The sequence below is a fragment of the Nonomuraea sp. NPDC048826 genome (genome assembly GCF_043198225.1).
Lineage (GTDB): Bacteria > Actinomycetota > Actinomycetes > Streptosporangiales > Streptosporangiaceae > Nonomuraea.
The window spans coordinates 1-40,832 of the sequence record NZ_JBICUQ010000001.1; the positions used below are offsets into that span (position 1 = coordinate 1).

A 40,832-nucleotide genomic window follows, 5' to 3' on the forward strand; every position below is an offset into this window, starting at 1 on the left:
CGAACTCGGCGGTGCCGGCGGTGAATCGGTCACCGGTGAGTTGCATGCCGTCGCCGGAGTCTCCGGCGAACCGGATGATCACCCGATCGAGTTGCTGCACCTGCTTGGTCACAGCTCAGTCCTCCTCGACGCGCCTGCGCGCATCGCTTCTGGCGCGTTCTCTTTTTTCATGCTAGATCCTCGGGAGGTCGCGCGTTTGCACACCGCCCAAAGCGGGTAAACGCGGTGAGTTCAGGATGCGGCGGCGACAGAGGGGCGACACAGCCCTGCCGCCAGCCTGCAGAGGTCTACATGCAGGCGAGCGAAGAGGACAGTTCGGGTCACGAGCGCCAACTATACGTCCCCCTGCCACGTCGGCTACCTCAGGGGCTCCTTGTGCACGGGCGCGATCCCTGAGGTGTAGAGCTGCCCGGCCTGCATCCCGGCCGTCCCGTACAACTCAGGAACGGTGACGAAGGTGTAACCCTTCCCGGTGAGTCGTTCAAGGATGTCCGGAACCGCGGCAACAGTCGTCCGCTGGGTGTCGTGCAGGCGCACGATCGCGCCCGGGTGCGCCCGGGCCACCACCCGGTCGGCGATCTCCTCCGAGTCTCTGTCTCGCCAGTCGGCGGTGTCGACGCCCGCGTCCACCACGGCCAGCCCCTGTTCGCGGGCGACGTTCCGCAGCTCGGTGCTGACCGATCCGTACGGCGCGCTGACGAGCGTCGGGCGCCGGCCGATCGCCGCGGTCACCACGGCCTCGGTGCGGGCCAGCGAGTCCGCGATCCCGCTGGTGGACAGCCGGGCCAGGTCGCGGTGCTTGTACGAGTGGTTGCCGACGAGGTGGCCCTCGGCGCTCATCCGGCGCAGCAGCTCGGGTTCACCGGCCGCGTTGCAGCCCACGGTGAAGAACGTGGCGCGGGCGCCCGCCGCCCGCAGCGTGTCGAGCACCCTGCCCGTCTCCGGTCCGGGGCCGCTCTCGAACGTGAGCGCGACGCACTTGGTCTTCGTGCAGTCGACGGTGCCCGCGCGGCTGCTGACGGCGGCGGGGGCGGGGGAGGACGGCGCCTTCGGCCGCTTGACCGCCACCTGCTGTCCGGCCAGCCGGGCGGCCTGCTGGGCCCGCCGACCGGTGTCCGACAGCAGCGGCCGGACCCGGCCGGCGGGCACGGCCACGGCCAGCCTGCCGAGCGAGCACGGCCCGAGTTCGCAGTCGTCGAACTCCACCACCAGGTCGCCGTCGGCGTTGAAGGCCATCGAGTCGAACCGGTCGCGGCGGGGGACGGCCTGCTCGCGGTCCACCTCGGCCCCGCGGTCCCGGAGCCCGGCCTTGACCAGACCGGCCACCTCGCGCAGCGCGGGGTCGCCGGTCAGCAGGCCGGTCGAGTCCATGGCCCGGCGGGTACCGGGGTCGTACCAGAGCGTCGTGGTCGCGTGCTGCCAGCCCGTGCCGTGGGAGCGACCGGCGCGCAACCGCACCCCGATCGCGTCGCCCGCGGCGACGAAGTGCCAGTCGACGTTCAGCTCCGGGAAGGACGTGCCGCGGGCGCTCCTGCGGAACTCCTCCAGCCGCCCCCGGGCGTCCTCGCGCAGCTTCTCGTTGAGCGGGGCCGCGTCGCTCAGCTCCGGATAGCTGATGTGCACGCGGCGGGTCGCGGCGTCGTCGCCCAGCAGCGTCCGGGGTTCGAGTCCGGACACGCTCGCGGGGTCGACGAAGACGATCCTCGTGGGGTCGGCGGGGAGCCGGACGTCCCGCGGGGGAGTGGCCGAGGCGAGCCCGCAACCGGAGGCGGTGAGGGCCGCCAGGAAGATTCCTCCCATAGATCGCGCTTTCGACATGAAGATGAGCATATGTCGTAAAAGCTATGATTTGCCGGGTTTTGGGGGTATGGGGCGTTAGCTTTGACTGGGTTACCATCGCGTTCATGGACGGCTACTACGGGTCCTACCTGCTGGTCGCGGCCCTGCTCGCGATCGGCGTCGCGATCGTGGCCGGGGCTCTGCTGATCAACCGGCTGCTGCGCCCGACCCGGCCCACACCCGACAAGCTGACCAGCTACGAATGCGGCGTCGACCCCGTCGGCGACGGCTGGGCCCAGTCCCAGATCCGCTACTACGTCTTCACCTACCTCTACGTGGTGTTCGCCGTGGACGCGGTCTTCCTCTTCCCCTGGGCGACCGTCTTCGACGCGCCCGGCTACGGGGTCACGACACTGGTCGAGATGTTCGTCTTCCTGGGCTTCATCGCCCTGGGCATCCTTTACGCCTGGCGCAAGCGCGTCCTGACCTGGACGTAGCCCTCCTGACTGATCCGCGCAACAATGGGCCACATGGCAGCGACGGATCTCCCGATGCCCACCGTGGGGCCGATCTCCCGGCTCGCGCCCAAGCCCATGCGGTTCGTGCTCAACTGGGGGCGCCGCTACTCGCTGTGGGTGTTCAACTTCGGGCTGGCCTGCTGCGCGATCGAGTTCATCGCCACCTCGATGAGCCGCCACGACTTCATCCGGTTCGGCGTCATCCCGTTCGCCAACGGGCCGCGCCAGGCCGACCTGATGATCGTCTCCGGTACGGTCACCGACAAGATGGCACCGGCCGTGAAGCGCCTCTACGAGCAGATGCCCGACCCGAAGTACGTCATCTCGTTCGGCGCCTGCTCCAACACCGGCGGCCCCTACTGGGACTCCTACTGCGTCACCAACGGCGTCGACCAGATCGTCCCCGTCGACGTCTACGTGCCCGGCTGCCCGCCCCGCCCGGAGGCGCTGCTGCACGGCATCATGAAGCTGCAGGAGAAGATCGCGGAAGAGAAGCTCGGCGACCGCTACCTCTGGTCGCGTTCCCACGGGGAGGACGCGTGACCGGATTCGACGCCGGGCCGCTCGACGGCCGCGCCGACGTCACCGACTCCTTCGGCGACACCGTCGTCGACGTCGCCCCCGAAGACTGGATCGAGCTGCTCACCCACGTCCGCGACGCGCTGGGCTACGCGTTCTTCGACTGGCTCACCGGGGTCGACGAGCCGCCCGACACCTTCCAGGTGGTCGCGCACGTCTACAACCCCGACACCCACCGGCGCCTGCTGCTCCGCACCGGCGTGCCGCGCGACGACCCGCGCCTGCCCACCGCCGTCGGCGTCTACCGGGGCGCCAACTGGCACGAGCGCGAGACGTACGAGATGTTCGGAGTGATCTTCGAGGGTCATCCGCATCTGGTGCCGCTGCTGCTGCCCGACGGGTTCGAGGGTCACCCGCTGCGCAAGGACTTCGTCCTGGCCGCCCGCGTCGCCAAGCAGTGGCCCGGGGCCAAGGAACCCGGCGAGTCCGGCCACGGCGCGCCGAGCCGCCGCAAGACGCTGCCGCCGGGCGTGCCGGCCGACTGGGGGTCACCCGATGCTTGACGTGGTGCTGCACTTCGCCGTGATCCTGGTCATCTTCCTCGCCCTGCCGCTGATCGTGGGGCAGACCGAGCACAAGGTCATGGCCCACATGCAGTCCCGCCTCGGGCCCATGTACGCCGGCGGCTTCCACGGGTGGGCGCAGCTCATCGCCGACGGTGTCAAGTTCATGCAGAAGGAGGACGTGATCCCGGCCGCCGCCGACCGGCGCGTCTTCATGATCGCCCCGGGTGTCGCGCTGGTGCCCTACCTGGTGGTGCTGATCGCGATCCCGATCGACGACGGGTTCGTCGGCGTGGACCTCGACCTCGGGCTGTTCTTCGTGCTCGCGGTCATGGGCGTCGGCGTGCTCGGCGCGATCATGGCCGGCTGGGCGTCGGCCAACAAGTACTCGGTGCTCGGCGGCATGCGGGCGGCCGCCCAGCTCGTCGCGTACGAGCTGCCGCTGGTGCTGGCCGCCTCCTCCGTCGCGATGGCCGCCGGCACGCTGTCGCTGCCCGGCATCGTCGAGGCGTGGCAGTGGTGGTGGCTGCCCTGGCAGGCCATCGGCGGCGTGGTCTTCTTCATCGCCGGGCTGGCCGAGCTCCGCCGCCCGCCGTTCGACATGCCCATCGCCGAGTCCGAGATCATCATGGGCCCGATGACCGAGTACACCGGCATGCGCTTCGCCCTGTTCATGCTGTCGGAGTACGCCGGCATCGTCGTCCTGTCGCTCCTGACCACCGTGCTCTTCCTCGGCGGCTGGCAGGGGCCGCTGCTGCCCGGCTGGCTGTGGACCCTGGTCAAGGTGTTCGCGCTGGCCTTCGTCGTCATCTGGCTGCGCGTGACCTACCCGCGGCTGCGCGAGGACCAACTGCAGAAGCTCGCCTGGGCCGGACTCGTGCCGCTCGCCCTCCTCCAGCTCGCCATCACCGGCGTGGTCCAGGTCATGATCTGAAACCTTCCGCACCCCCCGTTCGTCGAACAGGCGGGGCCCCGCGAGGGGAGATCGCATGACCTACCGATTATCGCTGCTCGGCCCGGCATTCATCGGCCGCCCGCGCTCGGAGATCGTCCTGACCTGGGACGGCCCGACCCTGATCGTCACCGACGGCGACGACTCCCTGCGCGTCACGCCCGCCTCGCTCTACTTCTATCGCTACGACCGGGACATCGCCGACGGCGCCACCCAGGAGATGACCGGCCTGGCCGCCCTCGACGACGACGGACTCGTCCTCCTCGACCTGCCCGGCGCCTGGCGGCAGGGCTACATCGCCGCCTTCTGCGCCGCCATCGGCGTCCCCTTCGTGGACGGCTCGTCCGAGCCGTCCGGGCCGTCTGAGCCGTCCGGGCCGTCTGAGCCGTCCGGACCGTCTGAGCCGTCCGGACCGTCTGAGCCGTCTGAGCCGTCCGAGCCGTCCGAGCCGTCCGAGCCGTTCGGACCATCCGGATCGTCCGAGCCATCCGGGCCATCCGGATCGTCCGAACCGTCCGAACGGACCCGCGCCCGGATGTCCGGCAGGGCCCCCGGCTGGCGGCGCGTCACCGCCTCCTCCGCACGCAAACGATCACCGTGGCGGATGCCGCTCATCTACGCGTCCGGGGTGATCGGGCTGGCGGTGATGGCGTACCTGATCTCGGTCGGCGCATGGGCGGCGTGGCGCGGGCTGACCGTGATCGGCCGGGTGCTCCTCGACCTCGTCGACGTGAAGTGGCTGGTGGTCGCCTTCAGCCCGCTGGCGCTCGCGTACCGCCCGGTCATCGGCCGCTGGCGCCGGTACCAGGCCCGCAGAGGCTGGCGCGCCGGCCCCCCGACCGGCCCCAACCTGGTCATCGGCGCCACCAGCGAGCTCCAGATCCACGCCGGCGGGGAGAAACTCCCGCTGGAGATCGGCAAGGAGGCCGGCCAGGCCGCCCGCATGCTCGTCTACCGGTACGAGGACCGCTCCGGCCTGTTCATCCAGGACACCAACGGCAATCCCTTGCACCACATCCCCGGTCCCTGGGACCCGGAGGACCTTCATCGCCTCGGCATCCGGCACCAGTTGGGATTGGCGGTGCATGGGATAAGTCGCGAGGAGTATGTGGACCTGATCAGGAGGTGTCCCAACGGCTCGCCGTGAGCGTGCTCTGCGGCGCTCCGGGCTCGCTGTCGCGCTGCCTGGGTCCCTGGGCTTCCTCGTATCCGCGCTTCCAGGTTCCCGCGCTCCTTGGTTCCCGCGCTCCTTTACACCGAGCTTCCTGGCCGCCTGGGCTTCCCGGCACCGCGTTTCTGACCGTCCGAGCTCTGTAACCGCGCTCCGTGGCACCCGCTCTTCGAATGTCGGTGTCCACACGGCGCTCCGGGAGGTCGCACCTCCTCCGGCGCCCGCGACCCCCCGCTCCCACGCGACCCCCCGCTCCCACGCGACCCCCCGCTCCCACGCGACTTCCCGCACCCACGACAGCTCCCGCGCCCACGACAGCTCCCGCACCCACGACAGAACTCGGTTGCGTGTCCCCTCGTCGCGGTGCTGAGCTGGCGGCATGGACGCTGAGAAGGTGTTGGCCGCATTCGACCGGGAGCTGAGACGAGAGGCCCGCCCTCTGTCCCCGGGGGACCGCGTAGAACACGAGGACCGGGTCGTCCGTTACCTCTCAGACGGCTGGGACTGCGTCATCTGGTCAGGGCTGGACGACGACACCGCCGACACCGAGATCGCCACCCAGATCTCGTGCTTCACCACCCTCGGCCGCCCGTTCGAGTGGAAGCTCTACGGCTACGACCAGCCCGCCGACCTGTCGGACCGTCTCCTGAAGGCCGGGTTCGTCCCCGGCGAGGAGGAGACCCTGATGGTCGCCGAGATCTCCGATCTGGACACCGAGGTCACGCTCCCCGACGGCGTCCACCTCCATCCAGTCACCGCGGACGCCGACCTGGACCTGATGAGGTCGGTGCACGACCGGGCATTCGGCACCGACTCCACCGACCTGGTCCACGCGCTTCGAGCCCAACTCGCCCAGGGCACCCTGGTGGCGTTCGTCGCCATGGCCGGGAACGAACCCGTCAGCGCCGCCCGCATGGAGCTGTGCCCGGGCACGGGGTTCGCCGGCCTGTGGAGCGGCGGCACCATCCCCGCCTGGCGTGGCCGCGGCCTCTACCGCGCGCTGGTCGCCTGCCGGGCCCGCGTCGCCGCCGACCACGGCTACCGCTACCTCCAGGTGGACGCCTCCCCCGAAAGCCGCCCCATCCTCGAACGCCTCGGCTTTCACCCCCTCACCACCACAACCCCCTACACCTACGAGCCCTGACCACCCCACTCAGCCTTCCAGGGTCAGGAACGGTCACCAGCCCAGACCAGGCAGGAGTCACCAGCTCGAGTCAGGGACCGATCACCGACCGGGGGAGGCAATGGCGTCGGCCCTGGACCTGGGGTCGGCAATGGCATTGGCCCTAGAAAGGGAACGGCCGCCGAGCCCAGAGCAGGCAACGGTCGCGGACCCAGAGCAGGCAACAGCCACCGGTGTCCTTCACATCCAGAGCCCTGACCTACGGCCGCGCCAGAAGCAATCAGTGGACGATGGCCAACATCACGTCGGATGCCGAAGGTCGGTCCTCGGGGTTCTTGGCCAAGCAGGCACCCGCGACGCCGCGCAAGGACGGCGGCAGCGGAGACAGGTCGGGATGGAACGAGAGCACCCGGTTGAAGATCGCCGGCACCGTGTCCTCCCCGAACGCGGGCCTGCCCGTGGCCGCGAACATCATCGTCACCGCCCAGCTGAACACGTCGGACGGCGGACCCACCGGTGTGCCGGATAACTGCTCGGGCGACATGTAGGAAGGCGTGCCGACCATCTTGCCCGAGGTCACCGTCACTTGGTCGAGCGCCCGCGCGATGCCGAAGTCGATCACCCGAGGCCCGTCCTGGCCGATCAGCACGTTGCTCGGTTTGAAGTCGCGGTGGACGACGCCCGCCTTGTGGATGGCGGCCAGCGCGCCCGCTGTGGACAACGCCAGGCGAGTGAGGCCGTCCTCGTCGCGCGGCCCGTGCCGTCGCACCAGCTGCTCCAGGGACGGGCCTTCCACGTACTCGCTGACGATGTAGGCGAACTGGCCGGTGATGCTCACGTCGAGCACCCGGGCTGTGGAGAACGTCGCGACCCGCCGGGCCGCGTCGACTTCCCTGGCGAACCTGCCCCGCGCCGTGTCGTCGACCAGATCGTGCAGCACCTTGACGGCCACCCGCACGCCGTTGGGCGCCATCGCCAGGTAGACCGCGCCCTGGCCGCCGCGTCCCAGAGGCTGCAGCACCCGGTAATGCCCGATCCACTCGGGCTCGCCGGAACGTCGGTGGGCGGTGGGCGCGGTGGTGCGCTGGTGGAGGTCGTGCGGAGGGTAAGCGCCCGGCGGGCCGGAACGTACATGTGTCTTGCCGGACGGACCGGCATACGCCGGAGCCGGGATGGACGGACCGGAACGCGCCTTGGCCATGGCGGGCACCAGGATGCCCGAATGGATCACCCCGCCGATCCAGCCGGCGACGAACATGAGCGAGACGATCGTGCTCGCCGGCTCGGGAATGTCGTCGACCTGGTCGTACGCACTGATCATGATGATGAAGACGCCCACGTTGACGGTGTAGAGGCAGGCCGCGATGAACTGCCCGACACTCTTCAACCAGAAGGCCGCGAACCCGATCGTGAACGGCGTCGCCAAACCGCACGAGAACAGGGAGAGGGCGGCCCAGACGATCGAGGCTGCCCAGGCCCCGCCGCTCGGGCGGCTCGGATGGTTCAACGACATGGCGAGAGACTACATCCGTGCACTTGCGCATATCGGACGGCAGCCTTTCTTGTGGATAACTCCCCACCAGGCTGTGGATAGCTGTGGAAAACCTGGGGACAACGGACTGGCGCATTCACGGGCGCGGTCAAGTGCGTCATGATGTTGAGCCATGGCACGGATACCGGGCGTAGGGCTGGCGAAGGGGCTGACCATCACCCTCCGCCACATGCTGCGCAAATCCGTGACCCAGCAGTATCCCGAGGTCAGGCCCGATCTTCCGCCCCGCAGCCGCGGCGTCATCGCCCTGGTCGAGGAAAACTGCACCTCATGCATGCTGTGCGCCCGGGAATGTCCCGACTGGTGCATCTATATCGACTCCCACAAGGAGACGATCCCCGCGCCGGAAGGCGGTCGGCCGCGCCAGCGAAACGTGCTCGACAGGTTCGCCATCGACTTCGCCCTCTGCATGTACTGCGGCATCTGCATCGAAGTGTGCCCGTTCGATGCGTTGTTCTGGTCGCCGGAGTTCGAGTACGCCGAGGGTGACATCCGCAACCTTCTGCACGAAAAGGACAAGCTGGCCACCTGGGTCCCCACGGTCCCGCCGCCGCCTGCCCACGACCCCGGCGCCGAGCTGCCCAAGGAGCTCTCCGCCGCCCCCCGCCGCCCCGCCCGCGCCGGCGCCGCCCAATCGGCCGCGCCTCCCCGTACCCCTGCCTCCGAACGCCGCGCTCGTACGACGGAGAAAGCACCCACCGGCCCAGCGGAGCCCCCGACCTCGGCCGCCACCCGCCCCGCCCCGGCCGAAGACGCCCCGCGAACAGAGGGCACAGGCGAGGCAGCGAGCCCGTCCCAGTCAGAAGGCCCTACCTCTGGAAAGGGCCCAGCTCAGGCTGAAGGTCCAGGCAGGGGAGGTCGCGCATCCGCTGAAGGCCCCGTGACCGAGGGAGGCCAGGGCGCAGGAAGCGGCCCCGTGGCTGGGGAAGGCGCCGGAGCTGCGCCATCCGGAGCCGTCGGCGCGCCCTCCGAGACGCCGTCGACGGGCGAAGACCAGTCTGCTGGTGCAGACCAGACGCCGTCCACGGATCGCGGGCCGGCGCAAGAGTTTTCCACAGGCGGAGAGTCTGGGCAGGAGCTGTCCACAGGCTCGGCGGAATCGCGACCGGAGCCCGGCCCGGGGGAGCAAACTTCAGGCGCGAGGCCGCGAAGGCGCCGGATGGCCGATCCTCGCTCCATCCGGCCGCCCGGCAGGCTCGACAAGGAAGAGCCCAGGGAGCCCGAGGAGGAGTAGTGACCGAGGCGGTGCCCTCCTATCTGTCACCCACCGGACAAGAGATCGTCTTCTTGCTGCTGGGAGCGGTGGCGGTCGGTTCGGCGCTGCTCGTCGTCACCACGAAACAGCTCGTTCACGCGGCTCTGTGGCTGGTGGTCGCGTTCGGCGCGCTGGCGGGCTGCTATCTGGTGCTCACGGCCGAGTTCGTGGCGTGGGTGCAGGTGCTGATCTACGTGGGCGCGGTGGTCGTGCTGCTCCTGTTCGGCATCATGCTGACCCGGGCCCCGGTCGGCCGTTCCGCCGACCTCGACAGCGGCAACCGGTGGGTGGCGGCCGTGGTGGCAGTGGCGACCGCGGGCGTCCTGGTGACGGTGGTGATCGACGGCTTTCGCACCGCCTACACGCCACTGACCCCGGGCACGGGCGCCGCCGGTGAGCTGGGCGCGAGCATCTTCAGCACGTGGGTGCTCCCGTTCGAGGCGCTGTCCGTCCTGCTGCTCGCCGCCCTGATCGGCGCCATCGTCCTGTCCCGCACCGACATCCCCGGCGGCGCCCCCGCCGGTCCTGTGAACGGTCCGACGCATCCCGACGTCGGCGGCGCAGCACCCGTCTCCGCTGGTCCTCGGGATGGTTCAGCTCCCACCGGCGCCCCCGACCCGGTGAAGGATCCGGTACGCGACATCCCCGGAGACGCGGCTGGCCCTGGGAGCTCGGTGCGTCCTGACGTCGGCGGTGACGCGCCCGGACCCGCTGGTCCTGTGGGCAGGTCGGTTCGCGCGGACGCCCGTGGTGGCCCGTCCGACGCGTCCGCGTCTCCCGCCGATCCATCCCGTACGGGGACGTCCGGTGGTTCGCCGCCCGACCAGACCGGGGGTCATTAGTGCACATCGTCTATCCGGCGGTTGTTGCCGCGCTCCTGTTCTCCGTCGGCGTCTACGGTGTCCTCGCCCGTCGCAACACGATCCTCGTGCTGATGTCGGTCGAGCTGATGCTCAACGCCGTCAACCTCAACCTCGTCGCCTTCGACGTGTGGCTGGGCGACCGGCTCCACAGCGGCCAGGTGTTGACCTTGTTCGTCATCGTCATCGCCGCGGCCGAGGTGGGGGTCGGGCTGGCGATCATCCTGGCGCTGTTCCGCAACCGTCGGACGGTCGACATCGACCACCTGCGCGACCTGGCCGAACCCGCCGACGATGCCACGCCGGAGGACGAACGGCCCGCCATCTCGGGCGCCCATCTCCCGGCCGCCGCCGTTCCCGTCCTCGTGGGAGCCACGGCAGGCGCCTCTCCGCCCCGCAGCCCTTCGTCGCCTGGGCATGCCGGCAGTGCCTCCGGTAGAAGCACAGCCGGAGGTGCGGGGAGCGGTTTCGGCGGCCGGCCAGTGGAGGACGGCCTACCCGAGCAGGGCAGGTACGCGGGGGAGGGTGGCCCGTCGACCGAAGGTGGTGCGTCGGCCGAAGGTCGCGCGTCAGCCGAAGGTGGTGCGTCGGCCGAAGGCGGCGCGCCGGCGGAGTCCGGACGAGCAGAGGGCGGCGCGTCAGCAGAGGGTGGGCACAAAGAGGGCGGACCGTCGATAGCGGCTGGCCCGGCGGGGGCCGGTGAGTCTGTGGAGTCCAGGCCGAGGGAAGCCGGTGGGTCGGCGGAGGGCGGCGGCGCATCTGCGGAGGCAGACCCAGGGCAGGGCGGTGGGTCGGAGGGGAACGGCCGGGTTGGGAAGGACGACCGGTCCCCTGACGATGGTTCCTCGGTGAAGCGGTCTTCTGGGGACAGTCTGCGGGGTGAGGGGTCCTCCGGGGAAAGTCCGCGGGGTGAGGGGTCTTCTGAGGGCAGCCCGCCGGTTGAGGGATCTCCTGGGGATGCCCAGCGGGGAAAGGACTCTTCGGGGGATAGTCCCCCGGTGAAGGGCCCTTCTGAGGGTGGCTCGGCGGTGAAGGAAGGTCGGAACGGGGAGGAGACCTCGTCCTCGGGGGAGACCGCGTCCGCAGAGGGTCGCCGTACCGGTGAGGACGGGCGATCTGCGGAGGGTGACCGGTCCGCTGGGGAGTCCGGCCGTATCAGGCGAGGGGGCGCGTCGTGACGACCTTCCCGTTGCTGGCCGTGCTCCTGCCGTTCGTGGCCGCCGCCGCAGGGCTGCTGCTGTCGCGGTGGCCGGGCCGGCGCGCGTCGGTGGACGCGAACCGGAGGGCCGCCTGGATCGCGGTGATTCCGACGGCCGCGGCGGCGGTGCTCGCCGTCTGGCTGGCGTGGAGTCAGGGATTCGCCTACCTGGAAGGCGGGCCGCGGGCGGAGCCTGTGGGCGCCACCTACGGCACCATCGTCACCGGCAGCGTGCCGATCTCGCTCACGCTGCAGGCCGACGACCTGTCCGCCTTGCTCGGCGTGCTGGTCACGCTCGTGGCGCTGGCCGTCCAGGTCTACTCGATCGGCTACCTCAAGGACGACCCCCGCTACCCGTCCTACAGCGCCTTCGTCAGCCTGTTCACCGCGGCGATGCTGCTCGTGGTGTACGCGGGCGACCTCCTGGTCCTCTACGTGGGCTGGGAGATCATGGGCCTCTGCTCCTACCTGCTCATCGGTCACTGGTGGGAGGACCTGGGCAACTCCCGCGCCGCCATCAAGGCGTTCCTGGTGACTCGGCTCGGCGACGTCGGCTTCCTGTTCGGCATCTTCGTGCTGGGCGTCGGCGCAGACAGTTTCCGCATCGCCGACGTGCTCGCGGCCGTGCCCCAGATGTCCACCGGCACGCTCGTGGCCGCCACGATGCTGCTGCTCGCCGGGGTGGCGGGCAAGAGCGCCCAGGTGCCGCTGCACACCTGGCTGCCCGACGCGATGGCGGGCCCCACACCGATCAGCGCCCTGATCCACGCCGCGACGATGGTCGCCGCCGGCATCTTCATCGTGGCCAGGCTGTTCCCGGCCTTCACCGCCGCCGGACCGACGATGGACGTGCTCGCGGTGATGGCCGCGCTCGGCATGCTCGGGGCCGCTCTCGCCGCGCTCGCGCAGGACGACCTGAAACGCGTCCTGGCGTACTCCACGGTCAGTCAGCTCGCTTACATGGCGGGCGGCCTCGCCGCCGGGTCCGACACGGCCGCGATCTTCCACCTGGTCACCCACGGCGCGTTCAAGGCGCTGCTGTTCCTCTGCGCCGGTCTGGTCATCCACCACGTCGGCTCCAACCTGATGAGCCAGATGGGCGGGCTCAGGCGCGACATGCCCGTCACGTTCGCGGCGACCACGGTCGGCTTCGCCGCCCTGATGGGCCTGCCCCCAGCCAGCGGCTTCTTCAGCAAGGACGCGCTGCTCGCGGCCATGGAAGGGGCGCTGGCCGGCGGCCTCACGGACGCCGCCGCCCTGCTGCTGTACGCGTGCGCGCTGGCGACGGTCGCGGTGACCGGCGCGTACGCCACGAGGGCTTGGCTGCGCACCTTCTTCGGTTCGGCGCGTACGGTCGCGCTGGCCGAACCGGCGCCCGGCACCGCGCACGTCATCGACGTCCGCGAGGGGCCGCGCACGATGCTGGTGCCCGTCGCGCTCCTGACCATCCCCGCCCTGCTGCTCGGGTTCGCCGCCGAGCCGCACCTCGATCTGCCGGTGGCGGTCACCAGTGTCGCCCTGGCGCTGCTGGGCGCGGCCGTCGTGTATGTCGCCTGGCGGGCCGATCCGCTCGCCGACCCGGCCCGGCTTCTCGGGGTGCTGCGTGCGCCGTGCGAGCGGGCGTTCTACGTCGACAGCCTCTACGCGACGATCGTGGTGAGGCCGGTGCTGGCGCTGGCCAGAGGCGTCGTCTGGGCCGACGACGTGGCGGTCGACGGTGCGGTGCGCGGCTCCGGTCGTACGGCTCGCGGGCTGTCCGGGATGCTGCGGCTCGTTCAGAACGGCAATGTGCAGCTCTACGTGAGCGGGCTGCTCGCCGGAGTGCTGCTGATCGCGGTGGGGGCGGTGGTGTTCGCGTGACGAACTGGGTTCCCGTCGCGTTGATCGCGGTGCCGTTGCTGGGGGCGTTGGCGCTCCTGGTCGCGCCCGACGTGCTGCGGCCGGTGCTGCGCGGGTACGGGATGGCGGTGTCCGGCCTGACGCTGGCCCTGGCCGCGGTGATGGCGGTGACGTTCGACTACGGGCAGGCGGCGCGGCCGCAGTTCACGGTGGACGTGGCGTGGATTCCCGGGCTCGGCCTCCGCTTCCATCTGGGCGTGGACGGGATCTCGCTGCCGCTGGTCGTGCTGACGGCTTTGCTGACGTTCCTCTGCTTCGCGTATCTCGGCTGGGGCGACGGCACCCGGCCGGGTCAGCTCCTGCATTCCAGGCCGGGCGGGGCACGGCCGAGGGCGCTGGTGTTCACGCTGCTGGTGCTGGAAGTCGGCATGATCGGCACATTCCTCGCCCTCGACCTGCTGCTGTTCTTCGTGTTCTTCGAGATCGTGCTCGTACCGATGTACTTCCTGATCGCCATCTGGGGCGGGGAAGGGCGCAGGGCGGCGGCGATCAAGTTCATCCTCTACACGCTGCTCGGATCCGTCGTGATGCTCCTCGGCCTGCTGCTCATCTGGGCGCAGGCCGGCACGCTCGACATCGTCCAGCTGGCCCAGGGCCAGGGCTCGGGCATGAGCAGGGCGGTGCAGGTCGTGGCGTTCGTGGCGGTGGGTCTCGGACTGGCCGTCAAGACGCCGATGTGGCCGCTGCACACCTGGCTGCCCGACGCCCACACCGAGGCGCCCACGGTCGGGTCGGTGCTGCTGGCCGGGGTGCTGCTGAAGATGGGCACCTACGGCTTCGCCAGGATCGCGATCCCGATCCTCCCCGAAGGGGCGGCGGCCGTCGCGCCGTGGCTGGGGGCGTTCGCGGTGGTCGGCATCGTCTACGGGGCTCTGGCCTGTCTGGCGCAACGCGATCTCAAACGGATGATCGCCTACTCGTCGGTGGGGCACATGGGCTTCGTGCTGCTGGGCTTCGCCACCCTCTCGACCGCGGGCATCAACGGCGCCCTGTTCGCGAACGTCGCCCACGGGCTCATCACCGGCCTGCTGTTCTTCCTCGCCGGAGCGATCAAGGACCGCTACCACACGGCCGACATCCCCTCGCTGGGCGGCGGCATGCTGGGCAGGCTCCCGCATCTGGGCGCGGTTCTCACGTTCGCCGCGATCGCCTCGCTGGGGCTGCCGGGTCTGGCGGGGTTCTGGGGGGAGATGCTGGCTCTGTTCGGCGCCTTCCAGCCGGCGGCGCTGCTTCCGCGCGGGCTGTTCCTCACCTTCATGGTGATCGGCGGGCTGGGTGCTGTTCTGACGGCCGCGTACTTCCTGGTCATGCTGTCCCGGGTCACTCATGGCAGCCCCGCGGTCGGTGGTCCTGCGGTGCTCGCCGGGGTGGCGTCGCATGCCGCGAGCGAGGGCGTCGTCGGCCGGTTGACCGCCACCCTTCCCGAGCCTCCGGACGAGCGCCCGGTCCATCCTCTGCCGGACTCCGGGGAGGTTGGGGAGTCTGGGGAATCTCGGGGGGACGACATCCGGGGCGAAGCTCCGGCATGGTCCGAGGAGTCGGAGGCAGCCCCTGGCGAGAGTCTGCCGGGCGGGTGGCCGGATGCGCCATCTCGTGAGGCGGGCGCGCCTTCCCATGGGGTGCCGTCGGATGTCCAGGTGGACGAGGCTTCGCGCGGGGTGCCGGATGTGCAGCGGCACGAGTTGGTCGCGTGGGTGCCGCTGATCATTTTGATCCTGCTGTTCGGGCTCTGGCCCAAGTTGTTGCTCTCCCTCACCACGCCGGCCGTGCAGACCCTGCTGGGAGTCCTGTCATGATCCAGCAGATCGACTACTTCGCCGTCGCCGCGCCGTTGACTCTCGCTCTGGTCGCCGGGCTGGTGCTGGTGCTCGACGCCTTTCTTCCCGCTGGTCCCAAGGTCAGGTCCGGGCTCGGGGTGGCCACGCTGGGCGGTGTGCTGGTGGCACTGGCGTTCGTGGTGGCCCAGGCGCTGACGGGCCGGACGCTGTCGACGTTCTGCGTGCCCGCGCGGCTGAGCGGCGGCGACGCCGGGCTCTGCTCGTTCGTGGTGGACCGGTTCACGCTGGTGCTCGCGGGGCTGGTGCTGGTGGCGGCCGTGGTGATCGTGCTGATGTCGATGACCGAGCTGGCCGGTGGCGGCATCCCGGTCGGGGAGTGGTACTTCCTGCTGCTCTGCACGCTGGTGGGCGCGGTGACCCTGCCTGCGTCGCGCGACCTGATCATGCTCGTGGTGGCGCTGGAGCTGGTCTCGCTTCCTGTCTTCGCGCTCACCGCGCTCAAGCGGTACGACGGCCGCGCCTCCGAGGCCGCGGTCAAGCTCTTCCTCGTGTCGGTGGTCTCGACGGCCGTCATGCTGTTCGGGGTGTCACTGCTGTACGGGGTCGGCGGCACGGTGTTCCTGTCGCGGCTCGCGGCGGTGCTCGGCGGTGAGGTTCCGGCTCCCGGCTGGCCGGAGGGCGCGCAGTCGCTCGTGGCGGCGGAGCACGGGCTGCCCGGGGTGGTGACGGTGGGCATCGTGCTCGTCGTGGCGGGCTTCGCCTTCAAGATCGCGGCGGTGCCGTTCCACTCCTGGGCCGCGGACGTGTACCAGGGCGCGCCCGTGCCGGTGGCGGCGCTGCTTTCGGTGATCTCCAAGGCGGCCGGGTTCTCCGGGCTCATCCTCGTCCTGGTCATCGGCCTTCCGGGGCAGTCGGAGACCTGGGCACCGATCGTCGCCGTCGTCGCGGCGCTCACCATGACGGTGGGCAACCTGCTGGCGATGCGGCAACGTTCTGCCGTACGGCTGCTGGCCTGGTCGTCGGTGGCCCAGTCGGGCTACATCCTCGCGCCGCTGGCCGTCGCGCTCCAGGCGTCCGATCGCAGTCTGGGGGCGAGCGCGGTCGGGGCGTCCGTGGCCTATCTGGTCATCTACGCCGCGATGAACCTGGGCGCGTTCGCGGTGGTCATGCTGGTCTCGCGGGTCGCCGCGCGCAACGAACTCGGCGATTACCGGGGGCTGGTGTTCCGGCGGCCGGCGGAGGGGCTGTCGCTGGCGTTCTGCCTGATCTGCCTGGCCGGGTTGCCTCCGGGGCTGGCGGGGCTGTTCGCCAAGGTGGTGGTCTTCCGCGAGATCGTCGACGGCGGGGCCGCCTGGCTGGCCCTGGTCATGGCGGTCAACACGGTGATCGGGCTCTACTACTACGTCGTCTGGACGGCCCAGCTCTTCGTCCCCGAGCCGGGCGGTGCTCTGGCCGCACGCCGGGTCTTCCCGGCTGCATGGGTGGCGACGGGGGTGGCCGTGGCGGCGGCGGTGCTGTTCTCGGTGGCGCCCCAGCTCGTCCTCGACATGACGCTCTTATCGGGCTGATCTCGCGCCGGGTCTCCAGTGGGGTCGTGTCGGGCTGATCCCACGCGGGCGTCCGCCGAAGCCGATCCACCGTACGCCCACGGCGTAGGCCGTCGCTCTGTCTGATCCCACGCGGGCGTCCGCCGAAGCCGATCCACCGTACGCCCACGGCGGCCGTCGCTCTGTGCCCTGGCTTGTGCACTCCGGGGAACGTTGAGGCGGGGGATCGTCGTTGTACAGGTGCACCCGGATCACGAAGGGGGGAACCTTGCACCACAACGGTCTGCGCACCGCGCTCCTGCTCGGGGGTTTGTCGGCGTCGATCATCGCCGTGGGCTGGTGGTTGGGTGGCGGTACCGGTCTGCAGATCGCGTTCGTGCTCGCTCTCGCGACGAACGGCTTCGCCTACTTCTTCTCCGATCGCATCGCGTTGTCGGCGATGCGGGCGCGGCCGGTCAGCGAGGTCGAGCAGCCCGCGCTCTACCGCATCGTGCGTGAGCTCTCCACGGAGGCCCGCCAGCCGATGCCCCGCCTGTACGTCTCGCCGACGGTGCAGCCGAACGCGTTCGCCACCGGCCGCAGCCCCCGCAAGGCGGCGGTCTGCGTCACCTACGGGCTGACCCAGTTGCTGAACGAGCGCGAGTTGCGGGGCGTCATCGGGCACGAGCTGTCCCACGTGTATAACCGCGACATCCTCGTCTCCTCGGTGGCCGGGGCGCTGGCCACGATGATCACCTGGCTGAGTTATGTGGCGGTGTTCTTCGGCGGGTCTGACGACGACGAGGGCCCCGGCTTCCTGGGCGCGCTGCTGATGATGCTGCTCGGCCCGGTGGCCGCCGGGATGATCCAGATGGCGATCTCCCGGACCCGCGAGTTCCAGGCGGACGAGTCGGGGGCCCGGCTGACCGGTGACCCGCTGGCGCTCGCCTCCGCCCTCCGCAAGATCGAGATGGGTGCGCGGCGGCTGCCGTTGCCGGAGAACAGCCGGCTGACCTCGGCCTCCCACATGATGATCGCCAACCCGTTCAGCGGGGCCGGCCTGGGCCGCCTGTTCTCCACGCACCCGCCGACCTCGGAGCGGGTGGCCCGGCTGGAGCGGATGGCCGGTTACCGGCGTTGACCCGGCGGGGAATGCGCGACAATCGCCCCATGGCGCGATCTTTACGCTTGACCGAGGCCGAGCGGAAGGTGTGGAAGGCCTTCCCCACGGGGGAGATGGTGGAGTTCGCCGACGCCGAGCCGCGCGCGACCCGTACCGCGGGGGTGAACGCGCCCAAGGACGGCGACACCTGGGGGCCCGAGCGCACCATCCGGGCCGAAGTGATCACCAGGCTGCTGCTCGGCGCCCGTCAGACGGGCGCCGGCGCGGTCCCGGCGGTGCGGGTAAGCGGCGCCAAAATCACCGGCTCGGTGCAGATCTTCGGCGGTACGGTCGAGCACGAGCTGGTGCTCAGAGGCTGCCACCTGGAGGGGCCGGTCCGGCTCACCGATTCCAGGACGCGCACCGTACGGCTGACTGATTGCCGGTTGCCGTCGTTCAGCGGGGTCGGCATGCGGGTCGAGGGGCATCTGAGCCTGTCGGGCTCGTACGTCGCGGGGCCGGTGCGGCTGATGCGCGCGCAGTTCGCCAGCGGCCTGTGGCTGGGTGGCACCAAGGTCGAGCCCGAGCAGGACGACCAGCCGGCGTTGCGGGGCGACGCCATGATCGTCGACTCGGTCACCTTCCTCGGCAACGCCGAGTTCACCGGCCTGGTGCGGCTGGCCGGCGCCCGGTTGACCGGCGGCTTCTCCATGGTGGGCACGAAACTCCGCAATCCGGGCAAGCTCGCGTTCGACGCCGACGGCATGGTCGTCGAGGACACGATGCGCTGCACCGGCGACTTCCTGTCGCTCGGCTGCGTGCGGATGCGCGGGGCGCGGGTGAACGGCCTGCTCGCGATCAGGGGCGTCATCCGCAGCCCCGACACCCCGTACGCGCTGCACGCCAGCCACATGGAGGTGCGCGAGCTCTACCTGAAGCCGGACGAGCCGATCGACGGGGTGGTGACGCTCGCCCACTCGACGGTCGGCACGCTGCAGGACTCGCCCGACACCTGGCCGGAGCGGCTGCGCCTGAACGGGCTGACCTATGAGCGGCTGCGCGGCAGCGGCGTCGCCCGGCGGATCGAGTGGGTGAGCCGCGACCCGGAGGGGTTCCGGCCGCAACCGTACGAGCAACTCGTGGCGTGGTACCGGCGCGACGGCAACGAGGCGCTGGCCCGCCGCGCCCAGCTCGCCAAGCTGCGCAACCGGCGCAAGACGGAAGGGCCGGGCGGCCGGCTGTGGGGGCGGCTGCTCGACGTCACGGTGGGGTACGGGTACCGGCCGTGGCTGGCGGCCGTGTGGTTCGGGATGCTGCTGCTGATCGGCACGGTCGTGTTCGCGCTGAACCCGCCGCGCCCGCTCAAACCGGACGAGGCGCCCGGCTTCGACCCGTTCGCCTACAGCTTCGACCTGCTGCTGCCCTGGTCGACGTTCGGGCAGCGGGACATGTTCGACCCGGCGGGCTGGACGCAGGCTCTCGCGTACGGGCTGATCGTGTCGGGGTGGATCCTCGCCACGGCCCTCGTCACGGGCGCCACCCGGGTCCTGCGTCCGACGTGATCGAGCGCAGGATCGCCGCCATGTCCGACGGGAAGACCACCTCGTCGGTCGTCTCCAGGTCTTCGGCGCTCCACCACCGGTGCCCGATCGTGGTGTCCTTCTCGATCTGCTCCATGTGCTCGAACGACACCTCCGCCGGCCCGACGCGCACCGCGAAGAACGACTGATCCTGGACGATCTCGTACTGCGCCCACCGGAACTCGATGGTGCCGTGGCTGTGCGGCCCGGTGAACGCCTCGGCCGGCACGCGGATCCCGACCTCCTCGAACAGCTCGCGGGCGGCGGCCTGCTGGAGGGTCTCCTCGCCCTCCACCGCTCCGCCGATGGTGAACCAGAACGGGTTGCCGGGCCGTACCGGATCGAACCCGTTGAGCAGGAGGACACGGCCCAGATCGTCGATCGGCAGGGCACGCGCGGTGAAGCGGCGCAGCGGGATCATCGTCACGTCTATGAAGCTTACGTCGAGGCGGGGTCATGACGGAGTAATGACCCCCGCGTGACGGCCAGGCCGGCGTGTATCTCATACCAAGGGTTCATACGCTTCGATCCACGCTTTCCGGTTGTGGTCATGGCCCGTTCTCCGTCTGTTCACTTTGGACCGGTTCTATCGAGGCGTATCGAGAACGGATCTCTACGGAGAAGGACGCACACCGTGACCAGTGGACAGCGCCGCCTCAGCGCGGCGGCGACGGCCGCCATCGTCGTGGCTCTTTCCGCCGCTTGTGGCGGCACCAACACCACTCCGCCCGCCGGGGAAGGCACCGCGAGCACGAGCACGAACGCGGGGGACGAACTGGCCGGGCAGGTCAAGGCGGACGGTTCGAGCACGGTGGCTCCGTTGACGAGCGCCGCCGCCGAGTTCTTCGCCGAGGAACAGCCCAAGATCAACGTGACCGTCGGCACCTCCGGCACCGGCGGCGGCTTCGAGAAGTTCTGCAACGGCGAGACCGACATCTCCAACGGCTCCCGCCCGATCAAGGACGAGGAGAAGGCGGCCTGCGAGTCCAAGGGCGTCACGTTCGCGGAGCTCACGGTCGCCACCGACGCCCTCACCGTCGTGGTGAACAAGGAGAACACCTGGGCGAACTGCCTCACCACCGAGCAGCTCAAGAAGATGTGGGAGCCGGGCGCCGAAGGCAAGATCACCAGCTGGAAGCAGGTCGACGCCAAGTTCCCCGACGAGCCGCTGAAGCTCTTCGGCCCGGGCACCGACTCCGGCACCTTCGACTACTTCACCGACGAGATCAACGGTGAGGAAGGCGCCAGCCGCAAGGACTACAACCCCAGCGAGGACGACAACATCATCGTCCAGGGCGTGACCGGCACCAAGGGCGGACTGGGCTACTTCGGCTTCACCTACTTCGAGGAGAACGCCGACAAGCTGAAGGCCGTCGAGATCGACTCCGGCGAGGGCTGTGTGGCTCCGAGCGCCGAGAACGCGCAGAACGGCACCTACACCCCGCTGGCCAGGCCGCTGTTCGTCTACCCGTCGGTCAAGGCGGCGAAGCGCCCCGAGGTGGCGGCCTTCCTCGACTTCTACGTGGCCAACATCGGCAGGATCGCCACGGACGCCAAGTACATCCCGCTCAACTCCGAGCAGGAGGCCAAGCTCAAGACCGACCTCGACGCCCTGAAGCAGGGCTAGATGACCGTGCGAGATTCGGCGACCGCGTCCCTGGCGCGGTCGCGCCCGCGGCACGGCGAGGCGGTCATCAAGGCGATACTCCTGCTGGCGGCGCTGGTCTCCGTCGCGACCACGATCGGGATCGTGGTGTCGCTGGTAGAGCCGACCATCAGGTTCTTCGCCGAGGTCAGCGTGGTGGAGTTCTTCACCTCCACCAGTTGGGGCCCGCTGTTCGAGCCGCCCGCCTACGGTGTGCTGCCCCTGGTGAGCGCGACGCTCATCACGACGGGCATCGCGGTGCTGGTGGCCGTGCCGCTGGGGCTGGCCGCGGCCATCTACCTGTCGGAGTACGCCAGGCCCCGGGTCAGGAAGGTCTGCAAGCCGACCCTGGAGGTCCTGGCCGGCATTCCGACCGTGGTCTTCGGGTTCTTCGCACTGAGTTTCATCACCCCGCTGCTGCGCGGCGTCCTGCCGTTCGAGATCGAGATCTTCAACGCGCTGAGCGCGGGGCTGGTGGTCGGGTTCATGATCATCCCGATCGTCGCCTCGCTCTCCGAGGACGCGATGTCCGCGGTCCCGGCCGGTCTGCGCGAGGGCTCGTACGCGCTGGGCGCCTCGAAGATGGTCACCTCGCTCCGCGTGGTGCTGCCGGCGGCCTTCTCCGGCATCGTGGCGGCCGTCATCCTGGCGATCTCGCGCGGCGCGGGCGAAACGATGATCGTTTACATGGCGGGCGGCGGGCAGCCCAACCTCACCCTCGACATCGGCAAGGCGATGCAGACCATGGCCGCGTTCATCGCCCAGGCGGGGTCGGGTGACGTGCCGGTCGGCACCGTCGACTACAACACCATCTTCGCGGTCGGCTCCCTGCTGTTCGTGATGACGCTGGCGATGAACGTCGTCAGCGCCCGCCTGGTGCGGAAATTCCGTGAGGTGTACGAGTGATGGCCGTTCTCTCCACCCCGCGCTCGGCCGTGCGGCTGGCCGGTCAGGGGCAGCCGATCCGGGAGCACCTGTTCAGGATCGCGCTGCTGTCGAGCCTGGCGATCGCGTTCGTCTTCCTGGCCGCCCTGCTCACTTACGTCCTCGTCGAAGGATGGCCGCGGCTCGACTCCCGCCTGTGGGAGAACATGCCGTCGATCCGCGACCCCGAGATCGCCGGCGCGCAGTCCGCCATCACGGGCACGCTCTGGGTCATCTCGCTGACCGCGGTCCTCACCCTCCCGACGGGCATCGCGGCCGCGATCTACCTGGAGGAGTACGCGGACAAGACCCGCTGGTGGAACCGGATCATCGAGCTGAACATCCAGAACCTCGCCTCGGTCCCGTCGATCGTCTACGGCATCCTGGGGCTGGGCATCATCGCCCGCTCGTTCGGGCTGGGGTTCAGCGTCATCACCGCGGCGATCACGCTCGGCCTGCTGGTGCTGCCGGTGGTGATCATCGCCTCCCGGGAGGCGATCCGCGCGGTCCCGCCGTCCATCCGCGAAGGCTCCCTGGCCCTGGGCGCGACGCAGTGGCAGACCATCTCCCGCCAGGTGCTGCCCGCCGCCGTCCCCGGCATCGCGACCGGCTCCATCCTGGCCCTCTCCCGGGCGATCGGCGAGGCGGCGCCGCTGCTGATGCTGGGCGCGGTCTCCTTCATCCGCTTCAACCCGGACGGCATCCTGGCCAGCTACACGGTCCTGCCGATCCAGATCTTCAACTGGATCTCCCAGTCGCGGGAGGGATTCCACTTCCTGGCCGCCGCGGCGATCGTGGTCCTGCTGGCGATCCTGCTGCTGATGAACTCCGCCGCCATCTGGCTCCGTAACCGCTACCAGAAGCGCTGGTGAGGGAAGAAAATGAGCGAGACAGAAACCCCCATGAAGAACATCACGGTCAACCCCGCCGGCGCCCCCCGTACGATCGAGTCTCTCGACCCGGTGTTCACCGTGTCGGGCCTGAGCGTCTTCTACGGCGCGTACGAAGCCGTCCGCGGCGTCGACCTGACCATCGGCAACCGCGAGATCACCGCCATGATCGGCCCGTCCGGCTGCGGCAAGAGCACCGTCCTGCGCTGCTTCAACCGGATGAACGACCTCATCCCCGGCGCCCGCGCCGCCGGCAGGATCCTCTACCACGACGAGGACCTCTACGGCGACCACGTGGACCCGATCGAGGTGCGGCGGCGCATCGGCATGGTCTTCCAGAAGCCGAACCCGTTCCCCAAGTCCATCTACGACAACATCGCCTACGGCCCCCGGGTCAACGGCATGAAGGGCAAGATGGACGACCTCGTCGAGGAGGCGCTCACCCGGGCGGCGCTCTGGGACGAGGTCAAGGACAAGCTCAAGCAGAACGCGCTGTCGCTCTCCGGCGGCCAGCAGCAGCGGCTGTGCATCGCGCGGGCGATCGCGGTCAAGCCCGAGGTCATCCTGATGGACGAGCCCTGCTCCGCGCTCGACCCGATCGCCACCACCAAGATCGAGGACCTGATGCAGGAGCTGGCCCGCGACTACACGATCGTCATCGTCACGCACAACATGCAGCAGGCCGCCCGCGTCTCGCACCGCACCGCGTTCTTCACCGCGGAGGTCGACGACAAGGGCGAGCGGCACGGCCGGCTGGTGGAGTTCGACGAGACCAGCCGCATCTTCACGAACCCGGCCGACAAGCGCACCGAGGACTACATCACCGGCCGCTTCGGGTGATCCGGCGCAGAGGAGGACCCGGGTGATCCAGGGGGCGCCCTCGGTGCCGCTGCTGCTGGTGGCCGATCCTGACACGGCGAAGGTCGAGGTGCTCGCGGAAGCGCTCGGCCGCGAGGGTGTGGAGGTCACGGGCGTGCCCGACGGCGCCCAGGCGCTCATCCAGACGGGCGTGCTCCGCCCGGACGTGCTGCTGGTGAGCGCGTCCCTGCCGCTCATCAGCGCCGTGGACTTCGTCAGGACGATCCGCATCAGCCATCCCATGCCGGTGCTCCTGGGCGTCGGCGAGGGGCACGCGGAACTGGCCGTGCAGGCGCTCTCGGCGGGGGCGACCGCCTGCGTGGCCATGCCGTACCGGCTGCCCGAACTGCTGCCCCTGATCCAGGCCGCGGCGACGGGGGAGTCGGGCCGGGTCATCACCGTGGGCGACGTCGAGCTCGACGCGCACGCCTACCAGGTACGGGTCGCGGGCCGGGCCGTGCACCTGCCGCTGCGCGAGTTCGAGCTGCTCCATTACCTGATGCGCAACCTCGGCAGGACCGTCACCCGGGAGCAGATCATGCGGCACGTCTGGCACGCCTCGGGCGACGACGTGCCCACGAACACGATCGCCGTGCACGTCAAACGCCTGCGGGCCCGGCTCGGCGACACCGACGACGCCCTGATCAGGACCGTCCGCGGCGTCGGCTACCGCCTGGTCGCCCCGGCCTGACCGGTCACGTACGCTCGTCGAGCCTGCCGAGGCCGTTGATGATGAGGTCGATGACGTCCTGCCGGCTGATGGCCTTGTGTGCGAAATGCCCGGCCGTGGCCAGCTCGGCGAGACCGTGGGCGGTGGAGATCAGGGCCATCATCGCCGCTTTGGTGCCGGGCCCGTGATCGGCCATGTCGAGGCTGAGCGCGCTCATCACGTCGTCGATCGCCGTCTCCATCTCCGGATGGTCGCCCGCGGCGAACGCCGAGGAGAAGACCAGCCGGTATTCCTCCCGATGCGTCTCCGCGTACTCGACATAGCTGGAGTAGAAGGCGCGCAGCCGCTCCTGGTGACCGGTGTGGGCGAGGACGGCGGTGGCGATATGGGTGCTGAGGTCGCTGATGACCCGGGCGGCGAGGGCCGCGAGTAAGGCGGTCTTGTCGGCGAAGTGCCGGTAGGGCGCCATTCTGGACAGGCCGGCCGCCTCGCCGACCGCGCGCAACGTCACGGCGTCGAGGCCCTCGTCGCGCAGCAGGCTCAGGGCGCTTTCGATCAGCCTGTTCCTGGTGTCGTCCACCATGGACCCCACCCTCTCACGACCTCCTCTGTTGACAACGTCAGCATATGTGCTGACACTGTCAACATCCGATGTTGACGGCGTCAGCAGGAGTGACATGAAGATCATAGTGAACGGCGAGCCCACCGAGGTCGACGCCGGCCCGGACGACGTGGTGGTGGACGTCCTGCGCGACGGCCTCGGGATCACCGGGCCCAAGGCGGTCTGCCGTACCGGCGTCTGCGGCGCGTGCACGGTGACGGTGGACGGCACGCCGCAGGCGAGCTGCCTGCTGCCGGCCACCGCCGTCGAAGGACGCGCCGTCGGCACCGCCGAGGGACTGGACCATCCGGTGCAGCGCGCGTTCATGGCCCACGACGGCCTGCAGTGCGGCTACTGCACGCCCGGATTCGTGGTGGAGGCCGCCGCGTTCGTGGACGCCTGGCGTGCCGAGCACGGCGACGTCGCGCCGCCGCGCGAGCGGATCGCCGCCGCCATGGCCGGCCACCTGTGCCGCTGCGGCGCGTACGAGGGGATCCACGCCGCCATCGCGGCCGCCTGCCGGGGCGAGCACGACGCCGGCCCCACGACCCCCGCCCGCGTCGAGGCGTTCGAGAAGGTCACCGGCCGCGCCCGCTACACCACCGACATCCGGCACGACGGGCAGTGGGAAGGCGTCATCATCCGCTCGACCCGGGCGCACGCCCGGGTCACCTCGGTCGAGGTGGACGGCGCGACCACGGTCGACCTGCTGCCGCCCGACCGGGTCGTCCGGTACGCGGGCCAGCCGATCGCCGCCGTCGCCGCGCCGACGCGCAGGGAGGCGCTGGCCGTCGCCGGAGCCGCCCGGATCGGCTACGAGCCGCTCCCGGCCGCGCTCGACCACGCGCCCGACGCGCCGCCGGTCTACGACGAGCGGAGCAGGAAGGACGCCCCGTCCTCCAGCGAAGGGGTCACGCTGCCCGGCGGCTGGAACGGCAACGTACGCGGGCCGTTCACCCGGGCGAGCCGGCGCGGCGGCACCGCGGCCGAACGCATCGACGACGCGCGGCGGCGCGCCGACCCGCGCCTGGTGACGGGCACGTACACCACCGCCGTGCAGGTCCACACGCCGCTGGAGCCGCACGCGTGCGTGGCCCGCTGGGACGAGCGCGGCGACCTCCACCTGCACCTGTCCACGCAGGCGGTGGCCATGGTCGCCGAACAGGCCGCCAAGCGCTGGAAGCTCGACGAGGACCGGGTACGCGTCGTCGCCGAGCACGTCGGCGGCGGGTTCGGGGCCAAGGGGGGCATCACCGTGGAGACGGTCGCCGCGGTCGAGCTCGCCCGCGCCTGCGGGGCCCCGGTGCGGGTCGTGCTCAGCCGCGCCGAGGAGCTCACGGCCGCCGGCAACCGGCCCGGGAGCAGGACCGACCTCGCCCTGCTCGCCGACGACAAGGGCGACCTGGCGGCCCTCGCCGTCGACGTGCACAGCCACGGCGGCGTGTCCGTCGGCTCCGCCGTCGCCCTGCACGCCCGCCTCGTGTACGGGACCGCGCCCCGGCGGCTGCGCGACTTCGACGTCGTCACGAACGAACCCCCGGGCTCGCCGTTCCGCGGCCCCGGCGCCCCGCCCCTGCTGTGGGCCCTGGAACAGGCCGTCGACGAGATGGCCCACCGGCTGGACGAGGACCCGATCGCGCTGCGCCGCCGCTGGGACGGCAACCCGAAACGACGCGCACTCTACGACCGGGCGGCGGAACTGCCCCTCTGGCGGGACAGGCCGCGCGCCGGCTCGCAGACCGGCCGCTTCCGCCGCGGCGTCGGCGTGGCCGCCGCCAACTGGTTCTACGCGCTCAGCCCAGGCACCCAGGTCGAGCTGGAGGTGGAAGGCGACGTGGTGGTCGCCCGCACCGCCACCCAGGACATCGGCACCGGCGTCCGCAGCGTCATCGCCGGCGTCCTGCGCGAGGAACTCGGCCTCCCCGCCGACCGGATCCGCGTCGAGATCGGCAGGTCGGACACCGTGCCGGGACCGGCCGCCCTCGGCAGCCGCTCCACCACGTCGGTGGCCCCCGCCGCACGCGACGCCGCCCGCCGGCTGCGCGCCCAGGGCATCACCCCCGGCGCCAAGGTGGTCGGCAAGCGGCGACGCGACCGCGGCGGCTACGTGACCCCGTTCGCCATGAGCGGCATGGCGCTCGGCCGCGGCTTCAGCGGCGCCGTCCACGTCACCGAGGTCGAGGTGGACACCCGCATGGGCACGGTCAGACCACTGCGCGTCTGGGGCGGCATCGCGGCCGGCCGCATCTACGCCGAACGCCCCGCCCGCAACCAGTGCGAGGGCGGCATCGTCCAGGGCATCGGCTACGCCCTGTACGAGGAGCGCCACGTCGACCCCGTGACCGGAACCGTCCTCACCGCGAACCTGGAGGACTACCGCATCCCCGGCATCGGCGACACCCCGGAGATGACCATCCACTTCCACCAGGACGGCTGGGACCACGTCAACGGCCGCGGCGTCGGCCTGGGCGAGGTCTCCACGATCGGCGTCGCCGCCTCCGTCGCCAACGCCGTGCACCACGCCACCGGCTGGCGCCCCCGCGACCTGCCCATCCGCCCCGACCGACTCCTCGAAGGGATCAACGCGTGACCATCTTGGAGATCCCCCCGCACGGCGAACTCCGCGCCGGGGGCACCGACCTGATGAGCCGGCCCCGTACCGGACCGTACGTGGACCTCGGGGGCCTGCCCGACTTGTCGGGCGTGACCTGGCAGCCGGACGGCTCCGCCCACCTCGGCGCGCTGACCACCGTCGCCGAGATCGCCCGCGACGAACGGCTCCGCGCCGCCTACCCCGCGCTGGCCCTGACGGCCGAGGCGCTGGCCACCCCGCAGATCCGCGCCGTGGCGACCCTCGGCGGCAACCTGCTCCAGCGCAACCGCTGCTGGTACTTCCGCAATCCAGCCTTTTCCTGCTATCAGAACGGCGGCGACACCTGCCCGGCCCGCGCCGGCCTCAGCCTCTACTCCGCCGTGATCGACACCAGCCCGTGCGTCGCCCCGCACCCGTCGTCCCTGGCGATGGCACTGCTGACCTACGACGCCCTGGCCGAGGTGCACGGCAGGAGTCCCATCCCCGTCGGGGAGCTGTACGGCCCCGACCCGACCCGCGACCATCTGCTCGAACCCGGCGAGATCCTCCGCGCGGTCCACCTGCCGCCGCCCGCCGCCGGCGAACGGGCCGCCTACCACCGCGCCACCAGCCGGTCCGAGGCCGAATGGCCGTTGGTGGAGGCCGTGGCGCGCATTGTCCCGGACGGCACGCCCGCCGTGAGCGTCGGCGGCGTCGCCCGCGTACCGCTGCGGTTGCCGGAGGTCGAGGAGGCGCTCAAGGCGGGGGAGTCGATGGAGGCGGCCGCGGGGCGGGCGGCGGAGCGATGCACGCCGACGGGGTCGAACGGGTACAAGGTCACGTTGCTGACGGCCACGGTGCTGGAGGTGCTGGAACGGGCGGGCGGCGGGTGATCAGCCGCTGGGAGGTGCTGGAACGGGCGGGCGGCGAGTGATCAGCCGCTGGGGGTGGTGGCTGTCCTCCGCCCCCACCGCTGTACCCGGGCTTGCAGCTTCCTCCGCCCTCCTTCCGCTGTTCCTGTACGGTGCCGCGCCCGTCCTGCTGGGCTGCGGTCGGCGGCCGCGTCGGCGATGGCCTCACCACGACGGCCACGCGATCTACGGCCGCCGATGACTTCGACCGGTCAGCGCCTACGCCTGCCCTGCCTGCGCCCGCCCTGCCTGCGCCCGCCTTGCTGAAGCCGGACCCCTGATGACCTGACAGCCCACGTCGAATCTTCCGGCGATATACGTTGATTTCATATGACCCCCCTCGATGAGCCGCCTGTCCGTCCCACCCAGACAGCTCGATGGGTGGTCCCCGTCCTGGTGCCGCTCGCAGCCGTCTGCGCCGCGCACCTCCTGATCGCCTCCGCCGACCTGGGAACCTTGGCACGCAGCATCGCCATCGGCACAGCCTGGGGCGCCGCGCTCATCGCCGGAATGGTCGTGATCGCGCTGCCGGCCCTCGGCTCCCGAGAGGGCCGGCGCGGTGTAGCGGTCGTCGCGTCCTTCATCCTGCTCACGGCCCTCGCGTCGAGACTTCCCCCGCTGCCTCTCTTCGGCCCCCTGGAACGCCCCTGGCAGGGCAAGATCATCGACCTGATCTGGGTCTCTCTCCTGTTCGCCGTGCTCTGGCGCTGGGCGCGCACCGAAGCAGGCCTCCGCTGGCGGCTCGAGCCCGGCTCCACCCGCCCCGCCCTCATCACGATCGTCGGCGTCCTCGCGCTGTTCGCCGCGCTGGCGGCGGTCTCCGTCGCGCTTCAGCCCGGAACCCTGACCCCGGTGAGCGCCGAAGAATGGGCGTACGACGGGACGATCCCCAACCTGACCGAGGAACTGATCTGGCGCGGCGCCATGCTCGCCGTGCTCGACCACGCCCTGGGCACCCCCCGCACCGTGCTCGGCGCCCCCGTCGGCTGGGGCATCGTGATCACCAGCGTCGTCTTCGGACTCGGCCACGGCATCCTCGTGGACCCGTCAGGCGTCTGGAGCCTCGATCTCGCCGGAGGCCTGTTCGCCGTCGTCATGGGGCTGGCGTACGGCTGGATCCGGAACCGGACGGGCAGCATCTGGCCCGCGTTCCTCCTCCATTGCGCCCCGGAACTCGGCCTCGACCTCGGCCTGCTCATCACCTCGTGACGACCTGCCGCCGGGGTCGCGTACATCGGCAGAGGGAAGCCCGAATACGTAGCCCGAGGTCGTGTACGGTGCCGGCGGGGAGCGCGATGACCGAGTCCGGCCTCGCGCCCCGCTCCGCTACCGGTAATTGGTGAACTGGAGAGCGATGTCGAGATCCTTGCCCTTGAGCAGGGAGATGATCTCCTGAAGGTCGTCCTTCTTCTTGGAGCTGACCCGCAACTCCTCACCCTGGATCTGCGCCTTGACGCCCTTGGGCCCCTCGTCGCGGATCATCTTCGAGATCTTCTTCGCGTGCTCCTGGTCGATGCCCTCCTTCAGGGCGACCAGCATCTTGTATTCCTTGCCGGACAGCTTCGGCTCACCCGCGTCGAGGATCTTCAGCGAGAGACCCCGCTTGATGACCTTCTCCTGGAACACGTCGAGCGCGGCGCCCGCCCGTTCCTCACTGTTGGCCTTGATCTCGATATGGTCCTGACCGGACCAGCTGATGCTCGCCCCCGTGCCCTTGAAGTCGAAGCGGTGCCCGATCTCCTTCACGGTCTGGTTGAGCGCGTTGTCGACCTCTTGCCGGTCGATCTTGCTCACGATGTCGAACGATGAATCCGCCAAAGCGCACATCCTCTCAGCTGCGTCACCATCGGTGAGCGTCCGCCTCCGAACGCACCCCAGCGAACGAGCCTAGCCAGCATCGCCGCCCCTTGCAGGACCACCTCCACCCCCTGTGGACAACACCCGGCGGTCCCGCCCCGGGAGGTGAGGACGACTCACGCGAGGACAAAGTGGTGTCACGTGCACTGCAGAAGTCCGCTATTCTTCTGTCTGTCGCCGCGAGAGCGGAAGACACGGCAGGTTGCCCGAGTGGCCAAAGGGAGCGGTCTGTAAAACCGTCGGCTCAGCCTACGCAAGTTCGAACCTTGCACCTGCCACCAGCAGTAACAGCAGGTCAGAGGCCCTTAGGGGCCTCTTCTGCGTTTCAGGGGTGTGCAGCCGGATGCAGCCCTGAGCGGCCGTTTGTCGGTGGTCACGGGATATACGCGGGATGGATTCGGGGGCGTTTCCCCAGGTCGAGGCCCATGATCCGGAGTATGTGCGGGATGACACGGCCCTGCAACGCCGAAAGGCCCCGGGGAAGCCGGAGCCCTTCGAGTGGTGCTGTTCGTGATCTCATGCGATCAGTACGTTCGCGATCCGCTGGTTGACGATGTCCTCCTGGCCGTCGATGCACTTGGCGTAGACGCGGAGCAGGACATCCACGCCGTGACCGGCACGGGCAGCTACCTCCGGAGCCGGTACGCCGCCGTTGAGCCAGAGCGAGACGGCCCCGTGCCGAAGGTCGTAGGGCCGCCGGGCGAGCGGTGAGGCGACCTGGGCGGGCGTGAGAGCCAGGGCGCGGGCTTCCTGCCAGACCTCGGTGTAGGCCGTCGAGGCGACCACGCCGCCGCGTTCGCTACGGAACAGCCGCCCGTCAGGGGCGACGCCGAACTCTGCGATGTGTTGCTGAAGGATCTTGACCAGTTCCGGAGGGATCGGGATCCTGCGGACGTCATCCTCGCCTCGATGCTTGAGACCGCGCAGCTCGTGAGCGTCGCCCGTGTCGGTCCACCGGCGGTTCACCTCAGGGCGGGAGCCGTCGAGGGTGAGCCGTCCCCAGCCCTCGGGCGGGAGACAGCAGTCCTGCTCACGGAGACTGACCGCCTCGCCGGGCCGGAGAGCGGCGAAGTACATGCAGGCGAACATGGCCATCAACCGCCGGCCCCGTCCTTTCCCGTTGCGCTGGCGCTTGCCGACGTAGGTGAGCGCGACGAGGAGTTCCCTGGCCTGACGAGGGTTGACCACAACCCGCGGATCCACGGTCTCGGTCGTCTTCGGAAGCTTCCACTTGATCCGGTGCAGCGGGTTGGACGGCAGTTCTTCCAGCTCCACCGCGTACTCGAAGACGTGGTGCAGGACAGCGCGCTTCCGCCTGATCGTGTTGGCACCGGCCTGCTTGCCGTCGAGGCGGAGCGCGAGCGCATCGAGGGCCGGGCGTACGGCCTTGGTCTCGTTGAGGTCTTCCATGTTGAGCGATGCCGCTTCCAGCCAGCGGACGGCCCGCGCGATGTCAGCAGGCATCGCGCGTCGCTTGTCCTCAGGCAGCAGGACATACTGGCGCAGGGCTGTACGGAGGAGGGCAGCATCCGGTCGCCCCGCCTTATCCGTCGTCAACGCTGGGAGAGCCGTCGCCAGGGCGTCGGACATGCTGTCACGGCTCTTGGCAGCCGCGTGCGGCCAGCGCGCTTCCACGTACGCCTTCACGAAGTCGAGGACGGTCCTCGCGTCCTTGGCTTTGATCATCGACTCAGGAAGACCGGTCTCCAGGTCGAACGCCTCACCGCGTCTCGCCGCCTGCCGCAGGTCGGACAGAAAGCTCTCGCCGAGGGCCTTGGTCTTGTACGTCTTGGACTTCTCCCGGCCGCCGACCTTCCAGCGCGCCTCATAGGAGGGGGACTTGCTGGACTTGTTTCGGCGGATCTCCCAGAACTTCACGTCGTACGAGGTCGTCATGCTGCGCTCCGGAGGGATTCGAGCCAGGATTCGAGGTCGTTGCGGTAGATGCGGAGTTCGCCGTTGGGCAGGCGGATGCCCTTCGGTGCCTTGCCGATCTCGCGCCAGCGGTAGAAGGTGCGACGGGAGACGCCGCCGAGTTCTTCGAGGACTTGGGCGACGGTGAGAAGTTCATTGCGCCTGCTCATGCCGCCCTCCCTGTCTGCTCAGTTGCCGAAAGATCTTGGCCCTGTGCTTGAGCTTCGAGTTGGGCCATATGAGCGCGCCAGCGTTGGCGTTCTCGTACGGATCGCAACAGCCGTGCCGACAGCGGCGGCACGTTGGCGTCTCCGGCCGGGACGGGGCGCCAGACGTAGCGGTGTGGGTCGGTGGGCTGGTCAGTCTGTCCGAGAGCTTCCAAGACCCAGGTACGGCGGTCCTGCTTGTGCTCGGCGAGGGTCTTGTTGGACCACTTGCGAGAGACCAGGACACGACGGCCCGCGTAGCCGAGGTGTTCGGGCTTGTGCGCCTTGCTCCGACAGCGGCCCGGCATCATCCCGGCCTTGGCTCCCTTCGGCTGAATGCCGTAGCGCAGCCAGTTGGCGCAGGTGGGCGAGCAGGGCTCGTAGCGCAGGGCATCGACGAACCGGGCCGTGTGCTGCTGCTGGGCTTGGCCGCCGTCGAGGGATTGACCGAGGCTCTTGGTCAGGTACTTCGACAGGTAGCGGATGCACTGGTCGGCGTCCGGGGTTCCGGACAGGACGCCTTTGACGTCCACCTGATCGCCGAAGCGGATCATGTGCAGCGGCTCGGCGTCCTCGTCGGTGTCGAGCTGGTCGAGGGCTTCGTCCCAGGTGGGCAGGAGTTCGCCGGATGCCGGGTCGAGGTAGCCGGCCCCGTCCTGCCAGATGGGCAGGTGCTCGCCGTCGAAGACGACCTTGTCGGCCTGGGGCCACCAGACCTGATGGTAGGTGGCGGCGGCGATCTGCTTGATCTCCGCACGCGGAAGGGTCCCGCGGATGGCCATGTGCAGGTGCGGGGCGAGCCGCTTCTGAGGTTCGACGGTGGCGAAGTACTGCACGTCATAGCCCGCGACGCGGCGTAGGTTCTGCACGAACCGGTCGATCAGCTTGGAGAAGTGCAGCGCGTCCCGGGCCGCTCGCTGGTAGTCGTACGTCTCGGGATCGACGGGCACCCCGTCGCGGATCTTGCCGTAGGAGGGCAGGGTGAGCGTGACGAACAGCGACGGCCGGTAGGTCTTGCCGTCCGGGGCCTGGAAGGTCCGGCCGAGGGTGGTGTTGGTCATCGTGCGCTTGGGCAGGTCGGGTGCGTCTTGTCGCCGCTTGGTCGAACGGGTGCGCTTCGGGGCGGTGCGGCCGAGGACGTTGCCGCGCATTCCGGCGTTGTTGATCTCTTCGTCCAGGCCCTCGATGAGCGCGTCCAGCTCGGTGGTGTCGGCACCGGCCTTGTCGGCGTCGTCGCGCTGGGCCTGGACGTCGGCGCGGAACTCGACCAGCCAGCGTTGTTCCTCATTCGGCTCGTCCGGTATGATGGCGGGTTCTTCGTCGAGGTGCCAGCCCTCGCGGCATTGGGCCATGCGCAGGTGCCGGTTGCGCTTGGCGCACGGAGGGCACTTGGCTTCCATCGGCGAGCCGCAGGGGACATCGACGATCTCCCACTGTCCGGTGTGGGTGTCGAGCCGCTTGAGCGGGACGGGTCGGATGCACACGCCGTGTTGCTTGGCGATCTCCTCGACGACGTCCTGGGCGAGCGGCATGGCGAGCCGGACGGCGCGGGGCAGGGAGCGGTCGTGCGGGTTCGTCATGCGGCCTCACCTCGCTCGGTGAACAGGGTGACCATCTGGCGGATGTCGGTGTCGGAGACGTAGGCGGCGCGGACGCGGATGGGTTCGGGTGAGGTCTCCAGACGCATGTACGCGACCCCGGCTCCTTGCTCGGGGATGGGGGAGATGTGGTCGGCGAGTGCTCCCCGGTCGCGGGCGCCGTCGCCGAGGACCATGTCCACTTGCTCGGATTCGTCGAGCCGCAGGGCGATCTTGTCGGGGAACAGGTTGCGGATGTTCATGACCTCCTTGCGTGGGTCCTGGAGTGCGGCCATGACGCCGACACCGACCGAGCGGCCTTGGGTGGCGAGCGTGGCCAAGGCGGCGGAGAGGCGGTGCCTGAGTTGCTTGTCGGGTTGGTAGGCGGTCAGGAAGGCCACTTCATCGACGAGGACCAGGACGAACGGGTCCTCGATAGTCGGGACGTGGCAGCGCTGGAGACCGGCGAAGCGGGCGGCGCGCTTGTGCATGACGGTGACGGCCTCGTCGAGCAGGTCGGCGCAGTCGGCCGGGTCGGCGGCGTAGCGGCCTTGGAAGAGCTCGCGGCCGTAGGACAGCTCCATCAGCTTCGGGTCGAGCGCCCAGACCTCAGCCAGGCCCGCCCGCATGGCGGGGAGCAGACCGCGGATGGTGTCCCACAAGAAGGAGCCTTTGCCGGCCCCGGTGGCTCCGGCGATCAGGACGTGGGTGCCATGCACCTTGAGCCGCAGCGGCTTGCCGTCTTCCTGCTTGCCGATCTCGACCGGTCCCACGGTCGGCTCATCCGGGATGGGCAGCGCCGGGATCGGGGCGGCCAGCGGGTCGCTGCGCGGGAAGGTGAGCAGCAACAGGCCGCCCTTGATGAGCGCGACGCGGCATGAGGTGGCTCCGAAGCCGTGGGCGAGGTTGTCGGTGCGGTCGGACCAGTCCTTGACGGCTTGGCCTTTGAGCATGCGGACGGTGATCCGGTCGGCCCAGCCGTCGCACTGGACGCGGACGAGCCGGGGCAGGTAGTCGCGGCCGTGGACGCGCCGGGCGAGGCCGGAGATGTGCATGACGGGCTGCCAGTGACGGCGGTAGACGGAGACGAGCCGCCACCAGGCCAACAGCCGCCAGCCGATTAGGCGGGCGAAGGATGCTCGGTCGGTGAAGGCCCAGCCGAGCAGCGCCAGGACGACGAGCCCGAACAAGGAGACGGCCAGCGGCCAGTCATAGAGCAGCCAGACGACCCCGAGGCTCACGGGAATGGCAACGGCCACGGGATGCCGCCACACCGTACGCACGAGGGCGACGAGGAACCGGTAGGCGAAGACGAGCAGAGTGAGGATGGCCGGGGTCTTCACCACGGCGGGACGGAAGACGACGGCGGTGTCCGGCGTGGTGGTGACGAGGTTGCGCGTCTCGTCGCCGGGGAGCTTCTTGAACATTAGGCTGAACTCCTCTCGTGATTGGCGTCAGGGGAGAAGAAGGGGCCGCCGGAAGGACCAGTTCCAGCGGCCCCGCTTTCATCGGTCAGGCCGCCGCGTTCTGCTCGGCGTGCAGGCGCTCGCAGTCGGCCAGGAAGCTGGTGGCCGCTTCGACCAGTTCGTTGGCGAACCTCAGGTGTTCGCCGGTGATCTCGGTGTCGCTGGTGGTGCTGATGAACACCTGGCAGGCGCCGTGGCGGATGCAGAGGAAGACGCAGGTGTGCTGGTCGGCGGCGTAGTAATCGACCTTGGTCAGCTTGTCCGGGTGGATGGAGACCCCGATGCGGGGTTCGGCGTCGGGCTTGATGCTGATCGTGGTGTAGCTGGAACCGGTCATGCGGCAGCGGCCTCCTTGCTGCTGGACTTGGCGTTGGCGGTGGCGGGTGCGGTGGTGGTGCGGGGCGCGAGCATCTGCCGGGCCTTGATGGAGTAGGCGAGCCGTCCGGAGCCGTTGACGTACGGGGTGACGGTCATGCCGTCGAACTCGACCGGCGTGAACGGCAGCCCTGCGACGGGAGCCGGGGGCACCGGCTGAACCGGGCTCAGGATCTTCACGGCCACGGTCTTCTGTGCGGCCTTGAGCGTCGGGTCGGCGTCCATGACGGGGATCTGCCAGACGAGTTCGCCCGTCTGCTTGTCCCGCGCCTGGACGAACCGGCCGTTGGTTGATGCCTCGAAGTCCTTGACCGGCTCGACGTCCCCGACGCTGTAGCAGCCGTGCGGGAAGACCTGGGCGTATGTGACGGGGATGGGGCCTTGTATTGCCATGGTGCGAACCTCCTTGTCTTGCGCGGTCAGCCACCTTGACTGACCAAGTTGTGGCTCTATTAAGCACTGAGCCCACTTGGCCAGTCAAGTAGGCCAAGTGGGCTCAGAAGGTAAAGAAATCCGGAGTTACCGGATCGGATACGCGTCCTCTAGTTCATGCCGATCACCGGGAAGCACGGACTCGACCACGACCCACGGCTTGCCGGTGGCATCGCAGGCGACGGCGTAGACGGTGAGCAGTGCGGCGGAGGGCTTCACGTCCAGGAGGCTGGACTCCTCCTTGGTCGGATTCCGCGCGGTGACGTGCTCGATCATGTGGTCCAGCGAAGTGCCGGCAGCGCTCTCGACGTACCGGCGAATGCCCTGCTTCAACTCCTCCGGCTCGATCAGCGGCGTTCCGGACGCCACCTCGACCGGCAGCCACGTCGAGGAGATCTCGGTGGGCTCGCCGTCATGCTCGACCAGCGACCGGCGCAGCACCACCGCGGACTCGGGCTTGAGGTTGAGATAGGCAGCGATCCTGTTGGGCGCCTGCACCTCTTCGGCCGTCAGCAGCCGACTGGAGACCTGGACTTCCTTGCGCTCCAGCAGCTCCCGCCCGGTCCGTACCTGCTGGCCGGTGGGAATGGCCGGGCGACCGCGCACGAAACGGCCCTTGCCCTGGTGGGTGACGATCCAGCCTTGGTCCCGCAGCACGCCGAGCGCCTTGACCACGGTCGGCCGGGCCATGCCGAACTCGGCCATGAGCTGATGCTCGCTGGGCAGCATGGAGCCGGGCGGGTACTCGCCCGAGTCGATGCGTCTTTCCAGCTCCGCGATCAACTGGGCGTACTTCGGAGGCGTGTATTCGAATGACATCAGGAAGCCCCGCAATCACCATGCCTGTCTAGCCAAGCAGGCTATCAGCGCAGGTAGCTTAGGCAACCCCTGGATCAGTCAGAAAGCCGTACCCCGCCTATCGAGCGTGGCCGAGCAGCAGCGCGTCCCAGACCTGCGCGGCCTCGCGGAACAGCCAGCGGTACGTCTCGTGAACCGTGCCGTCCTTGCGCAGAGTACGCCGGATGTACGCCCGCCCGGCGGCGTGACACAACTCGTAGTAGACGGCCTGGCAGTCACAGGTCCAAGTGATCACCCGTACACGGTCTTCCGCCCGAAGCCTGTCGAGCCACACGATCTCCATGTGATCCGGCAGCGTCCTGGGCACGTGCGGGGTCACGCAGTCAGTGACGATCTCCATCACGCGGCCCGCTTTCCGCCCACGCCGGAGCACTCGAAGCAATCAACCTGGGCAAGATCAACCGTGGTGCCGTCGATACGGCGCAGCGCGTCAGCGCGGCTGGCCCTCACCCAGCGCCAGCCCTTGCCCCGGCAGGCGCGGCACCTCTCACGTGTCAGCAGCTTGTTCGCAGTCATGGGACAAGCGTCTTGACCTGGACGGAGACAGCCCATCCCGAGCCGAGATCTCTGGACGGGATGGGTGTTATCCCTTGACGGGATGACTGCGAGCCGTGACGGTGGAGTCACCGGCAGTCCAAGGACGCAAGGGGAAACGGCAGATGCCCGCAGACGGGGCCGAACCGGTCGTCGTACCGGCTGACCTGTGGCAACGCCCCGAAATGCTCACCGCACTCACAATTCGCGACATCGGCCACCTCTTCCGGCTCGTCCGCCAGTACGCAGGCGTCAGCCAGACCCGCATCGGCGTCGCCGTCGGCCTCAGCCAGGGCAAAGTCAGCGAGATCATGAACGGCGCCGTCCAGGTCACCTCATTCGAGGTGTTCGAGCGCATCGCCGAGGGCCTGCGACTGCCGGACCCGGCGCGGATGACTCTCGGTCTGGCTCCGCGCGTCATCACCGGCACCCCGATCCCGCCAGCACCCATCCCGCCACGGGATGGAACACCAGCAAGCGGCCTTCTTAGCGTGGAACAAGTCGAACTTGTTGTCAGCCCGCGCCAGAGCACCGACCTGCTTGATGTTGACGTGCTGACGCTGGCCTGGATCGTGGGAAGGCTGGACGCACACGTGGACCGCCGAACGATGCTCCTGCTCGCGGCCGGATTGACCGCCGAAGCCGCCGCCTCCGTCACCGACCCCTGGGAACGCCTCACCCGAGCCCTTGCCGGCCCCCAGGTGCTCGACGAGGACACCGTCGAACGCCTCGAAGCCCGGACCATCGGGTTCCACCGGCTGGAGTACGAACTCCCCGCCAGCGCCCTCTACCAAGGACTGACCAGCCACCTCAACGAGCTGAGCACCCTTCTCCAGGGAGCGCCCGAACGGTTCCGCCGCAGACTCGCCGCCACAGCCGGGGAAGCGGCGACGCTGGCATCCTGGCTGGCCTGGGACCTCAAGCGGCCCGCGCAGTCGGCAGCATTCGACCGCGTCTCTGCTCTCGCGGCCAAGGAGAGCGGGCACCCGATCATCCAGGCATGCACCCATGCCTACCGCTCGTACATGCTGGAGGGCCGGGCCGCTACGGAGGCGGTACGACAAGCGCAGCAGTTCCTACCGGCCCAGGGCGACGACGCCACCGGGCATGGCTGCTTTGCCTGGAGGCCGAGCACCTCGCCACGCTGGGGGACAGGCAAGCCGCGGAACGGCTACGTCAGGCGGAAGAGGCTTTCGACCGCTCCCGCCCGCATCGAGAGCGCGCCTGGACCCGCTTCCTGGACGCCGGGCGCATGGCCGCCTTCCAGCTCTCCGTTCAGGTTCGGTTGGGCGACGAACGCCATGTGATCGCGGCCGGACAGCAGGCTCTCAGCTCGCTCGACGATGACGGCGATCACAAACGCATCGCCGTCATCTACGCCGACGTTGCCCAGGCTCAGTTCCAGATCGGCGACATCCCGACCGGCGTCACCTACGCTCGCCGTGCTCTGGACTCGGACCAGCGGACCGAGTCGACGTGGGGCCTGCAACACCTGGGCACCGTAGAGAAGGCGCTCGCAAGTCAGCAGGACCTCGCCGCTCGCGAACTGCTCGGTGACCTGATCTCTACGCGCCGGGCTCTGGGCTCGTCTCCCGCCTGATCCACTCCAGGTAATCCGCCGTCCCGGCCACCAGAGGAACGGCGAAGATCTGCGGCACCTCGTAAGGGTGCAGTTCCCGGATCGCTGCGGTGAGCTCGTCGAACCGCTCCGCCGTGGTCTTCATGAACAACAACCACTCATCAGCCCGGTTGATCTCCCCACGCCACCAGTAGACGGACGTGATCGGAGCGACGAGCTGTGCTGCGGCGGCCAGGCGTTCAGCCACCACCGCCGAGGCGATCCGCTCGGCCACATCACGATCCGGCGCGGTTACGTGGACCTCAAGGAGTTCGGCCATGGCGATCACACTGCCGAATTGTTCTTGTAGGGATCAAGCGGCGGCGCGGCGCGCAGCCGTACCCCCGGCCCTCCGCCCGCCCGCCGTCCGGGCGTGCGGCCTGGGGGCCGGTCCCGGACGGCGGCGGGACACCGGGCCGGGCACCGCACGCCGACCCCGCCGTACCCACCGTACGCGCCGACCGCAGTTGCCGCGCCGCCGCACAGATGCAGCTCTACGATCGCCACTGCATGGCTGGTCGCCGTTCGGGTTAGGGGCGATCGACGAGCCAGGGTTCGTTCCTCACCCTGGCTCCCCGAGACATCGTGGTCGATCGCCGTAGTCATGTCTGCCCGGCGACGTAGCGAGTCAGTTACGGGTCAGGACACGAGTGATGCCCGCTATGAGGGCTGTGGCGAGGACCCATCCCAGCACGATTAACACGGATGCCACCCACTGAGCCAGACCCTGGTGTTTGAAGGCGTTTTCCTGGCCCAGATTGATGATCGGCAAGAGTACGTCTGCCGTGTACAGCACCGGCTGATAGAGGGGATGCTCACCATCCTTGATCGGCTGCGGCTGGTGGTCAGTGAAGAAGACACTCCCCGCTGCCACCAGACCCAGCATCCACAACGCGGCCCGCCCCGGCCGGTAGCCGTAACCAACCATGCCGTCGAGCAGATAGCCCCAGATCCTGGCATACCAGGGGCGCGATGCGCGGTGGCGACGCTGCTTGGCCAGTAGCACCCGCCGAGCCTCCTCATCGTGCCCTTGACGCCGGTAGTACGCCGCCAACTGCTCGTACGGCTGAGCCCTATACTCCTTTCCCCCCGCCCTCAGCCAGCGCAACCGCTCCCGGGCAGGCAGGTCTGGCTCCAGATCGCTGTACACAAGCTCGTTGACATCCATGCTGGCCGGCCAGCACGCGGGATCATCGAACAACGTGCGCACCCGCATACCGCTGAGGTCTACGTCTCCGTCAGCAGCGAAACCCTCTGCCATCCACAATGAGGCAACCTCTGCATCCACGCACCGCAAGGCGACCTCCTTAGGGTTTGTTAGACGGGCACCATTGAAGCTGAGTTGACCGGCTACGCGAGCCCCGGAGAGGCGGACTGTGCCTTCTGTCTGGAATCCTTCTCGGCAGAGCATGTCTCCCTCGACGACTAATTGGTTGGCGTTGAGGGCATTCCCTTTCGGGTTGGTCAGGCGCGCACCGCTGAAGTCGAGTTGACCGGCTACGCGAGCCCCGAGGAGGCGGACCTCGCCTTGTGCTTGGAACCCTTCTCG

Annotated in this window: 38 protein-coding genes, 1 tRNA gene and 2 pseudogenes; 25 read left to right on the forward strand and 16 right to left on the reverse strand. The window is 69.5% G+C overall.

Annotated elements, in window-relative coordinates:
- Positions 1-357: 357 nt before the first annotated feature.
- A complete protein-coding gene (locus ACGFI7_RS00005; protein ID WP_393397250.1) occupies positions 358-1,818 on the reverse strand; it encodes a polysaccharide deacetylase family protein in 1,461 nt (486 codons plus the stop codon).
- 86 nt (positions 1,819-1,904) lie between these two features.
- Here ACGFI7_RS00005 and ACGFI7_RS00010 point away from each other — a divergent pair, with 86 nt between their 5' ends.
- The 6 genes from ACGFI7_RS00010 (at position 1,905) to ACGFI7_RS00035 (ending at position 6,646) form a co-directional block, all read left to right on the forward strand.
- Complete coding sequence (locus tag ACGFI7_RS00010) at positions 1,905-2,276, forward strand: NADH-quinone oxidoreductase subunit A (RefSeq protein ID WP_393397253.1); 372 nt, start codon at positions 1,905-1,907, stop codon at positions 2,274-2,276.
- A 54-nt stretch (positions 2,277-2,330) separates the two neighbouring features.
- A complete protein-coding gene (locus tag ACGFI7_RS00015; RefSeq protein WP_393399548.1) occupies positions 2,331-2,840 on the forward strand; it encodes an NADH-quinone oxidoreductase subunit B in 510 nt (169 codons plus the stop codon).
- Positions 2,837-3,379, forward strand: coding sequence for an NADH-quinone oxidoreductase subunit C (locus ACGFI7_RS00020; protein ID WP_393397256.1), 543 nt, complete (start codon positions 2,837-2,839; stop codon positions 3,377-3,379). The genes ACGFI7_RS00015 and ACGFI7_RS00020 overlap by 4 nt, the downstream gene beginning before the upstream one ends.
- The gene (gene nuoH / locus ACGFI7_RS00025; protein ID WP_393397259.1) at positions 3,372-4,313 is read left to right on the forward strand and encodes an NADH-quinone oxidoreductase subunit NuoH; all 942 of its coding nucleotides are present in this window, start codon (positions 3,372-3,374) and stop codon (positions 4,311-4,313) included. Before ACGFI7_RS00020 ends, nuoH begins: the two co-directional genes overlap by 8 nt.
- Before the next feature lie 55 nt (positions 4,314-4,368).
- Positions 4,369-5,478, forward strand: a complete 1,110-nt coding sequence (locus tag ACGFI7_RS00030; RefSeq protein ID WP_393397262.1) for a hypothetical protein — start codon at positions 4,369-4,371, stop codon at positions 5,476-5,478.
- Between the two features lie 403 nt (positions 5,479-5,881).
- On the forward strand, positions 5,882-6,646 hold the full coding sequence (locus ACGFI7_RS00035) for a GNAT family N-acetyltransferase (protein ID WP_393397265.1): 765 nt from the start codon (positions 5,882-5,884) through the stop codon (positions 6,644-6,646).
- 259 nt (positions 6,647-6,905) lie between these two features.
- Here the strand turns inward: ACGFI7_RS00035 and ACGFI7_RS00040 are convergent, their stop codons facing one another.
- The gene (locus ACGFI7_RS00040) at positions 6,906-8,138 is read right to left on the reverse strand and encodes a serine/threonine-protein kinase (RefSeq protein WP_393397268.1); all 1,233 of its coding nucleotides are present in this window, start codon (positions 8,136-8,138) and stop codon (positions 6,906-6,908) included.
- 313 nt (positions 8,139-8,451) lie between these two features.
- On the opposite strand from ACGFI7_RS00040, the gene ACGFI7_RS00045 reads away from it, so the two are divergent.
- The 8 genes and pseudogenes from ACGFI7_RS00045 to ACGFI7_RS00080 all read left to right on the forward strand — a co-directional run bounded on the left by ACGFI7_RS00045 (position 8,452) and on the right by ACGFI7_RS00080 (position 19,357).
- Positions 8,452-9,411 carry a 4Fe-4S binding protein gene (locus tag ACGFI7_RS00045; RefSeq protein WP_393399549.1) on the forward strand — a complete coding sequence of 320 codons (960 nt, stop codon included), beginning with the start codon at positions 8,452-8,454 and terminating at the stop codon, positions 9,409-9,411.
- The gene (locus tag ACGFI7_RS00050; RefSeq protein ID WP_393397271.1) at positions 9,411-10,274 is read left to right on the forward strand and encodes an NADH-quinone oxidoreductase subunit J; all 864 of its coding nucleotides are present in this window, start codon (positions 9,411-9,413) and stop codon (positions 10,272-10,274) included. Before ACGFI7_RS00045 ends, ACGFI7_RS00050 begins: the two co-directional genes overlap by 1 nt.
- Positions 10,274-10,555: pseudogene (nuoK, locus tag ACGFI7_RS00055) on the forward strand (NADH-quinone oxidoreductase subunit NuoK); the annotation flags it as partial. The gene ACGFI7_RS00050 and the pseudogene nuoK, both read left to right, overlap by 1 nt.
- 911 nt (positions 10,556-11,466) lie before the next feature.
- Positions 11,467-13,350: an NADH-quinone oxidoreductase subunit L gene (locus ACGFI7_RS00060; RefSeq protein WP_393397274.1), complete on the forward strand. Its 1,884-nt coding sequence runs from the start codon at positions 11,467-11,469 to the stop codon at positions 13,348-13,350.
- Entirely contained in the window at positions 13,347-15,185 is a 1,839-nt protein-coding gene (locus ACGFI7_RS00065) for a NuoM family protein (RefSeq protein WP_393397278.1), read from the forward strand. Before ACGFI7_RS00060 ends, ACGFI7_RS00065 begins: the two co-directional genes overlap by 4 nt.
- Entirely contained in the window at positions 15,182-16,735 is a 1,554-nt protein-coding gene (locus tag ACGFI7_RS00070) for an NADH-quinone oxidoreductase subunit N (protein WP_393397282.1), read from the forward strand. Before ACGFI7_RS00065 ends, ACGFI7_RS00070 begins: the two co-directional genes overlap by 4 nt.
- A gap of 247 nt (positions 16,736-16,982) precedes the next feature.
- Entirely contained in the window at positions 16,983-17,834 is an 852-nt protein-coding gene (gene htpX / locus ACGFI7_RS00075) for a zinc metalloprotease HtpX (protein WP_393397285.1), read from the forward strand.
- Between the two features lie 29 nt (positions 17,835-17,863).
- Positions 17,864-19,357 (forward strand): hypothetical protein, encoded by a 1,494-nt coding sequence (locus ACGFI7_RS00080; protein ID WP_393397288.1) that lies wholly within the window; start codon positions 17,864-17,866, stop codon positions 19,355-19,357.
- Here the strand turns inward: ACGFI7_RS00080 and ACGFI7_RS00085 are convergent.
- The gene (locus ACGFI7_RS00085) at positions 19,323-19,796 is read right to left on the reverse strand and encodes an NUDIX hydrolase (RefSeq protein WP_393399551.1); all 474 of its coding nucleotides are present in this window, start codon (positions 19,794-19,796) and stop codon (positions 19,323-19,325) included. The two genes, ACGFI7_RS00080 and ACGFI7_RS00085, sit on opposite strands and share 35 nt — an antisense overlap.
- Positions 19,797-20,009: 213 nt before the next feature.
- Between ACGFI7_RS00085 and ACGFI7_RS00090 the strand changes: the two genes are divergently transcribed.
- From ACGFI7_RS00090 to ACGFI7_RS00110, 5 genes are read left to right on the forward strand one after another with little or no spacing between them, the layout of a single operon-like run.
- Positions 20,010-21,002 (forward strand): PstS family phosphate ABC transporter substrate-binding protein, encoded by a 993-nt coding sequence (locus tag ACGFI7_RS00090; RefSeq protein WP_393397291.1) that lies wholly within the window; start codon positions 20,010-20,012, stop codon positions 21,000-21,002.
- Positions 21,003-21,926: a phosphate ABC transporter permease subunit PstC gene (gene pstC / locus ACGFI7_RS00095; protein ID WP_393397294.1), complete on the forward strand. Its 924-nt coding sequence runs from the start codon at positions 21,003-21,005 to the stop codon at positions 21,924-21,926.
- Positions 21,926-22,816, forward strand: coding sequence for a phosphate ABC transporter permease PstA (gene pstA / locus ACGFI7_RS00100; protein WP_393397297.1), 891 nt, complete (start codon positions 21,926-21,928; stop codon positions 22,814-22,816). The genes pstC and pstA overlap by 1 nt, the downstream gene beginning before the upstream one ends.
- Positions 22,817-22,846: 30 nt before the next feature.
- On the forward strand, positions 22,847-23,674 hold the full coding sequence (gene pstB / locus ACGFI7_RS00105; RefSeq protein WP_393399553.1) for a phosphate ABC transporter ATP-binding protein PstB: 828 nt from the start codon (positions 22,847-22,849) through the stop codon (positions 23,672-23,674).
- Positions 23,675-23,696: 22 nt separating this feature from the next.
- Positions 23,697-24,383, forward strand: coding sequence for a response regulator transcription factor (locus tag ACGFI7_RS00110; protein WP_393397300.1), 687 nt, complete (start codon positions 23,697-23,699; stop codon positions 24,381-24,383).
- A 4-nt stretch (positions 24,384-24,387) separates the two neighbouring features.
- Here the strand turns inward: ACGFI7_RS00110 and ACGFI7_RS00115 are convergent, their stop codons facing one another.
- On the reverse strand, positions 24,388-24,945 hold the full coding sequence (locus ACGFI7_RS00115) for a TetR/AcrR family transcriptional regulator (RefSeq protein ID WP_393397303.1): 558 nt from the start codon (positions 24,943-24,945) through the stop codon (positions 24,388-24,390).
- Positions 24,946-25,039: 94 nt separating this feature from the next.
- Here ACGFI7_RS00115 and ACGFI7_RS00120 point away from each other — a divergent pair, with 94 nt between their 5' ends.
- From ACGFI7_RS00120 to ACGFI7_RS00130, 3 genes are all read left to right on the forward strand, one after another.
- The gene (locus tag ACGFI7_RS00120) at positions 25,040-27,553 is read left to right on the forward strand and encodes a molybdopterin-dependent oxidoreductase (protein ID WP_393397306.1); all 2,514 of its coding nucleotides are present in this window, start codon (positions 25,040-25,042) and stop codon (positions 27,551-27,553) included.
- Positions 27,550-28,428, forward strand: coding sequence for an FAD binding domain-containing protein (locus ACGFI7_RS00125; RefSeq protein ID WP_393397309.1), 879 nt, complete (start codon positions 27,550-27,552; stop codon positions 28,426-28,428). The genes ACGFI7_RS00120 and ACGFI7_RS00125 overlap by 4 nt, the downstream gene beginning before the upstream one ends.
- 348 nt (positions 28,429-28,776) lie before the next feature.
- On the forward strand, positions 28,777-29,655 hold the full coding sequence (locus ACGFI7_RS00130; protein ID WP_393397312.1) for a CPBP family intramembrane glutamic endopeptidase: 879 nt from the start codon (positions 28,777-28,779) through the stop codon (positions 29,653-29,655).
- A gap of 117 nt (positions 29,656-29,772) precedes the next feature.
- On the opposite strand, the gene ACGFI7_RS00135 is transcribed toward ACGFI7_RS00130, so the two are convergent.
- Positions 29,773-30,273: a YajQ family cyclic di-GMP-binding protein gene (locus ACGFI7_RS00135; protein WP_393397315.1), complete on the reverse strand. Its 501-nt coding sequence runs from the start codon at positions 30,271-30,273 to the stop codon at positions 29,773-29,775.
- A gap of 226 nt (positions 30,274-30,499) precedes the next feature.
- On the opposite strand from ACGFI7_RS00135, the gene ACGFI7_RS00140 reads away from it, so the two are divergent.
- Positions 30,500-30,584, forward strand: a tRNA-Tyr gene (locus ACGFI7_RS00140).
- A 235-nt stretch (positions 30,585-30,819) separates the two neighbouring features.
- Here the strand turns inward: ACGFI7_RS00140 and ACGFI7_RS00145 are convergent.
- The 9 genes from ACGFI7_RS00145 to ACGFI7_RS00185 form a co-directional block, all read right to left on the reverse strand.
- Positions 30,820-32,199, reverse strand: coding sequence for a tyrosine-type recombinase/integrase (locus tag ACGFI7_RS00145; RefSeq protein ID WP_393397318.1), 1,380 nt, complete (start codon positions 32,197-32,199; stop codon positions 30,820-30,822).
- Positions 32,196-32,387, reverse strand: a complete 192-nt coding sequence (locus ACGFI7_RS00150; RefSeq protein WP_393397321.1) for a helix-turn-helix transcriptional regulator — start codon at positions 32,385-32,387, stop codon at positions 32,196-32,198. The genes ACGFI7_RS00145 and ACGFI7_RS00150 overlap by 4 nt, the downstream gene beginning before the upstream one ends.
- Positions 32,384-34,003, reverse strand: a complete 1,620-nt coding sequence (locus ACGFI7_RS00155; RefSeq protein ID WP_393397324.1) for a replication initiator — start codon at positions 34,001-34,003, stop codon at positions 32,384-32,386. Before ACGFI7_RS00155 ends, ACGFI7_RS00150 begins: the two co-directional genes overlap by 4 nt.
- Positions 34,000-35,427, reverse strand: a complete 1,428-nt coding sequence (locus ACGFI7_RS00160; protein WP_393397327.1) for an FtsK/SpoIIIE domain-containing protein — start codon at positions 35,425-35,427, stop codon at positions 34,000-34,002. Before ACGFI7_RS00160 ends, ACGFI7_RS00155 begins: the two co-directional genes overlap by 4 nt.
- Before the next feature lie 85 nt (positions 35,428-35,512).
- Positions 35,513-35,803, reverse strand: coding sequence for a hypothetical protein (locus ACGFI7_RS00165; RefSeq protein ID WP_393397330.1), 291 nt, complete (start codon positions 35,801-35,803; stop codon positions 35,513-35,515).
- The gene (locus tag ACGFI7_RS00170; protein ID WP_393397333.1) at positions 35,800-36,234 is read right to left on the reverse strand and encodes a plasmid replication, integration and excision activator; all 435 of its coding nucleotides are present in this window, start codon (positions 36,232-36,234) and stop codon (positions 35,800-35,802) included. The genes ACGFI7_RS00165 and ACGFI7_RS00170 overlap by 4 nt, the downstream gene beginning before the upstream one ends.
- Positions 36,235-36,360: 126 nt before the next feature.
- Entirely contained in the window at positions 36,361-37,092 is a 732-nt protein-coding gene (locus tag ACGFI7_RS00175) for a GntR family transcriptional regulator (protein ID WP_393397336.1), read from the reverse strand.
- Between the two features lie 97 nt (positions 37,093-37,189).
- A complete protein-coding gene (locus ACGFI7_RS00180) occupies positions 37,190-37,471 on the reverse strand; it encodes a hypothetical protein (protein ID WP_393397339.1) in 282 nt (93 codons plus the stop codon).
- Positions 37,471-37,647: a hypothetical protein gene (locus tag ACGFI7_RS00185; protein ID WP_393397342.1), complete on the reverse strand. Its 177-nt coding sequence runs from the start codon at positions 37,645-37,647 to the stop codon at positions 37,471-37,473. Before ACGFI7_RS00185 ends, ACGFI7_RS00180 begins: the two co-directional genes overlap by 1 nt.
- 143 nt (positions 37,648-37,790) lie before the next feature.
- Between ACGFI7_RS00185 and ACGFI7_RS00190 the strand changes: the two genes are divergently transcribed.
- Positions 37,791-38,972 carry a helix-turn-helix domain-containing protein gene (locus ACGFI7_RS00190; RefSeq protein ID WP_393397345.1) on the forward strand — a complete coding sequence of 394 codons (1,182 nt, stop codon included), beginning with the start codon at positions 37,791-37,793 and terminating at the stop codon, positions 38,970-38,972.
- Positions 38,918-39,265 carry a hypothetical protein gene (locus tag ACGFI7_RS00195; RefSeq protein ID WP_393397348.1) on the forward strand — a complete coding sequence of 116 codons (348 nt, stop codon included), beginning with the start codon at positions 38,918-38,920 and terminating at the stop codon, positions 39,263-39,265. The genes ACGFI7_RS00190 and ACGFI7_RS00195 overlap by 55 nt, the downstream gene beginning before the upstream one ends.
- Here ACGFI7_RS00195 and cutA read toward each other — a convergent pair.
- Together cutA and ACGFI7_RS00205 are read right to left on the reverse strand one after the other, a co-directional pair.
- The gene (gene cutA / locus ACGFI7_RS00200; RefSeq protein WP_393399555.1) at positions 39,231-39,563 is read right to left on the reverse strand and encodes a divalent-cation tolerance protein CutA; all 333 of its coding nucleotides are present in this window, start codon (positions 39,561-39,563) and stop codon (positions 39,231-39,233) included. The genes ACGFI7_RS00195 and cutA overlap by 35 nt on opposite strands.
- A 348-nt stretch (positions 39,564-39,911) precedes the next feature.
- A pseudogene (locus ACGFI7_RS00205) lies at positions 39,912-40,832 on the reverse strand (hypothetical protein); the annotation flags it as partial.

Bases quoted from the DNA above. Each gene is read 5' to 3' on its own strand.
- ACGFI7_RS00005 (WP_393397250.1), bottom strand. From the start codon at position 1,818: ATGTCGAAAGCGCGATCTATGGGAGGAATCTTCCTGGCGGCCCTCACC.
- ACGFI7_RS00010 (WP_393397253.1), top strand. From the start codon at position 1,905: ATGGACGGCTACTACGGGTCCTACCTGCTGGTCGCGGCCCTGCTCGCG.
- ACGFI7_RS00015 (WP_393399548.1), top strand. From the start codon at position 2,331: ATGCCCACCGTGGGGCCGATCTCCCGGCTCGCGCCCAAGCCCATGCGG.
- nuoH (WP_393397259.1), top strand. From the start codon at position 3,372: ATGCTTGACGTGGTGCTGCACTTCGCCGTGATCCTGGTCATCTTCCTC.
- ACGFI7_RS00030 (WP_393397262.1), top strand. From the start codon at position 4,369: ATGACCTACCGATTATCGCTGCTCGGCCCGGCATTCATCGGCCGCCCG.
- ACGFI7_RS00035 (WP_393397265.1), top strand. From the start codon at position 5,882: ATGGACGCTGAGAAGGTGTTGGCCGCATTCGACCGGGAGCTGAGACGA.
- ACGFI7_RS00040 (WP_393397268.1), bottom strand. From the start codon at position 8,138: ATGTCGTTGAACCATCCGAGCCGCCCGAGCGGCGGGGCCTGGGCAGCC.
- ACGFI7_RS00045 (WP_393399549.1), top strand. From the start codon at position 8,452: ATGCTGTGCGCCCGGGAATGTCCCGACTGGTGCATCTATATCGACTCC.
- ACGFI7_RS00070 (WP_393397282.1), top strand. From the start codon at position 15,182: ATGATCCAGCAGATCGACTACTTCGCCGTCGCCGCGCCGTTGACTCTC.
- ACGFI7_RS00080 (WP_393397288.1), top strand. From the start codon at position 17,864: ATGGCGCGATCTTTACGCTTGACCGAGGCCGAGCGGAAGGTGTGGAAG.
- ACGFI7_RS00085 (WP_393399551.1), bottom strand. From the start codon at position 19,796: ATGATCCCGCTGCGCCGCTTCACCGCGCGTGCCCTGCCGATCGACGAT.
- pstC (WP_393397294.1), top strand. From the start codon at position 21,003: ATGACCGTGCGAGATTCGGCGACCGCGTCCCTGGCGCGGTCGCGCCCG.
- pstA (WP_393397297.1), top strand. From the start codon at position 21,926: ATGGCCGTTCTCTCCACCCCGCGCTCGGCCGTGCGGCTGGCCGGTCAG.
- pstB (WP_393399553.1), top strand. From the start codon at position 22,847: ATGAAGAACATCACGGTCAACCCCGCCGGCGCCCCCCGTACGATCGAG.
- ACGFI7_RS00115 (WP_393397303.1), bottom strand. From the start codon at position 24,945: ATGGTGGACGACACCAGGAACAGGCTGATCGAAAGCGCCCTGAGCCTG.
- ACGFI7_RS00120 (WP_393397306.1), top strand. From the start codon at position 25,040: ATGAAGATCATAGTGAACGGCGAGCCCACCGAGGTCGACGCCGGCCCG.
- ACGFI7_RS00130 (WP_393397312.1), top strand. From the start codon at position 28,777: ATGACCCCCCTCGATGAGCCGCCTGTCCGTCCCACCCAGACAGCTCGA.
- ACGFI7_RS00135 (WP_393397315.1), bottom strand. From the start codon at position 30,273: ATGTGCGCTTTGGCGGATTCATCGTTCGACATCGTGAGCAAGATCGAC.
- ACGFI7_RS00145 (WP_393397318.1), bottom strand. From the start codon at position 32,199: ATGACGACCTCGTACGACGTGAAGTTCTGGGAGATCCGCCGAAACAAG.
- ACGFI7_RS00150 (WP_393397321.1), bottom strand. From the start codon at position 32,387: ATGAGCAGGCGCAATGAACTTCTCACCGTCGCCCAAGTCCTCGAAGAA.
- ACGFI7_RS00155 (WP_393397324.1), bottom strand. From the start codon at position 34,003: ATGACGAACCCGCACGACCGCTCCCTGCCCCGCGCCGTCCGGCTCGCC.
- ACGFI7_RS00160 (WP_393397327.1), bottom strand. From the start codon at position 35,427: ATGTTCAAGAAGCTCCCCGGCGACGAGACGCGCAACCTCGTCACCACC.
- ACGFI7_RS00165 (WP_393397330.1), bottom strand. From the start codon at position 35,803: ATGACCGGTTCCAGCTACACCACGATCAGCATCAAGCCCGACGCCGAA.
- ACGFI7_RS00170 (WP_393397333.1), bottom strand. From the start codon at position 36,234: ATGGCAATACAAGGCCCCATCCCCGTCACATACGCCCAGGTCTTCCCG.
- ACGFI7_RS00175 (WP_393397336.1), bottom strand. From the start codon at position 37,092: ATGTCATTCGAATACACGCCTCCGAAGTACGCCCAGTTGATCGCGGAG.
- ACGFI7_RS00180 (WP_393397339.1), bottom strand. From the start codon at position 37,471: ATGGAGATCGTCACTGACTGCGTGACCCCGCACGTGCCCAGGACGCTG.
- ACGFI7_RS00185 (WP_393397342.1), bottom strand. From the start codon at position 37,647: ATGACTGCGAACAAGCTGCTGACACGTGAGAGGTGCCGCGCCTGCCGG.
- ACGFI7_RS00190 (WP_393397345.1), top strand. From the start codon at position 37,791: ATGCCCGCAGACGGGGCCGAACCGGTCGTCGTACCGGCTGACCTGTGG.
- ACGFI7_RS00195 (WP_393397348.1), top strand. From the start codon at position 38,918: ATGGCCGCCTTCCAGCTCTCCGTTCAGGTTCGGTTGGGCGACGAACGC.
- cutA (WP_393399555.1), bottom strand. From the start codon at position 39,563: ATGGCCGAACTCCTTGAGGTCCACGTAACCGCGCCGGATCGTGATGTG.